Annotated in this window: 46 protein-coding genes, 1 pseudogene and 1 riboswitch; of the genes and pseudogenes, 35 read left to right on the forward strand and 12 right to left on the reverse strand. The window is 72.7% G+C overall.

The genetic code is table 11. The annotated features are described in order from the left end of the window. Positions 1 to 122: 122 nt before the first annotated feature. Positions 123 to 2,195, reverse strand: coding sequence for a SpoIIE family protein phosphatase (locus ABZ565_RS31400; RefSeq protein WP_361034415.1), 2,073 nt, complete (start codon positions 2,193 to 2,195; stop codon positions 123 to 125). A 196-nt stretch (positions 2,196 to 2,391) separates the two neighbouring features. Here ABZ565_RS31400 and ABZ565_RS31405 point away from each other — a divergent pair, with 196 nt between their 5' ends. After that, the gene (locus tag ABZ565_RS31405) at positions 2,392 to 4,281 is read left to right on the forward strand and encodes a rhamnogalacturonan lyase (protein WP_361034418.1); all 1,890 of its coding nucleotides are present in this window, start codon (positions 2,392 to 2,394) and stop codon (positions 4,279 to 4,281) included. 93 nt (positions 4,282 to 4,374) lie between these two features. Here ABZ565_RS31405 and pgm read toward each other — a convergent pair whose 3' ends face one another. Further along, positions 4,375 to 6,015: a phosphoglucomutase (alpha-D-glucose-1,6-bisphosphate-dependent) gene (pgm, locus tag ABZ565_RS31410; RefSeq protein ID WP_361034421.1), complete on the reverse strand. Its 1,641-nt coding sequence runs from the start codon at positions 6,013 to 6,015 to the stop codon at positions 4,375 to 4,377. A 33-nt stretch (positions 6,016 to 6,048) separates the two neighbouring features. After that, the gene (locus tag ABZ565_RS31415; RefSeq protein ID WP_361034424.1) at positions 6,049 to 6,768 is read right to left on the reverse strand and encodes a 4'-phosphopantetheinyl transferase superfamily protein; all 720 of its coding nucleotides are present in this window, start codon (positions 6,766 to 6,768) and stop codon (positions 6,049 to 6,051) included. A 172-nt stretch (positions 6,769 to 6,940) separates the two neighbouring features. Here ABZ565_RS31415 and ABZ565_RS31420 point away from each other — a divergent pair. After that, positions 6,941 to 7,408, forward strand: a pseudogene (locus ABZ565_RS31420) (GNAT family N-acetyltransferase); the annotation flags it as partial. A gap of 45 nt (positions 7,409 to 7,453) precedes the next feature. Here ABZ565_RS31420 and ABZ565_RS31425 read toward each other — a convergent pair. Then, entirely contained in the window at positions 7,454 to 8,182 is a 729-nt protein-coding gene (locus ABZ565_RS31425; protein WP_361034427.1) for a TetR/AcrR family transcriptional regulator, read from the reverse strand. Between the two features lie 89 nt (positions 8,183 to 8,271). Between ABZ565_RS31425 and ABZ565_RS31430 the strand changes: the two genes are divergently transcribed. The 17 genes from ABZ565_RS31430 to ABZ565_RS31510 all read left to right on the forward strand — a co-directional run bounded on the left by ABZ565_RS31430 (position 8,272) and on the right by ABZ565_RS31510 (position 30,350). Further along, positions 8,272 to 9,132 (forward strand): SDR family oxidoreductase, encoded by an 861-nt coding sequence (locus ABZ565_RS31430; RefSeq protein ID WP_361034430.1) that lies wholly within the window; start codon positions 8,272 to 8,274, stop codon positions 9,130 to 9,132. Between the two features lie 329 nt (positions 9,133 to 9,461). Further along, positions 9,462 to 13,739 (forward strand): discoidin domain-containing protein, encoded by a 4,278-nt coding sequence (locus ABZ565_RS31435; protein WP_361034433.1) that lies wholly within the window; start codon positions 9,462 to 9,464, stop codon positions 13,737 to 13,739. Between the two features lie 214 nt (positions 13,740 to 13,953). After that, positions 13,954 to 15,378, forward strand: a complete 1,425-nt coding sequence (locus ABZ565_RS31440) for an extracellular solute-binding protein (protein ID WP_361034436.1) — start codon at positions 13,954 to 13,956, stop codon at positions 15,376 to 15,378. Between the two features lie 91 nt (positions 15,379 to 15,469). Next, positions 15,470 to 16,429, forward strand: a complete 960-nt coding sequence (locus ABZ565_RS31445) for a sugar ABC transporter permease (RefSeq protein WP_361034439.1) — start codon at positions 15,470 to 15,472, stop codon at positions 16,427 to 16,429. A 16-nt stretch (positions 16,430 to 16,445) separates the two neighbouring features. Next, the gene (locus tag ABZ565_RS31450) at positions 16,446 to 17,405 is read left to right on the forward strand and encodes a carbohydrate ABC transporter permease (RefSeq protein WP_361034441.1); all 960 of its coding nucleotides are present in this window, start codon (positions 16,446 to 16,448) and stop codon (positions 17,403 to 17,405) included. Between the two features lie 107 nt (positions 17,406 to 17,512). Then, on the forward strand, positions 17,513 to 19,138 hold the full coding sequence (locus ABZ565_RS31455) for a glycoside hydrolase family 13 protein (protein WP_361034444.1): 1,626 nt from the start codon (positions 17,513 to 17,515) through the stop codon (positions 19,136 to 19,138). 95 nt (positions 19,139 to 19,233) lie between these two features. Next, on the forward strand, positions 19,234 to 19,560 hold the full coding sequence (locus ABZ565_RS31460) for a cupin (protein ID WP_020207421.1): 327 nt from the start codon (positions 19,234 to 19,236) through the stop codon (positions 19,558 to 19,560). Positions 19,561 to 19,602: 42 nt separating this feature from the next. Next, positions 19,603 to 20,229 (forward strand): GNAT family N-acetyltransferase, encoded by a 627-nt coding sequence (locus tag ABZ565_RS31465; RefSeq protein WP_361034447.1) that lies wholly within the window; start codon positions 19,603 to 19,605, stop codon positions 20,227 to 20,229. Between the two features lie 96 nt (positions 20,230 to 20,325). After that, positions 20,326 to 21,198: an ABC transporter substrate-binding protein gene (locus ABZ565_RS31470; protein WP_361034450.1), complete on the forward strand. Its 873-nt coding sequence runs from the start codon at positions 20,326 to 20,328 to the stop codon at positions 21,196 to 21,198. Positions 21,199 to 21,287: 89 nt separating this feature from the next. Then, the gene (locus tag ABZ565_RS31475; RefSeq protein ID WP_361034453.1) at positions 21,288 to 22,220 is read left to right on the forward strand and encodes a carbohydrate kinase; all 933 of its coding nucleotides are present in this window, start codon (positions 21,288 to 21,290) and stop codon (positions 22,218 to 22,220) included. 82 nt (positions 22,221 to 22,302) lie between these two features. Then, positions 22,303 to 23,550 carry a beta-ketoacyl-[acyl-carrier-protein] synthase family protein gene (locus tag ABZ565_RS31480; RefSeq protein ID WP_361034456.1) on the forward strand — a complete coding sequence of 416 codons (1,248 nt, stop codon included), beginning with the start codon at positions 22,303 to 22,305 and terminating at the stop codon, positions 23,548 to 23,550. A gap of 51 nt (positions 23,551 to 23,601) precedes the next feature. After that, positions 23,602 to 25,446 (forward strand): acyl-CoA dehydrogenase, encoded by a 1,845-nt coding sequence (locus ABZ565_RS31485; RefSeq protein WP_361034459.1) that lies wholly within the window; start codon positions 23,602 to 23,604, stop codon positions 25,444 to 25,446. Between the two features lie 241 nt (positions 25,447 to 25,687). After that, on the forward strand, positions 25,688 to 25,930 hold the full coding sequence (locus ABZ565_RS31490) for an acyl carrier protein (protein WP_361034462.1): 243 nt from the start codon (positions 25,688 to 25,690) through the stop codon (positions 25,928 to 25,930). Next, positions 25,927 to 27,150, forward strand: coding sequence for a beta-ketoacyl-[acyl-carrier-protein] synthase family protein (locus tag ABZ565_RS31495; RefSeq protein WP_361034465.1), 1,224 nt, complete (start codon positions 25,927 to 25,929; stop codon positions 27,148 to 27,150). The genes ABZ565_RS31490 and ABZ565_RS31495 overlap by 4 nt, the downstream gene beginning before the upstream one ends. A gap of 50 nt (positions 27,151 to 27,200) precedes the next feature. Further along, a riboswitch (cobalamin riboswitch) is annotated at positions 27,201 to 27,387 on the forward strand. A gap of 61 nt (positions 27,388 to 27,448) precedes the next feature. Further along, complete coding sequence (locus tag ABZ565_RS31500; RefSeq protein WP_361034468.1) at positions 27,449 to 28,489, forward strand: ABC transporter substrate-binding protein; 1,041 nt, start codon at positions 27,449 to 27,451, stop codon at positions 28,487 to 28,489. A 50-nt stretch (positions 28,490 to 28,539) separates the two neighbouring features. Further along, complete coding sequence (locus ABZ565_RS31505; RefSeq protein ID WP_361034542.1) at positions 28,540 to 29,574, forward strand: iron chelate uptake ABC transporter family permease subunit; 1,035 nt, start codon at positions 28,540 to 28,542, stop codon at positions 29,572 to 29,574. Next, a complete protein-coding gene (locus tag ABZ565_RS31510) occupies positions 29,571 to 30,350 on the forward strand; it encodes an ABC transporter ATP-binding protein (RefSeq protein WP_361034471.1) in 780 nt (259 codons plus the stop codon). Before ABZ565_RS31505 ends, ABZ565_RS31510 begins: the two co-directional genes overlap by 4 nt. Before the next feature lie 86 nt (positions 30,351 to 30,436). Here ABZ565_RS31510 and ABZ565_RS31515 read toward each other — a convergent pair whose 3' ends face one another. Beyond that, positions 30,437 to 31,438 (reverse strand): PRC and DUF2382 domain-containing protein, encoded by a 1,002-nt coding sequence (locus tag ABZ565_RS31515; RefSeq protein WP_361034474.1) that lies wholly within the window; start codon positions 31,436 to 31,438, stop codon positions 30,437 to 30,439. A 266-nt stretch (positions 31,439 to 31,704) separates the two neighbouring features. Here ABZ565_RS31515 and ABZ565_RS31520 point away from each other — a divergent pair, with 266 nt between their 5' ends. The 9 genes from ABZ565_RS31520 (at position 31,705) to ABZ565_RS31560 (ending at position 39,682) form a co-directional block, all read left to right on the forward strand. Then, a complete protein-coding gene (locus ABZ565_RS31520; RefSeq protein ID WP_361034477.1) occupies positions 31,705 to 32,433 on the forward strand; it encodes an adenosylcobinamide amidohydrolase in 729 nt (242 codons plus the stop codon). Between the two features lie 49 nt (positions 32,434 to 32,482). Next, a complete protein-coding gene (locus ABZ565_RS31525) occupies positions 32,483 to 33,388 on the forward strand; it encodes an NAD(P)-dependent oxidoreductase (protein WP_361034479.1) in 906 nt (301 codons plus the stop codon). A gap of 240 nt (positions 33,389 to 33,628) precedes the next feature. After that, entirely contained in the window at positions 33,629 to 34,546 is a 918-nt protein-coding gene (locus ABZ565_RS31530) for an NADP-dependent oxidoreductase (RefSeq protein ID WP_361034481.1), read from the forward strand. Beyond that, entirely contained in the window at positions 34,543 to 35,289 is a 747-nt protein-coding gene (locus ABZ565_RS31535; protein ID WP_361034484.1) for a GNAT family N-acetyltransferase, read from the forward strand. Before ABZ565_RS31530 ends, ABZ565_RS31535 begins: the two co-directional genes overlap by 4 nt. A 170-nt stretch (positions 35,290 to 35,459) precedes the next feature. Then, a complete protein-coding gene (locus ABZ565_RS31540) occupies positions 35,460 to 36,671 on the forward strand; it encodes a PP2C family protein-serine/threonine phosphatase (RefSeq protein WP_361034487.1) in 1,212 nt (403 codons plus the stop codon). 75 nt (positions 36,672 to 36,746) lie between these two features. Continuing rightward, the gene (locus ABZ565_RS31545; RefSeq protein WP_361034490.1) at positions 36,747 to 37,415 is read left to right on the forward strand and encodes a TetR family transcriptional regulator; all 669 of its coding nucleotides are present in this window, start codon (positions 36,747 to 36,749) and stop codon (positions 37,413 to 37,415) included. Further along, a complete protein-coding gene (locus ABZ565_RS31550; RefSeq protein ID WP_361034492.1) occupies positions 37,412 to 38,182 on the forward strand; it encodes an SDR family NAD(P)-dependent oxidoreductase in 771 nt (256 codons plus the stop codon). The genes ABZ565_RS31545 and ABZ565_RS31550 overlap by 4 nt, the downstream gene beginning before the upstream one ends. 80 nt (positions 38,183 to 38,262) lie before the next feature. Beyond that, positions 38,263 to 39,303 carry an NAD(P)-dependent alcohol dehydrogenase gene (locus ABZ565_RS31555; RefSeq protein ID WP_361034495.1) on the forward strand — a complete coding sequence of 347 codons (1,041 nt, stop codon included), beginning with the start codon at positions 38,263 to 38,265 and terminating at the stop codon, positions 39,301 to 39,303. 67 nt (positions 39,304 to 39,370) lie between these two features. Further along, on the forward strand, positions 39,371 to 39,682 hold the full coding sequence (locus ABZ565_RS31560; protein WP_361034498.1) for a DUF6191 domain-containing protein: 312 nt from the start codon (positions 39,371 to 39,373) through the stop codon (positions 39,680 to 39,682). Here the strand turns inward: ABZ565_RS31560 and ABZ565_RS31565 are convergent. From ABZ565_RS31565 to dhaK, 4 genes are read right to left on the reverse strand one after another with little or no spacing between them, the layout of a single operon-like run. Beyond that, positions 39,663 to 40,172 carry an NUDIX domain-containing protein gene (locus ABZ565_RS31565; RefSeq protein WP_361034501.1) on the reverse strand — a complete coding sequence of 170 codons (510 nt, stop codon included), beginning with the start codon at positions 40,170 to 40,172 and terminating at the stop codon, positions 39,663 to 39,665. The two genes, ABZ565_RS31560 and ABZ565_RS31565, sit on opposite strands and share 20 nt — an antisense overlap. A 28-nt stretch (positions 40,173 to 40,200) precedes the next feature. Next, positions 40,201 to 40,611: a PTS fructose transporter subunit IIA gene (locus ABZ565_RS31570; protein WP_361034504.1), complete on the reverse strand. Its 411-nt coding sequence runs from the start codon at positions 40,609 to 40,611 to the stop codon at positions 40,201 to 40,203. Then, positions 40,608 to 41,222 carry a dihydroxyacetone kinase subunit DhaL gene (dhaL, locus tag ABZ565_RS31575; protein WP_361034507.1) on the reverse strand — a complete coding sequence of 205 codons (615 nt, stop codon included), beginning with the start codon at positions 41,220 to 41,222 and terminating at the stop codon, positions 40,608 to 40,610. Before dhaL ends, ABZ565_RS31570 begins: the two co-directional genes overlap by 4 nt. A 36-nt stretch (positions 41,223 to 41,258) precedes the next feature. Further along, entirely contained in the window at positions 41,259 to 42,251 is a 993-nt protein-coding gene (dhaK, locus tag ABZ565_RS31580) for a dihydroxyacetone kinase subunit DhaK (protein WP_361034510.1), read from the reverse strand. Positions 42,252 to 42,397: 146 nt separating this feature from the next. Between dhaK and ABZ565_RS31585 the strand changes: the two genes are divergently transcribed. Next, positions 42,398 to 42,943, forward strand: coding sequence for a DUF1697 domain-containing protein (locus ABZ565_RS31585; protein ID WP_361034513.1), 546 nt, complete (start codon positions 42,398 to 42,400; stop codon positions 42,941 to 42,943). A gap of 4 nt (positions 42,944 to 42,947) precedes the next feature. Here ABZ565_RS31585 and ABZ565_RS31590 read toward each other — a convergent pair whose 3' ends face one another. Beyond that, complete coding sequence (locus tag ABZ565_RS31590; RefSeq protein ID WP_361034516.1) at positions 42,948 to 43,343, reverse strand: helix-turn-helix transcriptional regulator; 396 nt, start codon at positions 43,341 to 43,343, stop codon at positions 42,948 to 42,950. Between the two features lie 98 nt (positions 43,344 to 43,441). On the opposite strand from ABZ565_RS31590, the gene ABZ565_RS31595 reads away from it, so the two are divergent. The 6 genes from ABZ565_RS31595 (at position 43,442) to ABZ565_RS31620 (ending at position 52,082) form a co-directional block, all read left to right on the forward strand. Continuing rightward, on the forward strand, positions 43,442 to 44,947 hold the full coding sequence (locus ABZ565_RS31595; RefSeq protein WP_361034519.1) for an MFS transporter: 1,506 nt from the start codon (positions 43,442 to 43,444) through the stop codon (positions 44,945 to 44,947). A 10-nt stretch (positions 44,948 to 44,957) separates the two neighbouring features. Continuing rightward, a complete protein-coding gene (locus tag ABZ565_RS31600) occupies positions 44,958 to 45,983 on the forward strand; it encodes a glutathione S-transferase C-terminal domain-containing protein (protein ID WP_361034522.1) in 1,026 nt (341 codons plus the stop codon). A gap of 101 nt (positions 45,984 to 46,084) precedes the next feature. Continuing rightward, positions 46,085 to 48,304, forward strand: a complete 2,220-nt coding sequence (locus tag ABZ565_RS31605; protein WP_361034525.1) for an NADP-dependent isocitrate dehydrogenase — start codon at positions 46,085 to 46,087, stop codon at positions 48,302 to 48,304. A gap of 186 nt (positions 48,305 to 48,490) precedes the next feature. Next, complete coding sequence (ctaD, locus tag ABZ565_RS31610) at positions 48,491 to 50,221, forward strand: cytochrome c oxidase subunit I (RefSeq protein ID WP_361034528.1); 1,731 nt, start codon at positions 48,491 to 48,493, stop codon at positions 50,219 to 50,221. Further along, the gene (locus tag ABZ565_RS31615) at positions 50,218 to 50,586 is read left to right on the forward strand and encodes a hypothetical protein (RefSeq protein ID WP_361034531.1); all 369 of its coding nucleotides are present in this window, start codon (positions 50,218 to 50,220) and stop codon (positions 50,584 to 50,586) included. Before ctaD ends, ABZ565_RS31615 begins: the two co-directional genes overlap by 4 nt. Positions 50,587 to 50,720: 134 nt before the next feature. After that, positions 50,721 to 52,082, forward strand: a complete 1,362-nt coding sequence (locus ABZ565_RS31620) for an NAD(P)/FAD-dependent oxidoreductase (protein ID WP_361034534.1) — start codon at positions 50,721 to 50,723, stop codon at positions 52,080 to 52,082. A 25-nt stretch (positions 52,083 to 52,107) separates the two neighbouring features. Here the strand turns inward: ABZ565_RS31620 and meaB are convergent, their stop codons facing one another. Together meaB and ABZ565_RS31630 are read right to left on the reverse strand one after the other, a co-directional pair. Continuing rightward, positions 52,108 to 53,106, reverse strand: coding sequence for a methylmalonyl Co-A mutase-associated GTPase MeaB (meaB, locus tag ABZ565_RS31625; RefSeq protein WP_361034536.1), 999 nt, complete (start codon positions 53,104 to 53,106; stop codon positions 52,108 to 52,110). An 11-nt stretch (positions 53,107 to 53,117) separates the two neighbouring features. Continuing rightward, positions 53,118 to 53,489 (reverse strand): cobalamin-dependent protein (locus ABZ565_RS31630; RefSeq protein WP_361034539.1); only part of this gene is annotated, 372 nt, incomplete at its 5' end.

A 53,489-nucleotide genomic window follows, 5' to 3' on the forward strand; every position in this document is an offset into this window, starting at 1 on the left:
GTCCCCCCCGGGGGGGGCCCCGCTCACCCCGGCCCGCCCCCTGGCGCCCCCGGGCGGGCCCCCCCGCCCCCCGGGGCCGGGGTGCGCCGCACCCGTGTGCCCGCCGGCGCACGCACCGATCGTCAGGAGTCCTCTTCCGGGATCTCCTGCTCGGTCCACAGCGCCTTGCCGTTCGTGCTGTAGCGGGTGCCCCAGTGGCTGGCGAGCTGCGACACGATGAACAGCCCGCGGCCGCCCTCGTCAACCGTCCGGGCGTGTCGCAGATGCGGGGCCACCGGGCTGGTGTCGTGGACCTCGCAGGTCAGCGCGCGGTCCAGCAGGAGCCGCAGTCGCAGGGGCGGCGTCCCGTACCGGACCGCGTTCGTGATCAGCTCGCTGATGATCAGCTCGGTCGCCTCGATGGTGTCCTCGTCGAGGTCCCAGCCCTCCAGCCGGTCCCGGACCAGGGTGCGGGCGACCGCCGGAGTCGTCCGGTCGTGGGCCAGCTCCCAGGTCGCCACCCGGTCCGGCGGCACCACGCCCGTCCGGGCGAGCAGCAGCGCGGCCCCGTCCCGATCGGCCTCGGCCGGCAGGTTGTACACGATCGCGTCGCACAGGTCCGGCAGCCGGCGCTCCGGAAAGGCCAGCGCCTCCCGCACCCGCTCCACCGACCGCTCCTCGGGCAGCAGCGAACCGGTCAGGAACGCCAGCACACTGCCCTCGTCCAGCCGCACCGAACCCGTCGCGAAGGGCGCGCTGTCCTCCGAGAAGAGCGCCGGCCCCTCCGGCACGTCCAGCACGAGCGGGCGCCCGTCCGGCCCCACGGCCACCGGCGCGGGATGCCCGGCGCGCGCCACCGTGCACACCTGCGTGAACGGGTCGTAGACCGCGTAGAGGCAGGTGGCCGTCAGCGGCTGACGGTGCAGCGAGTCCCCGGGCGGCAGCAGACGGCGCTCCTTCACCAGCCGGTCGGCCGTGTCGTTGAGCCGGGCCAGCACCTCGTCGGGCTCCAGGTCGAGCCCCGCCAGCGCCTGGATGACGGTGCGCAGCTGCCCCATCGTGATGGCCGTCTGCAACCCGTGTCCGGCCACGTTGCCGATGATGAGCGCCGTCCGGGCGCCGGAGAGGCTGATCGTGTCGAACCAGCAGCCGCTGTTGCGCCCCGGCAGCAGGATGTGCGCGGTCTCGACCGCGACCCGCTCTCCCTCGTGCTGGGGGAGCAGCCGGCGCTGGACGGTCGAGGCGATCACGTGCTCGCGGGCGTAGCGCAGCGCGTTCTCGATGCTCAGCGCCGTGTGCGCGGCGGCGGTCAGTGCGAGGGTGAGGTCGCGCTCGTCGTACGGATCGCCCCGGTGCCGGTACACGCTCACCAGGCCGAGCACGGATCCGTGCAGCTTCAGCGGCGCCACGATCATCGAGTGCGCCCCGGTCGCCTCGATCATCCGGCGCGTCGCCGGGTCGGCGTCCAGCCATGGCGTGTCGGGGCCCAGCTCGACCAGCCGGGGCCGCAGATCCGTGACGGCCAGGGCGAACGGGGTCGCCTCGGGCACCCGGCGCAGCTCACCGACCAGGCTGTCCGGCGCCAGCCCCGTGCCCCGCACCGCCGCACGCCGCAGCGGGACGTCCCGGTCCAGCGGACTCAGCGGCGGATCGGCGCCGCGCAGCACCTCGTCCACCACTTCGACCACGGCCAGGTCGGCGAACGCGGGCACCAGTGCCGACACCAGCCCCTCGCAGGTCGCCGCCACATCCAGGGAGTGGCCCGCCCCCCGCCGCACGGCCGCCAGCACATCGGCCCGGACATGCGCCTTCTCCCGCTCGTTGACGTCGACCACGGCCGCCAGCACACCGAGCGGGCGGCCGTCCTCGGCGTCCAGACGGTGCAGGGTGACGTTCAGGCTGCGGGAAGGGCCGGTGGCCAGGGCGAGGCGGCCGCGGATGGTCCGGTTGAGCACCGGAGTGCCCGTCTTCAGCACCTGGTCCAGCAGGCGTTCCGCCTCCTGCGGGTCGTCGAGCCGGTACGCGTCGTTGAAGTGCAGCCCGACGATCCGGCCGGGGTCCACGCCCTCGGTGAGGGCGTTGACACGGACGACCCGCAGACCGGTGTCCAGGACGTGCAGACCGACCGCGGACTGGCTGAACAGCGTGTCGAGCAGCGCCCCCGCCATGTCGTCGGCCGCGCCCGCACCAGGGGCCGTGGTACCGGTGTCCGACACGTCGCACCCCCAACGGGCTTCGCCACCCCTGGCGATCGGCAGCTCTCCGGACAGCCTGCGCGCCCCCGGGCCGCGCCCGCCACCGCGCGGCGCCGAACGGGTGAGGGCGTACGGGATCGCACGGGGCGGCAACCTTTCCGCGCCCGGCGGCCACTGAGGAGTACCCCACCCACCCCCACACCGGAAGGCACGTACCGTGGCTCAAGGGCAACCCCGCACTCCCCGCAGACGCCGTACCACCCGGACCCGTACCCTGCTCGGCGCCGTCACCGCCGGAGTGCTCGCCGCCGCCGGACTGGTCGTCACCGGCGAAACCTCGCACGCGGCGACCGCACGCCAGGTGGAGGCGCTGGACCGGGGCGTCGTCAGCGTGCACACCGACTCCGGCAACCTCATCAGCTGGCGCTGGCTCGCCACCGACCCGGACTCCGTCGCCTTCAACGTCTACCGCGCCGGTACGAAGGTCAACGCCTCGCCCATCACCGGCTCGACCAACTACTTCCACACGGGCGCCCCCAACTCGGCCGACTACACCGTGCGCGCGGTGGTCGGCGGCGTCGAACAGGGCGACTCCGTACACGCGGTCCAGTTCCGGGCCGGCTACAAGGACGTGCCCATCAGCCCGCCCCCGGGGGGTACGACGCCCGACGGTGTCGCCTACACCTACGAGGCCAACGACGCCTCCGTCGGCGACCTGGACGGTGACGGCGCGCTCGACTTCGTACTGAAGTGGCAGCCCACCAACGCCAAGGACAACTCCCAGTCCGGCTACACCGGCAACACCATCGTGGACGGCGTGAAGCTCGACGGCACCCGGCTGTGGCGGATCGACCTGGGCCGCAACATCCGTTCCGGCGCGCACTACACGCAGTTCCAGGTGTACGACTACGACGGCGACGGGCGGGCCGAGGTGGCGATGAAGACCGCCGACGGCAGCGTCGACGGCAGGGGCACCGTCATCGGCAGCGCATCGGCCGACCACCGCAACTCCTCCGGCTACGTCCTGTCCGGCCCCGAATACCTCACCATGTTCAACGGCCTGACGGGCGCCGCGATGGGCACCGTCGACTACGTCCCCGCACGCGGCACCGTCTCCTCCTGGGGCGACAGCTACGGCAACCGCGTCGACCGCTTCCTCGCCGGCACCGCCTACCTGGACGGCGGCAGACCCTCGCTGATCATGGCCCGCGGCTACTACACGCGTACGGTGATCGCCGCCTGGGACTGGCGCAACGGGGCCTTCACCCGGCGCTGGACCTTCGACACCAACAGCTCCACCAACTCCGGCCGGGGCTACGACGGCCAGGGCAACCACCAGCTGTCGGTGGCCGACGTCGACGGCGACGGCAGGGACGAGATCGTCTACGGTGCCATGGCCGTGGACGACGACGGCCGCGCGCTCTGGACGACGAGGAACGGCCACGGCGACGCCATGCACGTCGGCGACCTGGACCCGGCGCGCCCGGGCCTGGAGGAGTTCAAGGTGGACGAGGACGGCTCGAAGCCCTCGTCCTGGATGGCCGACGCGAGGACCGGCCAGATCATCTGGTCGACGCCCGCCGGCGGCGACAACGGACGCGGTGTCAGCGACGACATCTGGGCGGGCAGCCCCGGTGCCGAGTCCTGGTCGTCGGCGGCCTCCGGGATACGCGACCCGCACGGCACGGTGGTCGCGAGCCGCAAGCCCTCCAGCACCAACTTCCTCGCCTGGTGGGACGGTGACACCACCCGGGAACTGCTGGACGGCACCCACATCGACAAGTACGGCACCTCCGGCGACACCCGCCTGCTGACCGGCGCCTCGGTCCACTCCAACAACTCCACGAAGGCCACCCCGGTCATCTCGGGCGACCTGTTCGGCGACTGGCGCGAGGAGGTGGTCTGGGCCACCACCGACAACACGGCGCTGCGGATCTACTCCACGCCGTACGAGACCGGCACCAGGATCACCACCCTGCTCCACGACACCACCTACCGCACCGCACTGGCCTGGCAGAACACCGCCTACAACCAGCCCCCGCACCCCGGCTTCTTCCTCGGCAACGGGATGGCGGCCGCCCCGAGACCCACGGTGTGGACCCCCTGAGCCCAGGGCCCGCCCTCCCGGCACCGTGCCGGGAGGGCGGGCCCGCCGGGGTCAGGCGCCCAGCGCCGTGCCGGGAGGGCGGGCCCGCCGGGGTCAGGCGCCCAGCGCCGCCGAAACCACGGCCTTGGCCTCCTCCTGCACCTGGGCCAGATGTCCGGCGCCCCGGAAGGACTCCGCGTACACCTTGTAGACGTCCTCGGTGCCCGAGGGGCGGGCGGCGAACCAGGCGTTCTCGGTGGTCACCTTGATCCCGCCGATGGCGGCCCCGTTGCCCGGCGCCGTGGTGAGCACGGCGGTCACCGGCTCACCGGCGAGGGTGTCCGCGCCGACCTGCTCGGGGGAGAGGCGCGCCAGCACCGCCTTCTGCTCGCGGTCCGCCGGGGCATCGATCCGCGCATAGGCGGGCTCGCCGAAGCGGGCGGTCAGCGCGGCGTAGTGCTGGGACGGCGACTCGCCGGTCACCGCCTGGATCTCGGAGGCCAGGAGGGCGAGCAGGATGCCGTCCTTGTCGGTCGTCCACACCGAGCCGTCCCGCCGCAGGAACGACGCCCCGGCCGACTCCTCGCCGCCGAAGCCCAGCGAGCCGTCGGCCAGCCCGTCCACGAACCACTTGAAGCCGACCGGCACCTCGACCAGCTCCCGGCCGAGGTCGGCGGCGACCCGGTCGATCATCCCGGAGGACACCAGGGTCTTGCCGACGCCCGCCCCGGACGGCCAGTTCTCCCGGTGCGCGTACAGGTAGTTGATGGCCACGGCGAGATAGTGGTTCGGGTTCATCAGCCCGGCGTCCGGGGTGACGATGCCGTGCCGGTCGGCGTCGGCGTCGTTGCCGGTGGCGATCTGGTAGCGGTCGCGCTGAGCGATCAGCGAGGCCATCGCGTGCGGCGACGAGCAGTCCATCCGGATCTTCCCGTCCCAGTCCAGCGTCATGAACCGCCAGGTGGGATCGGTCAGCGGGTTGACCACGGTCAGGTCCAGCCGGTGCTGCTCGGCGATCCGCCCCCAGTACGCGACCGACGCGCCGCCCAGCGGGTCGGCGCCGATGCGCACCCCCGCCTCGCGCACCGCGTCCAGGTCGAGCACGGAGGGCAGGTCCGCCACATAGGTGCCGAGGAAGTCGTACCTGCCGGTCGTGGAGGCGGCGAGCGCCCGCGTGTACGGCACCCGGCGGACGTCCTTGAGCCCGCCGGCGATGATCTCGTTGGCCCGGTCCTGGATCCAGCCGGTCGCCTCCGACCCGGCAGGACCGCCGCTCGGCGGGTTGTACTTGAACCCGCCGTCGCCCGGCGGGTTGTGCGACGGGGTGACCACGACGCCGTCCGCGAGGCCGGAGGTGCGGCCGCGGTTGTACGTGAGGATGGCGTGCGAGACCGCGGGCGTCGGGGTGTACCCGTCCTCGGAGTCGATGAGGACGCGCACGTCGTTGGCGGCGAACACCTCCAGGGCGGTGACCCGGGCCGGCTCCGACAGGGCGTGGGTGTCCGCCCCCAGGAACAGCGGCCCGTCGGTGCCCTGGAGGGCCCGGTACTCGCTGATGGCCTGGCTGGTCGCCGCGATGTGGTCCTCGTTGAACGCGGTGGCCGTCGATGAACCGCGGTGCCCGGAGGTGCCGAACGCCACCCGCTGGCCGGGCTCGGCCGGATCGGGGTGCAGTGCGTAGTACGCCGTCACCAGCCGTGCCACATCGGTCAGATCCTCGGGGCGCGCCTGCTGTCCGGCTCGTGCGTGCGGCATCTGCCACTCCTCCGTATCGGTCGGTCGGTGCGGTTATTTTCGCCGGTCGTGGCCCTCGGCGGGCGGTCGCCCCGCCGCCTGTACGGCCACCGCCGCCACGTACCCGGCGGGGGCGGCGACATCGGTGACGGCCCAGCCCGGCGGGGAGAGCGGGCGCGGGCCGGTGCCGACGTGCTCGCGGTGCAGACCGCCCGCCAGGCCGGTGCCCTCACCCTTGAGGTACGCCTCCTTGCGGGTCCACACCCGGGTGAAGGCGGCGGGCCGCTCCTCCTGCGGCAGCTCGGCCAGCTCGGCCGCCTCGGCGGGATGCAGCTGGCCGGCGACCTCCGTCACCACCCGGGCCTCGGGGACGCGCTCCACGTCCACCCCGACCGGGACGCCCGCGAACGCCAGCAGCGCGACACCCCGGGTGTGGGAGAGCGAGAAGTGCGCGCCGCCGCCGGTCGCGGGCCGGCCGTGCGGGCCGTCGCAGGAGGGGCAGCGCTGCCGCGTCAGCCGTACGGCCTCCGGGGCGACGCCCTGGTGGGCGCCGAGCAGCAGACGCAGGGCCAGGTGGGCGGCGGTGTAGCACGCCCGGTCCGCGGGGAAGGCCAGCTTCTCCATCCGGGCGAGCTCCGAGGCGTCGAGGATCCTGGGCGCCAGCAGCCGGGCGGCCTCGGCCGCGCGCTCGGTGTCCACCAGCCACAGGGAGGGGTCGCCGGAGCTCCAGGAGGGCGCGGGCCCCCGGTAGCCGTCCTCGGTCAGTGTGAACACGTGGGGCTGGTACACCGTTGCGTCGTTTCCTCGGCGGGGAGGGGCGCCCCGGACGGGCACCGGCGGGGCAGGGGCGCTCTTATCCTATGGAGATCCGGAGCGTGCCCGACGTATGTTCGATCACCGTGCGCCCCGCGCCCCTGGCGGTGGCCACTCGGATTGGAGAGAGCCCATGCCGTCGGACAGCCGTCCCGCCGTGCTCCGGAAGGCCCGGCCGGACGACGCCGAGCCCCTCACCCGGCTCTTCCTCGCCTCCCGCGCCGCCGCCATGCCGTATCTGGCCCGGGTGCACAGCGACGAGGCGACCCTTGCGTGGATGACCCATGTGGTCCTGCCCGGCACCGACGTCCGGGTGGCCGAGACCCGCGAGGGCGGGGACGTACGGATCGCCGGCTTCCTCTCGCTGGACGGCTCCGAGCTGGAACACCTCTACATCGACCCCGGTCTGCGCCGCCGGGGGATCGGCTCGCTCCTGCTGGCGGCGGCCAGGGAGGCCGTCCCCGACGGCCTCGCCCTGTACACCTTCCAGCGCAACACCGGGGCCCGCTGCTTCTACGAGCGTCACGGGTTCACCGCGGTCGCCTTCGACGGCGGCAGCCGTAACGAGGAGAACGAGCCGGACGTCCGGTACCGGTGGGCGCGGCGGGTGAGCGCCCCGTTCCGTACGGGGCCGGGTGGCGGGTCATCAGTCCTGCTGCCTGCCGCCGTCCGCCGCCAGGCGGGTGAGCCACTCGTTCAGCAGGCGCTGCTCCGCGTCGCTCAGGACGCCGCTGTCGTCGGGGAGGGCGGCGCGCAGCGCGCGGGCCGCCGGGGCGGGGCCGGACTCGGCGGCGGAGACCGTGGGTTCGGCGCGGGTGACCGCGGCGACCATTGACTCGCGCAGGACGGTCAACAGCGCCGGATCGCGGCGTTCCGCGGGGGTGGAGTGCCAGGTGGCGACCCCGCCCCGGCCGGTTGCCTGGATGATCTGGGCGGCCAGTTCCTCGTCGACCCGCAGCCACCCCGCGGCCGCCAGCCGGCGCACCCGGCCGTGGAGGATCTCCAGGCCGGCATGGTGCGCCGCGTCCGATGCCGAGCCGGTGGCCCCGTTCATCACGGCGAAGAGTTCGGGGCGCGAAATCCCGAACTCCACCACCAGGTCCCAGCCGCGGCGCAGTTCCTCCACCGGGTTCTCCGGCGCGGGGTCGAGCTGTGCGCGCTTGCTCTCCAGGAACTGCGCGTAGCCGTACTCGGCGACCGCCTCCAGCAGCCCGTCCTTGTCGCCGAAGTGGCGGTAGATGGCCGGCGGCTGCATCCCGGCCGCGGCGGCGACCGCGCGGGTGCTCACCGCGCCGGGGCCGCCGCTCTCCAGCAGCCCGACGGCCGCCTCGATGATGCGGCGGCGGGGATCGGCGGTCGGTTCACGCAGAGGCATGTATCGATGATACCGAGAGTTTGCTTCCAGCGTTAGTTCCGGTGTTACCGTTGAATCGATTCCACTGGAAACAATGTTCGGAGAACGCTGTGATCATCGTTACCGGAGCCACCGGAAAGCTCGGCCGCCGCACCGTCGAGCGCCTCCTGGAGCGCGTCCCCGCCCACCGCGTCGGCGTCAGCGTCCGTGACCCCCGCAAGGCCCGGGGCCTCGCCGACCGCGGCGTCCGTGTCCGGCAGGGCAGCTTCGACGACCCCGCCTCGCTCGTCCACGCTTTCGAGGGCGCCGGACAGGTGCTGCTCGTCTCCCTCGACCGCACGGGCGAGGAGTGCGTCAACGGTCACCGCGCCGCGATCGACGCCGCCGTGAAGGCGGGGGCCGGCCGCATCCTGTACACGAGTCAGGCGGGTGCCGCCCACGACTCCCGCTTCCAGGCGTGCCGTGACCACGCCCGGACCGAGGACCTGCTGCGCGCCACGGGGCTGCCCTGGACCGCGATCCGCAACGGCTTCTACGCCGCCAGCGCCCTGCGGTTCCTGGAGCCCGCCCGCCGCACCGGCGACATCGCCCTCCCCGCCGACGGCCCTGTCGCCTGGACCGGCCACGACGATCTCGCCGAGGCCACCGCGGCGATCCTGACCGAGGAGGGCCGATTCGAGGGGCCCACCCCGCCGCTCACCGGTCCGGCGGCGCTCGACTTCGACGCCGTCGCCGGGGTGGCGGCCCAGGCCACCGGGCGGCCCTTCACCCGCACCGTCGTCCCCGACGACGCCTTCCGCGAGCAGGCCCTGGCGCACGGTGCCCCCGCCCCCATCGCCGACCTGATGCTGAGCATCTTCGCGGCGGCGCGGGAGGGTGAGTTCACCGCCGTCGATCCGACCCTGAGCGCGTTGATCGGCCGGCGGCCCACCGCCTTCCGCACGCTGCTGGAGCGCGCCTGGGCCGAATAGGCCGGACCCCGGAGCGAACACCCCTCCGAGCTGGCACCTTTCATCGGCTTACAGATTTACGCACATTCCTTGCACGTGTGGCGGCGTCCAGAAGTCTTGGCAGTCCTGTGGTCAAATGCCCTTCTTGTCAGGCCAGTTGGCTCCTGCGGGCAGCGCCCGCAGGACTGTCCAGTTCTGCCGGAGTGGTGGACTCCGCGTCAATTCTCTGCAACTCTCTGACCGCAAATCGCAAAAGGTCATCCTGTCAGTGCAGAAATTCATGTACTGGCAGGGTCGCAGACTGAGCCGCGCCTCGGCCGTCCTGCGCCGAGGCAGCAGATCGGGGACAGATGAGAACGCGACGCTGGAGATGGCGGATCCTTTCCGCGACCGTCTCCACCAGCCTGATGATGGTCGCCTGGCCGGCGCTGAACGCCTCGGCCGCCGGCGGCCCGAACATCGCCGCCGGCCACCGCGCCGCCGCGAGCAGCGGGAAGTCCGCCGGGAACGTCGCCGACGGACAGCAGTCCACCTACTGGGAGGGGTCGGGCACGACCCTGCCCCAGTGGGTGCAGAGCGACCTGGGCAAGGTCACCCGCATCGACCAGGTCACGCTGAAGCTCCCCGCCGACTGGTCGGCCCGCCGCCAGACGCTCGCTCTCCAGGGCAGCGTCGACGGCACCAGCTTCTCCACGCTGAAGACTTCGGCCTCCTACTCCTTCGCACCGGGCAGCTCCAACAAGGTCACCATCAGCTTCCCGGCCACCCAAGCCCGCTTCGTCCGGGCCGACATCACCGCGAACACCGCGTCCGGCAACGGCCAGCTCGCCGAACTGGAGGTCCGGGCGGCGGCGGAGTCCTCGGTGAACCTCGCCTCCGGGCGCGCGCTCACCGCCAGCAGCAACACCCAGACGTACATCGCGGCCAACGCCAACGACGGCAACCGGGCCAGCTACTGGGAGAGCCGCAACAACGAGTTCCCGCAATGGCTCCAGGCCGACCTGGGCTCCTCGGTGCGCGTCGACCGCGTGGTGCTGCGGCTGCCCGACGGCTGGGAGACCCGCAGCCAGACGCTGAAGATCCAGGGCAGCGCCAACGGCTCCGACTTCACGGACCTGACCCAGGCCAAGGCGTACACCTTCAGCCCCGGCTCCGAGACGGCGACGGTCGCCTTCGACGCCACCACCACCCGGTACGTCCGCGTCCTGGTCACTGCCAACACCGTCCAGCCCGGCGCCCAGGTCTCCGAGCTGGAGGTCTACGGCCCCGAGACCGGCGACACCCAGGCGCCGACCGCCCCGACGCAGCTGGCGTACACCGAACCGGCCACCGGGCAGATCCGGCTGACCTGGAAGCCCTCGACGGACGACACCGCCGTCACCGGCTACGACATCTACGCCGACAACACCCTCCTGACCAGTGTCGCCGGTGACGTCACCACGTACACCGACACCCGGCAGGCCGGCTCCACCGTCTCGTACTACGTACGGGCCAAGGACGCCGCGGGCAACGTCTCCGGCAACAGCAACACCGTCACCCGCAAGGGGGACTCCGGTGACACCCAGGCGCCCACCGCACCGTCGAATCTGGGCTTCACCGAGCCCGCCTCCGGACAGATCAAGCTGACCTGGACGGCGTCCAGCGACGACAAGGGCGTCACCGGGTACGACATCTACGCCAACAACGTGCTGCGCAAGACCGTGGCCGGCGACGTCACCACCTACACCGACACCCAGTCCGCCGGCACCACCGTGTCGTACGTCGTACGCGCCAAGGACGCGGCCGGCAACGTCTCGGGCGACAGCAACACCGTCACCCGCAACGGCTCCACCGGCACGGCCTCCAACCTCGCCGTCGGCAAGCCCATCACCGCCTCCTCCGTGGTGCACACCTTCGTCGCGGAGAACGCCGACGACAACCAGCTCTCCACCTACTGGGAGGGCGCCGGCGGCAGCTACCCCAACACCCTCACGGTGAAGCTGGGCGCCAACGCCGATACGCAGAGCGTCGTCGTGAAGCTCAACCCGGACAGCGCCTGGGGCGCCAGGACCCAGAACATCCAGGTCCTCGGCCGGGAGCAGAGCGCCCCCTCCTTCACCAGCCTGGTCGCCGCCAAGGACTACGCGTTCAGTCCGGGCAGCGGCAACACGGTGACGATCCCCGTCGGCGCCCGGGTCGCCGACGTCCAGCTCAAGTTCACCTCCAACACCGGCGCGCCCGCCGGGCAGGTCGCGGAGTTCCAGGTGCTGGGCGTCCCGGCCCCCAACCCGAACCTCCAGGTCAGCGGGGTCACCACGAGCCCGGCCGCGCCCGTCGAGTCGGACCCGGTCACGCTCACCGCGACGGTGCGCAACACCGGCGCCGTCGCCGCCCCGGCCGGCAAGCTCGAATTCCGGCTCGGCGGCACCAAGGTCGCGACCGCGAACGTGGGCGCGCTCGCCGCCGGGGCCTCCACGCAGGCCGGCGCGGACATCGGGGCGCGGGACGCGGGCACGTACACGCTGAGCGCGGTCGCCGACCCGGACAACCAGATCATCGAGCAGAACGAGACCGACAACACGTACACCAGCACCTCGGGCCTGGTCGTCAAGCCGGTCGCCAGCTCCGACCTGGTGCCCACCGCGGTCACCACCTCGCCGTCCGCCCCGGCCCAGGGCGACAACGTCACCTTCTCGGTCGCCATCAGGAACCAGGGCACGGTCGCCTCCGCCTCGGGCGGTCACGCCGTCACCGTGACCCTGCTCGACGCCAAGGGCGCCACGGTGAAGACCCTCACCGGCAGCTACAACGGCTCGATCGCCGCGGGTGCCACCAGCGCCCCGGTGAACCTGGGCTCCTGGACGGCGGCCAACGGCTCGTACACCGTGAAGACGGTGGTCGCGGACGACGCCGAGGAGTTGCCGGTCAAGCGCGGGAACAACACCGTCAGCAGTTCCTTCTTCGTCGGGCGCGGCGCCAACATGCCGTACGACACCTACGAGGCGGAGGACGGCGTCACCGGCGGCGGCGCGAAGGTCGTCGGGCCCAACAGGACCGTCGGCGACATCGCGGGCGAGGCGTCCGGCCGTAAGGCCGTCACGCTGAACGACACCGGCAACTACGTCGAATTCACCACCCGGGCCAGCACCAACACCCTGGTGACCCGCTACTCCGTCCCGGACTCCGCGGGCGGCGGCGGCATCGACTCCAAGCTCAACGTGTACGTGGACGGCACCTTCCTCAAGGCGATCGACCTCACCTCGAAGTACGCCTGGCTGTACGGCGCCGAAACCGGCCCCGGCAACTCCCCGGGCTCCGGTTCACCCCGGCACATCTACGACGAGGCCAACGTGATGCTGGGCAGGACCGTGCCGGCGGGGAGCAGGATCCGGCTCCAGAAGGACGCGGCCAACACCAGCACCTACGCGATCGACTTCATCAGCCTGGAGCAGGCCACCCAGATCGCCAACCCGGACCCGGCCGCCTACGCCGTCCCGGCCGGCTTCACCCACCAGGACGTCCAGAACGCGCTGGACAAGGTCCGGATGGACACCACGGGCAAACTGGTGGGCGTCTACCTGCCGGCGGGTGACTACGACACCGCCAGCAAGTTCCAGGTCTACGGCAAGGCCGTCAAGGTGATCGGTGCGGGCCCCTGGTACACCAGGTTCCACGCGCCCTCGACGCAGGAGAACACCGACATCGGCTTCCGGGCCGAGGCGAGCGCCAAGGGCTCGACGTTCGCGAACTTCGCGTACTTCGGGAACTACACCTCGCGCATCGACGGACCGGGCAAGGTGTTCGACTTCTCCAACGTGTCGGACATGGTCATCGACAACATCTGGAACGAGCACACGGTGTGCCTCTACTGGGGCGCCAACACCGACAACATCACCATCAAGAACTCCCGTATCCGCGACACGTTCGCCGACGGCATCAACATGACCAACGGATCGACCGACAACCACGTCGTCAACAACGAGTCGCGGGCCACCGGTGACGACAGCTTCGCGCTGTTCTCGGCGATCGACGCCGGCGGCGCGGACATGAAGAACAACGTCTACGAGAACCTCACCTCGCTCCTGACCTGGCGCGCGGCAGGCGTGGCCGTCTACGGCGGCTACGACAACACCTTCCGCAACATCCGCATCGCGGACACCCTGGTCTACTCCGGGATCACGGTCAGCTCGCTGGACTTCGGATACCCGATGAATGGCTTCGGGACCGGCCCGACGACGGTCGAGAACGTCTCCGTGGTCCGCTCCGGCGGCCATTTCTGGGGCACGCAGACCTTCCCCGGCATCTGGCTGTTCTCCGCCTCCAAGGTCTTCCAGGGCATCCGGATCAACCACGTCGACATCGTCGACCCGACGTACAGCGGCATCATGTTCCAGACCAACTACGTGGGGGGCCAACCGCAGTTCCCGATCAAGGACACGATCCTGACCGACATCTCCATCTCCGGCGCCCACAAGAGCGGCGACGCCTTCGACGCCAAGTCCGGCTTCGGGCTGTGGGCCAACGAGATGCCCGAGGCCGGCCAGGGACCCGCCGTCGGTGAGGTCACCTTCAACGGGCTCAGGTTCAGCGACAACGCCCAGGACGTGAAGAACACGACGTCCACCATGAAGATCAACATCAACCCGTAGCAACCGCCGCACCCAGGGGCGCCGTCCGGTCCGCCGGGCGGCGCCCCGTGCTGCGTGCACGCCGTGTTCCGCATGCGGCGTACCAATCGCTGTCAAACTTTTACGAAAACTGCGCGAGATATTGCGTTCACATGTCGACGCTGGTTGAGTGTGCCTCGCCCCGGCAGTCAGTCGGCCGAGGGCCATCCACGCTCATGCCCGAAGGGGACCATCGATGAGAAGTGCTGGGTTGCGCCGCACACGCCGTATCAGCCGTGCCTCCGCGGCTGCCCTTGTCACCGCACTTGCCCTGACCTCGCTCGCGTCCTGCGGCACGAGCAGCAGCAAGGACGACGACTCGAGCAGTTCGTCCAAGGGTTCGTCCGATCCCTCGGCTCCGCTGGACCCGAAGGCCAAGGTGACGATCTCCATCGACTGCATGCCGCCGGCCGCCAAGGCCGCGGAGCTGCGGGAGTGGAAGGAGGACATCAAGACGTTCAACCAGAAGTACCCGAACGTCACGATCAACGGGAAGTCCACTCCGGGCCAGTGCAACGAGCCGCCCCGCTTCACCGCCATGCTGAAGGGCAAGTCGCAGCCGGACGTCTTCTACGCCTACTTCAGTGACCTCCAGCAGGTCCTGGACAACGACGGGGCCGAGGACATCTCCGCCTACGTCAACGACAAGACGGTGCCCGCGCTCAAGGACATCCAGCCGCAGGTCGTCGATGTGGCCCGCAAGGACGGCAAGCTCTACGGGCTGCCGACCAGCAACTACACCATGGGCCTGATGATCAACCGGAAGCTGTTCGAGCAGGCCGGTCTCGACCCGAACACCCCGCCCGCCACCTGGGACGAGGTGCGCGCCGCCGCCAAGAAGATCGCGGGCCTCGGCAAGGGCATCTCCGGCTACGGCGAGTACAGCGCCGGCAACAACGGCGGATGGCACTTCGCCGCGACGCAGTTCGGCCTCGGCGGGGAGATCGTCGACGCCTCGGGCAAGAAGGCCGCCTTCAACAACGAGACGGGCAAGCAGGTCCTCCAGCAGCTGCACGACATGCGCTGGGAGGACGACAGCATGGGCAAGACCCAGCTGCTCAAGTGGGGCGACCTCCAGAAGCAGATAGCCAGCGACAAGCTGGGCATGTTCCTCGCCGCCCCCGACGACATCGCGTACATGGTGCAGCAGCTCGGCGCCCAGTACGAGACCTTCGGCCTCGGCCCCATCCCCGGCGGCAAGGGCACCCTCTTCGGCGGCAACAACTACCTGATCAAGAAGGGCAGCTCGCCCGACCAGATCAAGGCCGCCATCGCCTGGCTGAACTTCAAGAACCTCACCCCCGGCAAGGGCCAGTTCGACTGGGCCCGCACCAAGGCCGACAAGCTCCCCGTCGGCCTGCCGCAGCCGAACTTCTTCCTCGGTGAGAGCAAGGCCAAGGACGACGTCGCACGCGCCCAGAACGCGACGATGCCCGTCGAGAACTTCAAGGCGTTCATGGACAACCCCGTCCCCGGCAAGGCCGAGCCGCCGAAGGCCCAGGAGATCTACAAGATCCTCGACAACGCCATGTCCGGTGTCCTGACCAACAAGGACGCGGACATCGACAAGCTGCTCTCCACCGCCGAGCAGCAGGTCAACCAGGTTCTGGCGAACCAGTAACGGACGCGCGGGGCCGGGTCACGCGGACCCGGCCCCGCATCCGGACCCCGTCCGCTACGCGCTCGTCGTACACCGGCACCGAGGAGACACCATGTCGGCCCCAACCCTGTCCCCCCGCAAGGCGACCCGGCCTCGCCCAGGACACCCAGGCCCCGCAGGCCGGGACTCCGCCCGCGAGGAGTTCCTGCGCGCCCTGCGCCGCAACATCTCAGCGCACGGCTTCCTGATCGGAGCGGTGCTCTGCTTCTCGCTCTTCTCCTGGTATCCGATGGTCCGGGAATTCATCCTGGCCTTCCAGAAGAACGAGGACGGCACCACCACCTGGGCCGGCTGGTCCAACCTCACGTACGTCTTCAACGACCCGGCCTTCTGGCAGGCATGGCGCAATACCCTGCTGTTCACCGTCCTCGCCCTGCTCCTCGGCTTCGTCGTCCCGTTCGCCGTCGCCGTCGTGCTCAACGAGTTCCGGCACGGCCAGGGATACCTGCGGCTGCTCGTCTACCTCCCCGTGATGCTGCCGCCGGTCGCCTCCGTACTGCTCTTCAAGTACTTCTACGACCCCGGCTACGGGCTCTTCAACCGCATCCTGGCGATCTTCCACCTGCCCGAACAGCAGTGGCTCCAGGACACCAGCACCTCGATGCTCTCCGTCGTCATCGCGGCCACCTGGATGAACATGGGCGGCGCCACCCTCATCTACCTCGCCGCGCTCCAGGGCATCCCCGGCGAGCTGTACGAGGCGGCCGAGCTCGACGGCGCCGGGCTGCTGCGCAAGATCTGGCACGTCACCATCCCGCAGACCCGCCTCATCCTCTCGCTGCTGCTGCTCATGCAGATCATCGCGACGATGCAGGTCTTCACCGAGCCCTTCCTGCTCACCAACGGCGCCGGACCCGAGGGCTCCACCACCACCGTCGTCTACCTCATCTACCAGTACGCCTTCAACTTCAACAACTACGGCAGCGCGGCGGCACTCGGCCTCGTCCTGCTCGTCGTCCTCGCGGGATTCTCCGCGGTGTACGTACGACTGAGCCGCAGCAGCGAAGACTAGGACGGGAGTCAGGACCATGGCATCGAACACGCTTGTCTCCCGGCGCGGGGGCACCCCACGCAAGTCCGCACGACGCAGGTCCGAGGGCGCCGCCGAACGCGGCCGCCAGCGCACCCTGATCTCACCGGCCCAGCTCGGCCGGCCGCGCGGCAAGGCCGTCTACTGGATCGTCTTCGGCCTGGTGATGGTCCTGTTCACGGCGGTCTTCCTCGGCCCGTTGTACTGGATGGTCACCGGCGGTCTGAAGACCACCCAGGAAGTGGTGCAGAGTCCGCCCACGGCCTTCCCCAGCTCCCTGCACACCGAGAACTACAGCCAGGCATGGACGGTCATGGACCTGTCCAAGCTGCTGTTCAACACCCTGTACTACGCGTTCGGCGCGCTCGCCTTCCAGCTGATCTTCGACGTGGCCGCCGCCTACTCGCTGTCCAAGCTGCGGCCGGTCTTCGGCAAGGTCATCCTCGGCATGATGCTGGCCACCCTGATGATCCCCGCGACCGTGCTCGTCGTTCCGCAGTACCTCACGGTCCTGGACGTGCCCGTCGTCCAGCGCAACCTGGTCAACTCGCCCTGGGCGATCTGGCTGCCGTCGGTCACCAACGCCTTCAACATCTTCCTGCTGAAGCGGTTCTTCGACTCCATCCCGGGCGAACTCCTCGACGCCGCGGCCATGGACGGTGCCTCACCCCTGCGCACCCTGCGCTCGATCGTCCTGCCCATCTCGCGGCCGATCCTCGGGGTCGTCTCCATCTTCGCCGTCGTCGGCGTGTGGAAGGACTTCCTCTGGCCGATGCTCACACTGCCCGACCCGAACAAGCAGACCCTCAACGTGGGCATCTACTCACTGGCCAGCGGCGTCCCCGAGAACATCCTGATCGCCGCGCTCACCATCGCGTCGATCCCGACGCTGCTGATCTTCCTGCTCTTCCAGCGCAACATCATGAGCGGTCTCACCGCGGGCGGCCTCAAGGGCTGACACCCGCTCCCCGGACCGCCTCCCCTCAGCGCTCCGCCGCCGGCCCTTCCATCCTGCCCCGCTTGCCGGGCCGGCGGCGGAGTCCCACCTGCCCGAAAGGAACGTCAGTGGCAGCCAACCGTCCGTCCGAGGCCACCGCACACTGGTGGCGCGACGCCGCCATCTACCAGATCTACGTACGCAGCTTCGCCGATGGCGACGGCGACGGCACCGGCGACCTGGCAGGGGTACGGGCCAGGCTGCCCTACCTCGTCGAACTGGGCGTGGACGCCCTCTGGTTCACCCCCTGGTACCTCTCGCCGCTGGCCGACGGCGGCTACGACGTGGCCGACTACCGGACGATCGACCCCGCGTTCGGCACCCTCGCCGAGGCCGAGAAACTGATCGCCGAGGCCCGCGAGCTGGGCATCCGCACCATCGTGGACATCGTGCCCAACCACGTGTCCGACCAGCACGCCTGGTTCCGCGCCGCCCTCGAAGCCGGCTCCGGCAGCCCCGAACGCGACCTCTTCCACTTCCGCAAGGGCCGCGGCGCGAACGGTGAGATCCCGCCCAACGACTGGGTCTCCGAATTCGGCGGCACCCCCTGGACCAGGCTGGACGACGGCGAGTGGTACCTCCACCTCTTCGCCACCCAGCAGCCCGACCTCAACTGGGCCCACCCCGCCGTCCGCCGCGAGCACGAGGACGTGCTGCGCTTCTGGTTCGAACGCGGTGTCGCCGGCGTACGCATCGACTCCGCCGCCCTGCTCGCCAAGGACCCCGCGCTCCCCGACTTCGTCATCGGCAGCGACCCGCACCCCTTCGTCGACCGCGATGAACTCCACGACATCTACCGCTCCTGGCGCGCCATCGCCGACGAGTACGGCGGCGTCTTCGTCGGCGAGGTCTGGCTCCCCGACACCGAGCGCTTCGCCCGCTACCTGCGCCCCGACGAACTGCACACCGCCTTCAACTTCAACTTCCTGGCCTGCCCGTGGGAGGCGGAGAAGCTGCGGACCGCCATCGACGACACGCTCGCCGAGCACGCCTCGGTCGGCGCCCCCGCCACCTGGGTGCTCTGCAACCACGACGTCACCCGGACCGTCACCCGCTACGGCCGCGAGGAGACCGGGTTCGACTTCGCCGCGAAGACCTTCGGCACCCCCACCGACCTCGCCCTCGGCACCCGCAGGGCCCGTGCCGCCGCCCTCCTCTCGCTGGCCCTCCCCGGCGCGGCCTACCTCTACCAGGGCGAGGAACTGGGGCTGCCCGAGGCCGACATCCCGCTCGACCGCATCCAGGACCCGATGCACTTCCGCAAGAACGGCGCCGACCCGGGCCGGGACGGCTGCCGGGTGCCCATGCCCTGGGCGGCGGGCGAACCGTACGCCGGATTCGGCGCCACCACCGAGCCCTGGCTCCCGCAGCCGGAGGGCTGGTCCGGCTACGCCGCCGACATCCAGTACGGCGACCCGGACTCCATGCTCAGCCTCTACCGCGAGGCCCTGCGGCTGCGGCGCGCCGAACCGGGCTTCGGGACCGGGGGAGAGCCCGGCATCCGGCGGCTGACCTGGCTCGACGCCGCGCCCGGGGTGCTCGCCTTCGCCAGGACCGACGGACTGCTGTGCGTCGTCAACCTGGCCGCTGAGGCCGCCGAGCTGCCCTCGCACAGCACGGTGCTGCTCACCAGCGGACCCCTGGACGAGGCGGGCCGCCTCCCGCAGGACACGGCGGTGTGGCTGCGCGCCTGACGACGGCACGGGCGCACGGGGCTGGGCGTGTGGGAGCGCGCCCAGCCCCGTGCGGCAGGTTCGCGGGCCGGCCGGGGCTGCGGCACAGTGGGCATATGGACGCTCCGAACGATCTGAATGCCCTCGCCGCCGAGCACCTGGCCGCGGCCCGAGACGCGCCGCACGGCCGCAGCGCCCACCTCCTGCTCCACCAGGACCCGCTGCGGCAGACCGTCATCGCGCTCACCTCGGGCTCCGCGCTGGACGAGCACAACGCCCCGCCCGCCGCCTCGCTCCAGGTCCTGCGCGGCTCCGTCCGGCTCACCGCGGCCTCCGGCGACGTCGAACTGACACCCGGACGGCTGCACCCGATCCCGCAGGAGCGGCACGGGCTGCTCGCCCTGGAGGACGCGGTCGTCCTCCTCACGGCCGTCAACCCCTGAACCCCCTTGTGGGAGCGCTCTCAGAATCGGCAGGATGGGCCGGTGACCCCGCTTCCCGGCCTCCGGCCCTACCGCCCCGAAGACAGCGCCGCCCTCTCGGACATCTGCATACGCACCGCCGCGGGCGGCGGCGACGCCCGGGACATCTACCCGGACCACGAACTGGTGCCGTCCATCTTCGCCACGCCCTACGCCGAGCTGGAACCGGACCTCGCCTTCGTCGTCGACGACGGCACCGGCCGCGCGGTCGGCTACATCCTCGGCACCGCCGACACCCCCCGCTTCGTGAAGGAGTACCGCGAGCGCTGGCTGCCCCGGGTCGCGGACCGCTTCCCGCTGCCCGAGGGCCCGCCGCGGAGCCCCGCAGACGAGATGGCCGCCCTCCTGCACGACCCGGAGCGCATGGTCCTGCCCGAACTCGCCGGCCACCCCGCCCACCTGCACATCGACCTGCTGCCCGACTGGCAGCGCAAGGGCTACGGGAAGGGGCTCATGAACACCTTCCTCGCGGCCCTGAACGCCAAGGGCGTCGAGGGCGTCCATCTGTCCATGCTCACCTCCAACACGCCGGCCAGGGCCTTCTACGACCGGCTCGGCTTCACCGAGATACACGTCCCCGACCCCGGCCCCGTCACCTACCTCGTACGCTCCACGCGGGCGGATCTGTAGGAGCCGCCCCTCCGGCGGGTGCGGCCCGCGATTGCTGGGCAGGTACTGGTCGACCGCCGTCGCCGGGCGGCGGAATCCGGCTGGGAGGCGTGTGACGTGAACGAGCGGACCGTGTGGCAATTCACCGACGACCGGGGGCAGTTGTCGGCAACCGGGGAGCGCCCGCAACGGGTGCTCGCCTACATCCAGGCCGGCGCGACCCTGTGGGACCACGGGATACGACCGGCCGGGCTCTTCGGCTCCGGCCACGACGACCCGGCCGCGCCCGACCCCGCGAAGACCGGGTCGCTCCCCCTGGACGCAATCGCGTACGCCGGTGCCGGGGCCACCCTGGACGCGGACGCCTTACTGAGCTGCGCACCGGACCTCGTCGTCGCCGTCAGCTACGGCGGCGGCCAGGTCTACGGCCTCGACCCGGAGACCGCCAAGCACCTGGAGGGACACGTCCCGGTCGTCGTCATCGACGTCGGCCAGGCGCGCACCCTCGCCGAGATCGGCGACCGGTTCGCGGAGCTGGCCCGCTCGCTCGGCGCCGAGGAGCCGGACTCGGCGACCCGGGAACTGGACGCCGCGCGGGACCGGCTGCGCGCCCTCACCGAGGGCCCCGGCCGGGTGAGGGTCCTCGCGCTCTCCCCGGCGGGCCAGGACCGGGCGCACCTGGCCCGCCCCCGCATGTGGCCCGAACTCCGGGTCCTCGCGGACCTCGGCGTCGACCTGATCGAACCCGCCGAGGGCCCGGGGGCCAACTGGTCCACGACCGGCTGGACCGAGGCCGCCGCACTGCGCCCCGGCATCGTCCTCGCCGACATCCGGGCCAACGCGACCCCGCTCGCCGAGCTGCGCGACAACGCCGAGTGGACGACCCTCGCCGCGACCGCCCGCGTGGTCCCGTGGAACCCGGAACCGGTGTGCAGCGCCCACGCCCACGCCCGGTTCCTGGAGCTGGTGGCCGACGCGCTGGACACGTAGGGCCGCCGCCCGGACAGGCCGGGCCGGGGTCGTACGGTGGGCCGGACGCCCCGTCACACCCCCGCCGCACCCCGGGAGATCCCGCCCCCATGCCCGACCGCCCCGACTTCCTGGTCATCGGTGAATGCGTCGCCGACATCGTCCGCGTCCCGGACGCCCCCGACCGGATCCACCCCGGGGGCAGCCCGGCCAACCTGGCGTACGGTCTGGCCAGGCTCGGCCACGACGCGACGCTGCTCACCCAGCTGGGCCGGGACGACAACGGGCGGCTGATCCGCGCACACCTCACCGGGGCGGGGGTCGAGGTGCTGACGGACGGCGCCCCCGGCGCCACCCCGTCGGCCGTCGTCACCCTGGACGGTGAGGGCCGTGCCTCGTACGCGTTCGACATCGCCTGGACGCTCGGACAGGTCGCCCTCGACCGGCAGCCCCGGCACGTCCACACCGGGTCGATCGCGGCGGTGACCGAACCCGGGGCGGCCACGGTGCTCGCCGCCGTCGAGTCGCTGCGGACGGCCGCCACCGTCAGCTACGACCCCAATGTGCGCCCGGCGCTGATGGGCGACCACGGCACCGCCGTACGCAGGGTCGAGCGGTGCGTGGGTCTCAGCGACGTCGTCAAGGCCAGCGACGAGGACCTGGACTGGCTGTACCCCGGCCAGGACCCGGCCGAGGCCGCCCGGCGCTGGCTCACGTCCGGCCCCGCACTCGTCCTTGTCACCCGGGGTGGCGACGGCGCCACGGCAGTCCTGCCGGGCGGCCAGATGGACATCGGCGCGCTCCCCGCCGACGTGGTCGACACGGTGGGCGCCGGGGACGCCTTCATGTCCGGCACCCTGCACGCGCTCGCCGCCCACGGCCTGCTCGGCGCGTCCGGCCGGGAGCGGCTGCGCGCCCCGGAGCGGGGCACGGTGAGCGACGTACTGCGTCACGCGGCGGCCTCGGCGGCCGTAACGGTCGCCCGGGCCGGGGCGAACCCGCCGGACGAGGAGGAGTTGCGCGGGGCGCTCGGGCTCGGCTGACATCCGGCCCCGCCCGCACCCTCGACGGCGTCCGGTGCGTTCCTTCCTCAGAGGGACCGACGACGCAGTGGAGGGCCGGGGCATGGCGCGGGACGCGAGGACGGTGACCGTGGTGACGGGGCTGGGGGTGGTCACCCCCGTGGGCGACGACGAGCGGGCCTTCTGGACCGGGCTGTGCGCGGGGCGGTCCACGGCCCGGCACTGCGGGGAACTCGCCGGGCTGCCCGCCGACTTCGCCTGCCGGGCCGACCGGACCGACCTGGACGAGGCCATCGGGGGCCGCGCCGGCTGGCGGATGGCGCGGTTCGCGAAGATGGCCCTGGTCGCCGCGCGCCGGGCCGTCGCCGATGCCGGGCTGCGCCCGGACCGCTGGGACGGCGCCCGGGTGGGCGTCGTGCTCGGCGTCGGCGTCGGTGGGGTCTCCGCCCTCGTGGACAACGTCCGCCGGTTCGACGACGGCGGCGCGCAGGCCGTCTCCCCGCTCCTCGCGCCGATGATGATGCCCAACGCGGCGGCCGGCGAGATCGCCATCGACCTGGGCGCCCAGGGCCCCAGCCTGGCCCCGGCCACCGCCTGCGCCTCGGGCGCCACCGCCCTCGCCACCGCGCACGACCTCCTGGCCACCGGCCGGTGCGACCTCGTCGTCGCGGGCGGCGCGGAATCCGTCCTGACGCCCCTCGTGGCCGCGGCCTTCGCCCAGTTGGGCGCGCTGTCCACGCGCACCGGGGACCCGGCCGCCGCGTCCCGCCCCTTCGCACCCGACCGCGACGGCTTTGTCCTGGGCGAGGGCGCCGGCGTGCTCGTCCTGGAGCGCGGCGCGCACGCGGCGGCCCGGGGCGCCCGCGTACGGGCCGTGCTCGCCGGGACCGGAGCCGCCACGGACGCCCACCACCCCACCGCGCCCGACCCCGGTGGCCACGGCGCCCGGCGCGCCGTCGAGGCCGCCCTGGACGCGGCGGGCTGGGCCGCCCACGAGGTCGGGCACGTCAACGCGCACGGCACGTCCACACCGCTGAACGACGCGATGGAGGCCGAGCTGATCGCCGGCCTCTTCCCGCACCGGCCCCCGGTCACCGCCCCGAAGGGGGTCCTCGGGCACACGCTCGCCGCCGCCGGCGCGATCGAGGCCGCCGCCACCGTGCTCACCCTCGAACACGGGGTCGTCCCACCGGTCGCCAACCTGGACGCCCCGCCCGCCGAGTGGGACATCGACTGCGTCACCAAGGAGCCGCGCCGCCTGCGCGTCGAGCGGGCCGTCAGCCACTCCTTCGGCTTCGGCGGGCACAACGTCGCCCTCTGCTTCGAACGGTTTCGCCCCTCCGGACGGTGAACATCTGCACGAGCCCGGTGTCCTGACCGTACGCCGGTCGTTCAGCCTTGTATGACCACCATGCTCACCGGCGTCGATCCCCTCGTACGCCCGCTCACCTCCGTACTCCTCGGCGCCGACGCCCGCCGCGAGCACGGCTTCTGGCGGCGCCTCGTCGCCACCGAACCGTTCAGGCTGCCCCCGGGGCCGGGGGCCGGCGGCACCCCGGACGAACGGCTCGCCCGCGCGTACGCCCGACTGCGCACCCTCAACAACGCCCTGGACAGCGCCGCCCGCCCGGCCTCCGACTTCCGGGCGCTGGCGGCCCTGCACGAGTGGCTGGCCCCGGTCGACCCGGCGCTCGCCACCATCGCGGGCATCCACTACAACCTCTTCCTCGGCAGCCTCCTGGACCACATCGCCGACAGCCCCCGCGACCTGTCGGAGTTCCTGACGCTGCGGCGTACCGGAACATTCCTGTGTACGGAGGTGGCGCACGGCAACGACGCGGCGGCCGTCGAGACGACCGCCGCCTACGACCCCGTACGCGACGGGTTCGTGCTGCACACCCCGCACTGCGGGGCGCAGAAGTTCATGCCCAACACCGGGCAGCCCGGCGGCCCCAAGTCGGGGCTCGTCGCCGCGCGGCTGCTGGCCGGCGGGGCGGACCGGGGGGTGTTCCTGCTGCTGGTGCCGCTCACCGACGCCGACGGACCGCTGCCCGGCGTACGTGTGCGCAGACTCCCGGCGCGCATGGGCAGCCCCGTCGACCACAGCCTGACCTCGTTCGACCACGTCTTCGTGGGGCGCGAGGCGCTGCTGACGGGCCCGCAGGGCCGGATCGACGGCGACGGGGAGTTCCGCAGTGCCATCGAGGGCCGCAGGCGCCGCTTCCTCGCCTCCATCGCCCGCGTCGTCACCGGCAGGATCTCCATGAGCGCCAGCGCCGTCGGCTCGGCGCGCGCCACGCTGGCCGTCGCAGTGCGGTACGGGGGCCACCGCCACGTCTCCGCCGGGCGCGGGGCGCGGCTGCCGGTGCTCGCGTACCGCACCCACCACGGGCCGCTCGCCGAAGCCATGGCCACGGTCTTCGCCATGAGCCTGCTGCACCGCCGCGTCCTGGACCGCTGGGAGGCGGCCGAGGCGGGACCCGAGGCCGGACGGGAGGCGGCCGAGCGGCTGGTGGACATCGCCAAGGGCTGGATCACCTGGCAGGCCAGGGCCGTGATCGTGGAGTCCCGGGAGCGCTGCGGCGCCCAGGGCCTTCTGGAGAACAACGGGATGGCCGCGCTCGTCACCGGCGTCGAGGGCGCCATCACCGCCGAGGGCGACAACCTCGCCGTCCACGCCAGGGCCGCCGCCGCCCTGCTCGCCGACCGCCCCCCGTACGAGCCCGCCGCCCCGGCCCACGGCGACCTCACCGACCTCCGGTTCCTGGTCCGGCTGCTGGGGCGCGCCGAGGAGCTGTGGTTCGCGCGCGCCGGGGCCCGGGCTGCCCGGACGGCGCACGGCGATCCGCTGGGCCGGTGGAACGCGGCGGCGGGGCCCGCGCTGCGCGGGGTCGAGGCGCACGCCTGCCGACAGGCGGCCGAGGCGTACGCGGAGGCGGTCGAGGCGCTGCCCCCCGGGGCGGACCGGGACCGGCTCGGCGAACTGGCCCGGCTCTTCGCCCTGGGCCGGGTCGCGCGCGACAGCGGGGACCTGCTCGCGGCCGGCCACCTGAGCGCCGGTCAGGCGGAGGCGCTGACGGACCACACGGAACGGCTCATCGGCGCGGTGGCCCCCCACCTCCCGGAACTCGCCGACTCCTTCGCCTTCCCCGACGAGATGCTCGCCGACTGGCCGATCACGGGCGCCGGTTACGCCGACGCGTACGACGATCCGGAGGCCCACTGGCACCCGGGGACGGGGCGATGAGGGGCACCCGGGCGCGCCGTGCGGCGCGGGCCGTACAAGGGCTCGGGGCGGGCGCCGTCCTCCTTGCCTACTGGACGACCGTCGCCCTGTTCGCGCGGTGGCCCGGGACGTCCCGGCCGGGCGTTGGTGAATCGGTTCGCCGCAAGGCGTAACCGGAGCGGCGCTGCTCAGTTGTTCCGGCGTCGGGCCGTGCGCGCCGGCGCCGGACACCCGACCCGGATGGCATGAGGAAAGGAAGACCATGAGCACGATCCACCCCCGCATCACCGACGTACTCAGCAGTACCTTCAGGGTGCCCGTGGCCGAGATCCTTCCGGATTCCACGATGGACAGCCTGGACATGGACTCCCTCGCGGCCGCCGAGTTCGCCGTCGTCCTCCGGGAGACCACCGGGGTCGAGCTGGACACCGGCATCCTGACCCGGGGGACCACCCTCGCCGAGCTCACGGAGCACCTCCACGCGGCGGCGGGCGTCGCCCGATGAGGACACCGGCCATCGCCGTCACCGGCCTCGGCATGATCACCCCGGTCGGCAACGACACCGAGTCCACCTGGGACGGGGTGTGTGCCGCGGTGAGCCCGGCCCGCACCGTTCCCGCGCTCGCCGGGTGCGCGATCGACTTCGCCTGTGTGGTCGACGGAATCGACCTGGACGCCGAGATCGGCCGCCGCACGGCCTTCCGGATGGGCCGGTACGTCAAGTTCGCGGTCCTGGCCGCCCGGGAGGCCGTCGCCGACGCCGGGCTCGACCCGGCCGGCTGGGACGGCAGCCGCGTCGCGGTCGTCGTCGGCACCAGCAGCGGGGGCTCCGCGCACCTCACCGACCAGGCGCTGGTGCTGGAGCGGAGGGGGCCGGAGGCGACCTCGCCGGCCGGGGTCCTGCTGACCATCCCCAACATGCCGGCCGCCGAGATCGCGATCGAGATGCGGGCCACCGGCCCCAGCATGGCCCCCTGCACGGCCTGTTCGTCCGGCGTCACCGCGCTGTCCGTCGCCCGCGACCTGCTGGTGACCGGGCAGTGCGACGTCGCCATCGCGGGGGCGACCGAGTCGACCGTCTTCCCCATCGCCATGACCGGCTTCGCCCGGTCCGGGGCCGCCGCCCGGGCGGACGGCGACCTGTCCCGGCTCAGCCGGCCCTTCGCCGCCGACCGCGCCGGACTCGTCATGGGCGAGGGGGCCGCCGTGATGGTGCTGGAACGCGCCGCCGACGCGGAGGCCAGGGGCGCCGAACCCCGGGCCCTGCTCGCCGGCACCGGCGCCACCACGGACGCCCACCACCCCACCAGCCCGCACCCCGACGGGCGGGTCGCCCGGGCCGCCGCCGAGGCCGCCCTGCGCGACGCGGGCTGGCGGGCCGACGAGGTGGAGCACGTCAACGCGCACGGCACCGCGACCGTACGCAACGACGCCGCCGAGGCCGCGCTGATCAGCCGGGTGTACCCGCACCGGCCGCCCGTCACCGCCCCGAAGGGCGTGCTCGGGCACTGCATGGGCGCGGCCGGGGCGATCGAGGCGGGGCTGACGATCCTCACCCTCCAGCGCGGGGTCGTCCCGCCGGTGGCCAATCTGGACGCCCCCGCGCCCGGGTTCGACATCGACTGCGTCACCAAGGTGCCGCTGGTGCGGCCCGTCCACCGGGCCGTCAGCCACTCCTTCGGCTTCGGCGGGCACAACGCGGTGGTGGCCCTCCAACGTCCGTGAGCGGCCCTTTCCGGACGGGCACGGGCGCCGCTGAGCCGCGCGGACCCGCGTGGTAGCGTGCCCAGGCCAGTCGAACTCCACGTAGGGGTCAGGGAATCCGGTGCGAATCCGGAACTGACGCGCAGCGGTGAGGGGGACGGGCGGGGCCACGGCCACTGGGAGACCACCGTCTCCCGGGAAGGCGTCCCGCCCGAGCGAACCCGAGTCCGAAGACCTGCTGGCGACCGCCGTCCGGGACCGGACGGCGGGTTCCGTACAGCGGGCCCCGCGCATGGGCCCAGAGACGCCGAGGTACCCCGTGCCGCCGATATCCGGCCCCGCCCGTTCCGCCGCCCTGCTCACCGCCGCGCTCCTGCTGCTGACGGCCTGCGGAGGAAGCCCGCCCGACGCGGCCGGGGACAAGGGCACGGCGGACGGCTATCCGGTCACCCTCAAGAACTGCGGGCGCACCGTCACCGTGCCGGCCGCGCCCCGCCGCGCGGTCTCCGTCGACCAGGGCACCACGGAGATCCTGCTCTCGCTCGGACTCCAGGACCGGATCGCCGCCACCGCCACCTGGACCGACCCGGTGATGAAGGGCCTGGAGAAGGCCAACGCCGGCGTGAAGCGGATCGCCGACAACCGGCCCTCCTCCGAGAAGGTCCTCGACCAGGAGCCCGACTTCGTCGCCGCCGACTTCGAGTCGACCCTCGCCAAGGGCGGCGTCGCCCCGCGCGAACAGTTCGAGCAGCTGGGCGTCCCCACCTACGTCTCGCCCGCCGACTGCACGGCCAAGGACAACACCAGGGACGGCGACGGCGTCCGCACCGGGGCCCTCACCATGGACAGCGTCTACGGCGAAGTGCGCGACCTGGCCCGGGTGTTCGGCGTGCCCGAGCGCGGCGAGAAGCTGGTCGCGCGGCTCCGCACCCGTATCCGCGAGGCGGCCGAGGGCATCGACGGATCCGGCACCTCCGTCCTGTACTGGTTCGCCAACTCCGAGTCCCCCTACCTGGCGGGCTGCTGCGGGGCGCCGGGCATCATCACCCGGGAGCTCGGCCTGAAGAACGCCTTCGACGACACACACGACGAGTGGCCCCGGATCAACTGGGAGACCGTCGCCGACCGCAACCCGGACGTGCTGGTCATCGGCGACCTCACCCGCAAGTCGCAGACCGCCGAGAGCGCCGCCGGGAAAATCGCCTTCCTGGAGTCCAACCCCGTCACGAAGAAGATGGACGCCGTACGCCACAAGCGCTACGTCCTGCTCAGCGGCCAGGCGATGAACCCGACCATCCGCACGGTCGAGGGCGTGGAGCTGGTGGCCGCCGGGCTGCGCGAGTTCGGGCTCGCGGGGTGACGGCCACCGACCCGCTGACCGCCCCGCGCGAGAAGGCGCCGGAAGCCGCCGTGCCCGCCCGCCCCCGCCCGCGCCGCCTGCGCGGCGGCCTCCTGTGGACCGGCGGCCTTCTGCTGCTCGTCCTGTCCGTCGCGGTCGCCGTCACCATCGGACCGGCCCGGATCTCCGTCGTGGACGTCTGGTCCGCCGTCGCCGCCCACCTCGGCATCGGCGAGGCCCGGCTCAGCCCGATCCGCGACGGCATCATCTGGAACCTGCGCATGCCGCGTACCCTGCTCGCCGCCGTCTGCGGGGCCGGCCTCGCGGTCTGCGGGACCGTCATGCAGTCCTTGCTGCGCAACCCGCTCGCCGACCCGTTCGTCCTCGGCGTCTCCTCCGGGGCGTCCACCGGCGCGGTCCTGGTCGTCGTGCTCGGCGTCGGCGGGGGAGCGGTGTCGCTGCCGGCCGGGGCGTTCATCGGGGCGCTCTGCTCGTTCGCGCTGGTGATGCTCCTCAGCCACACCCTGGGCGGCTCCACCGACCGGGTCGTGCTGTCCGGGGTCGCCGCGATGCAGCTGTTCTCGGCGCTGACCTCGTTCGTCGTCATGACGGCCGCCGACGCCGAGCAGACCCGGGGGGTGCTGTTCTGGCTCCTCGGCTCGCTCGGCGGGGTCGGCTGGACCGATGTGTGGATCTGTTCCGCCGTTCTCGCCGTCAGCCTGCTGGTCTGCCTCGGCCACTCCCGTACGCTCGACGCCTTCGCCTTCGGGCAGGACGCGGCCGCCGCCCTCGGGGTGAACGTCGCACGCGTCCGGACCGTCCTGCTCTGCACGACCGCGCTGCTGACCGCCGCGCTCGTCAGCTCGGCCGGGGCCATCGGCTTCGTCGGGCTGGTCCTGCCGCACGCCGCCCGCGCCCTCACCGGCTCGGGCCACCGCAGGCTGCTGCCGGTCACCGCGCTCGCCGGAGCCGTCTTCCTGGTCTGGGTCGACACGCTCGCCCGGACCGTCCTCGACCCGCAGGAGGTCCCGGTGGGCGTCGTCACCGCACTCATCGGCGTGCCCGCCTTCGTCGCCGTCCTCTACCGCACCGGGCGGCCCGCATGACCCGGACGACGGCGGAGGGCCTACGGGCCGACGGAGTCAGCCGCGAGGCCGGCGGCCGCCTCCTCCTGGACGGCGTGACGCTCGCCCCGGAGCCCGGCACCACCGTGGGCCTGATCGGCCCCAACGGCTCCGGCAAGTCCACGCTGCTGCGCATCCTCGCCGGGGTACTCGCCCCGCACGCGGGCGTCGTCACGCTGGACGGCGGATCCCTGACGGCCGTCGGCCGCCGCGCCGTGGCCCGGCGCGTCGCCGTCGTCGACCAGCACGCAGTCACCCAGGACGAGCTGCGCGTCCTGGACGTCGTACGCCTGGGCCGTATCCCGCACCGGCGCGCCTGGTCGGCGCCGACGGATGCGGACGCGGCGGCGGTGGACGAGGCGCTGGAACGCACCGGTCTGACCGGCCGGCGCGACCAGTCCTGGCACACGCTCTCCGGCGGGGAGCGCCAGCGCGTCCAGATCGCCCGCGCGCTCGCCCAGCAACCGCGCGAACTCCTGCTGGACGAACCGACCAACCATCTGGACATCCAGCACCAGCTGGACCTGCTCTCCCTGGTCGCCTCGCTCCCGCTGACCGCCGTCGTCGCCCTGCACGACCTCAACCTGGCCGCCATGTTCTGCGACCAAATCGTGGTGCTCAGCGGCGGACGGGCGGTCGCGGGCGGGCCCCCCGGACAGGTCATCACCGAGCAGCTGATCGAGGACGTCTACCGGGTGCGGTCCGTCGTGACACCGGACGGCCCGCAGGGGCGGCCCTCGGTGCGCTTCCTGCCCTGACGGGCCCGGGCGCGCGAGAGGGCGGACCCGTCGGGCGGGTCCGCCCCTCGCCTGTCGTGCGGTACGGCCGGCATGCCGGCGAGGGGTCAGCGGTGGCGTCCTCGGCCGAGGTCGCCACCGGTGTCCTTGCCGCCCATGTCCTTGCCGCCCTTGGTGGTTCCGTCCGCGTAGTCGATCTGCTCCTTGCGCAGTTCGGCGGAGACCTCCTTCTGTTCCGTCACCCTCTCGGTTTCCATCCGGACGCGCTCCACCGGGACGGTCTCCTTGCGCATCGTGGCGCGTTCCGCGTGCAGGGTGACCTCCACGTCCTGCTCCGCCAGATCGCCCGCGCGCGCGGCCGTCCTGTCGCCCGGCTGCAGCGGCTCACGGACCACCCGTACCTCCTCGTGCGAGACCGGCACGCTCCGCGTGACGTTCTCGGTGACGACGTACTTGTGGAGGCGGGCCCTGCCGCTCTCGTACTCCTCGGTGCCGATGTGCAGCTGCTCCTCGGAGCGGATCATCTCCTCCTTGCCGCCCAGGTCGGCCCCGGACCGCTGCGCACCCGCGCCGGCCCCGGCCAGCGGACGCCCCGCGCCCGTGCCCGCGGTGTCGGTGTCCCGGTGCCTGCCGGTGCCGCCCGCCTGCGTGCGGTCCGTGCCGGCCGCACCCGCGGCCCCGGCTCCCGCCCCGGCCGCCGCGCCGGTGCCGGCCGCGCCCATGGTGCCTGTGCCGGCGGTGGTCGGTGCGCCGGTGCCGGAGCGGTTGCCGAGATTGCCCCTGGTGTTCCTGGTCAGGCCGTAGTGCCGGTACAGCTCCTCCTCCTCGGACACGGACAGATGTGCGTCCGCGTCCACCCGGGGGGCTTCCTTGACCTGGTCCTTGCCGTGGGAGATGTGCAGGTCGGAGCCCACTCGACGGGCTCCGGCGAGAGGCACGAAACTCTCCTTCATGCCGAACAGGCCGGTCTTCACCGTGATCCAGTCCGGGCGGCCGGTGCTGTCGTCGACATACACGCGGCCCACGTTGCCGATCTTCTCGCCCTCGGTGTCGTACACCGTCAGGCCGTCGAGCTCTCCGGAATCCGTGAAACCGTCAGCGGCTCCCATATCCGAATCCTCCTCGCCCGGGCGCGTCCTGTGGGTGGGTCCAGCAGAGAAGGCGCGTCCGGATTCCATCGCGCCTCACCCGGATGGACGCTGCAACCGCCCGGCCACCGGGCGCGGCGCGCTCCATCCGCCTCGAACCGGCGCAGCGCCCGTGTCACGCGGTTGCGCGGCTCTCGGACCCGTTACGCCATCCGGGTGAACAGCCGGGTGGTGCGCACCCCGGCGGGGGAGCGGGGCGGCCCCCGGACGCCCCGGCCCCGGCACATATGATCAACGGGTCCAGGCCGACCGACGTCCCACCGCGCCACCCGGGGGTGCCCATCCGTTCCGTACGCATCCGGCTCCCCCGGCAACGCGGGGAGCTGCTCGCCCGGCGCGAGGACGGCGCGGAGCTCCACCACCTCCTGTGGCGGCTGGGCCCCGGCTGGCGGGTCTGCAGCAGCGCGGTCCTGGGCGGCGGCATCGGCCCGCGCGAGTGGATCCTCAACGCGCAGGTGCCCGGCGGCTACCCCCGCATGGACCCGGACCGCCACCTCGCCGAGATCGCCGCCGATGCCCACCTCACCGGCCCCGGTGCCGGCCTCATGACCGCCGCCGACGTCACCGCGTACACCACCGCCGACGACGAGGGCGTGCACGCCACCGCCACCTGCGGTCTGGGCGTACGCGGCTGGGCCGCCGTGCCGGACGAGGGCACCGGCGGACCGCCGCGCCCCGGCACCGTCAACATCGTGGTGACGTTCCCGGTGCCGCTGTCCGACGCCGCCCTGGTCAACGCCGTCGCCACCGCCACGGAGGCCAAGGTGCAGGCGCTCCTGGACGCCGGGCTCGACTGCTCCGGCACCCCCACGGACGCCGTCTGCCTCGCCGCACCGGAACCGGGACCCGGGTCCGGCGCCGCCGAACCGTTCGCCGGGCCGCGCTCCCGCTGGGGCGCGCGACTCGCCAGAGCCGTACACGCCGCCGTGCTGGAAGGCGCGCTGCGGCAGCCCTGAGAAGCCGAAGCCGCCGCGCCCCCGGGGAGCGGCCGACGAAGGGAACACCATGACCTCAGCAGTCCCCACCGCCCCGCAGCGGCCCGTCGTCGCCGTACTCGGCACCGGGATCATGGGCGCGGCCATGGCCCGCAGCCTGCTCCGCGCCGGTCTGGAAGTCCGGGCCTGGAACCGCACGCAGGCCAAGGCCGCCCCGCTCGCCGCCGACGGCGCCACCGTCACCGGCACGGCGGAGGAGGCCGTGCGCGGCGCCCACGTCGTGCTCACCGCGCTCACCGACTCGACCGCCGTCGCCGCCGCGCTCGCCGCCGCCTCCGAGGGGCTGCACCGGGGCCAGGTGCTGCTCCAGACCTCCACGGTCGGCCCGGACGGCGCCGTCGAGCTGGCCCAGCGCGCCGCCGACCTGGGGCTGATCCACCTCGACGCCCCGGTCGTCGGCACCCGGCAGCCCGCCGAGCAGGGCGCGCTGACCGTCCTCGTCTCCGGTCCCGAGGCCGCCCGCGCGGTGGTCGAACCGGTGCTGGACGCGATCGGGCAGCGCACGGTGTGGTCCGGAGAGGAGCCGGGGGCGGCCTCCCGGCTGAAGCTCGTGGTCAACGCCTGGGTGGTCAACATGGTCGGCGGCGTCGCGGAGTGCCTGAACCTCGCCGAAGGGCTCGGCGTCGACCCGCGTACGTTCCTCGGCCTGGTCGAGGGCGGACCGCTCGACTCGGGCTACCTCCAGGCCAAGTCCGCCGCCGTGCTGGACGGGGATCTCACTCCGAGTTTCGCCCTGTCCACGGCGCTCAAGGACACCCGGCTCATCCTCGACGCGGCCGCACAGGCCGGTGTCCGGCTGGACCTGGCCGCCGCGTCGGCCGCCCGCTTCGCGCGCGCGGAGGCCGCGGGACACGGCGACGAGGACATGATCGCCACCTACTACGCGGGCCGGGCACCCGAGCGGGACGGCGGCTGACCGGACCGGGGCACCGGCTCCGGGACGACGGAGGACCGCCCCACCGGTACGGGGGAGCCCGGTGGGACGGCCGCCATCAGCGTGCCACAGGACGGTCCGCCGCAGGGGCCGACCGGCGGGTACCGGGCCGTGATTGAGTCGAAATCGACGGTACGGGAATACCCGCGCGCCACTCGTCCTTGCCGCAGCTGTGGCGCCCGGCAGCGGGGCGCCGGCGCACGAACAGGGGAGAAGGAGCTCATGCCGAAGGCGTACGTGTTCACCCGCAACGGCGGACCGGAGGTGGAGGGCTTCGCCGAACTGGAACGGCCGAAACCCGGCCCCGGTGAACTGCTCGTCGCCGTTCGCGCGGCAGGCGTCAACCCGGTCGACTGGAAGCTGCGCACCGGCTACACGAGGCCCGGTAGCGAGCCGCTGCCGTTCCCGACCGTCTTCGGCAGCGAGGCCGCCGGCACCGTCGTGGAGACCGGACCCGGGACCGAGGACTTCGCACCCGGCGACGAGGTGTTCGGCAACCCGCTGACCGGCGGGTACGCCGAGTACACCCTCATGCCGGTCGCGGTCACCGCCCACAAACCGGCGGCCCTCTCCTTCACCGACGCGGCGGTCCTGCCCGTCGCCGCCGCCACCGCCTACGACGGGGTGCGTCAGCTCGGCCTCGCCCCCGGCGCCACGCTCCTGATCACCGGGGCCGGCGGCGGCGTGGGCAGCGCCGCCGTCCAGCTCGCGCGCCACGCGGGCCTCCGGGTCCTCGGCGTCGCGGGCGAGGCCAAGAAGGACTTCGTGGAGTCCCTGGGCGCCGAGCACATCCCGTCCGGCGCCGGCCTCGCCGACCGGGTGCGGGCGGCCGCCCCCGAGGGCGTGGACGCGGTCTTCGACCTGGTCGGCGGCGACACCCTGCGCGAGGCGGCCGGCCTGGCCGGCCCGGCCGCGCTCATCAGCGCCGGCGGCAAGCCCCTGGTGACCGAGCTCGGCGGGGAACCCGTCCGGCGCGCCCGCACCGCCGCCGTCCTCGACGAGGTGGCGCGGCTGGCCGTCGAGGGGATCCTGCGCACCCACGTGACGCTGACCGTGCCCCTCGACCGGGCAGCCGAGGCGCTGCGTGCGGTGGAGGACGGCCACGCCCTGGGCAAGACCGTGATCGAGGTGTCCGCGTGAGCGCGCACCCGGTTTCGGCCCACCCCCTGGACGACCCGGTGGGCACCGCGCTGCGCGGTCCGCACGCCCACTTCGCCGAGCGCCGGGGCCGCGTGCTGCGCTACCCCTCCGAGGTCGCCCCCTGGGTCGCCCTCCCGCCGGACCCCGGGCCCGCCGACTGGGCCGACGTGGCGGCGCTCACCGGGCCGGGCGGGGGCGTGACGGTCACCGCGTTCCGGGAGCCCCCGCCCGCCGACTGGGAGATCACCTTCCACGCCGACGGCGTCCAGCTGGTGGACGCGGGGGTGGCCGCGGCGCCCCTCCCGGAAGCGGTCCGGCTTGGCCCCGCCGACGTACCGGAGATGCTCGACCTGGTCGCCCGCACCCGGCCCGGCCCCTTCGAGCCCCGGACCGTGGAGCTCGGCACCTACCTGGGAGTGCGCCGGGACGGCGTGCTCGTCGCCATGGCCGGCGAACGCATGCGCCCGCCGGGCTGGAGCGAGATCAGCGCCGTCTGCACCGACGAGTCGGTACGCGGCCAGGGGCTCGGCGGCGGACTCGTGCGTGCCGTCGCCCACGAGATCCGCCAGCGCGGCGAGATCCCGTTCCTGCACGCGGCCGCCGCCAACACCGGCGCCGTCCGGCTGTACGAGGCGCTGGGCTTCGAGCTCCGCCGACGGATCGAATTCCTGGCCGCCCTCGTCCCGCACGCGCCGACCGTCCCCGCGCCCGGCCGCCGCGCCGACGCGACGGCCGCACGCTAGGCGTGTCCGCCGGGTGCCTCCGGACCGGGAGGCACCCGCCCCGGGCGTATTCCGGGACCTTCGGCCGGGCCCATCAGGCCGTAAGCCTCGTGTGCTCCTTCCCTCGGCCCGGTCGAATGGAAGAGAACGCCGGCGCGCGGGGCGCCGGCCGATCCCGGAAGGAGAGGGCCGTGACCTTCGGACTCCTGAGCCGGCCGGCGCCCCGCGTGGCGCTCCCCGGCACCGAGGCGGGGGAGGCCGCGGCGCGCGGCCCACGCATCGGGAACGGGGCACTGTCCGGCGGCCTGGCCCTGCTGACCGCCGTGATCGTCAGCCTCGACATCCTCGCCGGCGAGGACCTCCGGCTGGTGCCGCTCCTCGTGGTCGCGCCGGCCCTCGTCTCGGTCTTCGGGACGGTCGGTCAGACCGCGGTCGCCGGCGCCTGGGTCACCGGGGCGGCCGTCGTCACGCGTGCGGCGACCGGTGGAACCGCGTGGGACATGGTCAGCAGCATCGTCTTCACCCTGTTCGCCTGCCTGCTCAGCGTCGGCGCCTGCGCCCTGCGCATCCGGCACGCCACCGAGATCGCCAGGCTGCGCTCCGCCGCCGTCGCCCTCCAGCGCCAGATCCTGCGCCCCCTGCCGATCCCCACCGACCAGATCACCGCCCACGGCACCTACACGCCGATCGAGGAGGACCACCTGGTCGGCGGTGACATCTACGAGGCCGTGCAGTCGCCGTACGGCACCCGGGTGATCATCGGAGACGTCCAGGGCAAAGGGCTCCCCGCCATCGGCGTGGGCTTCGCCGTCCTCGGCGCGTTCCGCGAGGCCGCCATCCGCGAACCCTCCCTCACCGGTGTCGTGGACCGCCTGGAGGACGCCGTCGCCCGGCAGAACGCCTTCGCCGCCCAGACCGGTGACACGGAACGCTTCGTGACCGCGCTCGTCCTCGGCTTCGACGGCGACGGCCGGGTCCGCGCGGTGAACTGCGGCCATCTGCAGCCCCGGCTGCTGCACGACGGGATCGCCGTCCCCGTGCCCCTGCGCCACACCTCCGTACCGTTGGGCCTGGCGGAACTCGGCAACGAGGGCCGCACCGCGGAACGGCTCGACTTCCCGCCCGGCGCGACGCTCCTGATGTTCACCGACGGGGTCACCGAGGCCCGGGACGCCGACGGGCACTTCTACCCGCTCGACACCCGGCTGAGCCGCTGGGCGCACGGGAGCCCCCAGGAACTGCTCGACGCGCTCGAACACGACCTGGAGGAGTTCTCCGGCGGGGTGCGGCGCGACGACGTCGCCGTACTCGCCCTGCGCCGCAGCTCCTCCGCGGTGCCGGCTCCGCCCGTCCCGGCGGAGCACGAGGCGGTACGGGCCGCCGAGGTGTTCAGCGGGCGCTGAGCGGCACACCAGGCCCTTCCTGTCCCGGCGCGACTTCTGTCGCGTCGGGACATTTTTGGGTGTACGGTGGCACACATGCAAGCGGAACGGAAGATTCCGGACAGGCGGGGCCGCAAGGCCCGCCGGACCCGGGACGCGCTGGCCGGGGCCGCGTTCGAGCTCGTGCTCGACCGGGGGCTCAGGGAGGTCACGGTCGAGGAGATCGCCGAACGCGCCGACCTGGACCGCCGCACCTTCAGCCGGTACTTCGCCGGCAAGGAGGACGCCGTCCTGGACTCGGTCCGGGGCGACGGCAACCGGATCAACGACGCACTGCGCGCCCGCCCGGCCGACGAGCCCCCGCTCACCGCGTACCGCCGGGCCGTCCAGGACTGGCTCCGGGACCCGGTGGTCCCGGCCTGGCACCGCCGCCCGCGCATCTACGAGCTGCTGGTCCTGGCCGAGCGCGAACCGACCCTCTACGCGGCCTTCCACCACATCCGGGTGGACGCGCAGGCGGACTCGGTCGCCATCGTCGCCGACCGGCTCGGCACCGACCCCCTCAGCGACCTGCGGCCCGCCGTCACGGTCGCCGCCGGAGCCGGCGCCCTCCTCGCCGCCCAGGCCGCCTGGGTGCGGGGGGACCGCCCCGACGAACTGCCCCAGCTCGTCGAACGGGCCTTCGACGCCCTGGCCGGCGAACTCTTCACCGGTCCCGCGCCGCACAGCACCACCAGCACCACGGAAGGAAACGGCACCCCATGAGCACCACCACCCCCACCGACCAGGAGTTCGCCGGCCGCACCGCCCTCGTCACCGGCGGGGCCTCCGGCATCGGCCTGGCCCTCGCCCACCGGCTCGCCGGCGCGGGCGCCTCCGTCGTCGTCGCCGACTACAACGAAGCGAGCGCCCGCGAGGCGGCCGCCGCGCTGGAGAGCGCCGGCGGCCGGGCCGCCGCCGTGGCCATGGACGTCACCGACCCCGCGTCCGTCGAGGCGGGCGTGCGGTTCGCCGTCGACACCTTCGGCGCACTGCACCTCGCGGTGAACAACGCGGGCATCGGCGGCCCCAGCAACCCGACCGGTGAGTACGCCGTCGAGGACTGGGACCGGGTCGTCGCGACCAACCTCAGCGGCGTCTTCTACTCGATGCGCCACGAGCTGCCCGCCATCGTCGCCGCGGGCGGCGGCGCGATCGTCAACATGTCCTCGATCCTGGGCACCAACGGTTTCGCCGGCTCGCCGGCCTACGTCGCCGCCAAGCACGGCGTCGTCGGCCTCACCAAGACCGCCGCCCTGGAGTACGCCGCCCAGAACGTCCGGATCAACGCCGTGGGCCCCGGCTTCATCGACACCCCGCTGCTGCGGAACACGGAGGGCCCGGCCCGGGACCACCTGATCTCGCTGCACCCGGCGGGCCGCCTGGGCACGTCCGAGGAGGTCGCGGAGCTCGCCGCGTTCCTGCTCTCCGACCGCGCCTCGTTCATCCACGGCAGCTACCACCTGGTGGACGGCGGCTACTCGGCCTCCTGACGGGGGAGGGGGACTCGGGGGTCCGGGGGTTTTCGGGGGTCAGCACAAGAGCCACAGCCACAGAGGTCGAGGAGGACCCCATGAAGGCAGTTCAATACCGCGAGATCGGTGCCGCACCCGAGGTCGTCACCGTGCCCGACCCGGAGCCGGGCCCCGGACAGGTGCTGCTGAAGGTCACGGCGGCGGGCGTCTGCCACTCCGACATCGCCGTGATGAGCTGGCCCGCGGACCAGTTCCCGTACCCGCTGCCGCTCACCCTCGGCCACGAGGGCGTCGGCACGATCGCCGCGCTCGGTGACGGCGTCACCGGCCTGGAGACCGGCCAGTCCGTCGCCGTCTACGGCCCCTGGGGCTGCGGCACCTGTGTGAAGTGCGCCGAGGGCAAGGAGAACTACTGCCTGCGCGCCGCCGAGCTCGGCATCAACCCGCCCGGCCTGGGCTCGCCCGGCGCCATGGCCGAGTACATGATCGTGGACGACCCGCGCCACCTCGTGCCCCTCGGCGACCTCGACCCGGTACGGACCGTGCCGCTCACCGACGCGGGCCTCACCCCGTACCACGCCATCAAGCGCTCCCTGCCGAAGCTGGTACCCGGGGCCACCGCCGTCGTCATCGGCACCGGCGGCCTCGGCCACGTGGCCATCCAGCTGCTGCGCGCCCTCACGGCCGTCCGGGTCATCGCCCTCGATGTCACCGAGGACAAGCTGGCCCTCGCCCGCACCGTCGGGGCGCACGAGACCGTCCTGTCCGACGAGCACGCGGCCGTCCGCATCCGCGAACTGACGGGCGGCATCGGCGCCCAGGTCGTCCTGGACTTCGTCGGGGCCCCGCCGACCGTCGCCACCGCCGGCGCCGCGGCCGCCATCGACTCCGACGTGACCATCGTCGGCATCGGCGGGGGAGCCCTGCCCGTGGGCTTCGGCGGCCTGCCGTTCAACACGACGGTCACCGCCCCGTACTGGGGATCGCGCTCCGAACTGGCCGAGGTGCTCGACCTGGCCCGTACGGGCGCGGTGGACGTCCACGTCGAGACGTACCCGCTGGCCGAGGCACCGCTCGCCTACGAGCGCCTGCACGCCGGCAAGATCAACGGCCGGGCGGTCATCCTCCCGCAGAGCTGACCGGGCGGGCCCCGTCGTACGGGCGCGGCCGTTGCGCCGGCCGCGCCCGTACGACGACACTGGCCGCATGGGATTCCTCGTGCTGATGACGCTGCCCGGCCTGGTCATCGGTCTGACCGTCGCGGCCTTCCTCGACCAGCTGCTGCTGCGCGCCGGGCGTGCGGGGCTGCTGCCGTGGCGGAACAGCGCCCGCCAGGGCCAGATCTCGGCGACGGGTTTCGAGCAGCTGCACGCCACGTTCTCACCCGGCAAGCAGAGCGAACTCAAGGAGCGGCAGAGCGCCCTGCTGCTCCGCGACGACGAGGAGGACGGTGCCCCGCCGCACCGCTCCACCGTCGATCTCGACGGCGGCCTCGCCGTCATCCGGCTCCACCACTGAGCGAACCGCCCTCCGCCAGCCGCCCGCGCAGCCGGTCCACGAAGACCCGCTGCCCCTTCACCAGCCGCTCCGCCGCCTCCTCGGGCGTGCACCAGGCGAACCGGTCCATCTCCGGGAACTCCCGCAGCGTCCCCGACTTCCGGGGCCACTCCATCGCGAACGTGCCGGGCACCGCCGTCGCCGGGTCGATGTCGGCCTCCAGCGCCCACACAGTCACCGTCTTCCCGCTGGGCTGGCGCGCCTCGCCCAGCGCCACCCACGCCCCGTCCGGCGCCGGATGCCCGAACTCCTCCTCGAACTCCCGCCGCGCCGCGGCCCCCGGCTCCTCGTCGGAGGCGTACTCGCCCTTGGGCACCGACCACGCGGCTTCCTCGCGCCCCGTCCAGAACGGGCCGCCCATGTGGCCGATGAGCACTTCGAGGCCACGCCCGGCACCGGTGCGGAACAGCAGCAGGCCCGCGCTGCGGCGGGTGGTCTTCTTGGCCGTCATGCCGTCAAGTGTGCGCGGCGCCCGGGGCCTACGCCTTGCGGTAGTCGTACGCCTCGGAGGCCGCCGCCTCCACCGCGTCGAGGTCGCCGCCCGCCGACGCCGTGACCACGGCCGCCACCGCGCCCTCCACGAACGGGGCGTCCACCAACCGCGTCCCGGCCGGGAGCTCGTCGCCCTCGGCCAGCATCGCCTTGACCGTGAGGACCGCGCTGCCCAGGTCCACCAGGACGGCGACCCCCGCCCCGCCGTCCACCGACCGGGCGGCCTCCGCGATCTGCTCCGCGCTCGTCCCGAGCCCGCCCGCCCCGGTGCCGCCGGCCGCGGCCACCGGAGCCGTCGCCCCGCCCGCCGCCAGCCCGCGGGCCAGCTCCGCCACGGACTCGGCCACCGGCCCGCTGTGCGAGACCAGCACGATGCCCACCTGCGCCCCCGCGCTCACGCCGCGCCCCCGTCCGTCTCCGCCGTGTCCGCCAGCGCGGCGATCAGCAGCGCCGCCGAGGTGGCCCCCGGGTCCTGGTGCCCCACGCTCCGCTCGCCCAGATAGCTCGCCCGGCCCTTGCGCGCCCGCAGCGGCACCGTCGCCTCCGCGCCCGCACGCGCCGCCTCCCGGCCCGCCGCGAACGAGGTCCCCAGCGCCTCGACGGCCGGCAGCAGCGCGTCGAGCATCGTCTTGTCACCGGCCCCTGCCCCGCCCAGCTGCGCCACCGCGGCGACGCCTTCCCCGAGCGCCCGCGCCAGAACGGCGGGGGACACGTCCGGGGCGTCGCCCAGCGCCTTGCCCGTACGCCGCAGCAGCGTCCCGTACAACGGCCCCGACGCACCGCCGACCGTCGAGATCAGCTGCCGTCCGGCAAGGGCGAGTACGGCACCCGGGGTCCGCGGCGGCTCCTTCGCCAGGGCCGCCGAGACGGCGGCGAACCCGCGCTGGAGGTTGCTGCCGTGATCCGCGTCCCCGATCGCGGAGTCCAGCTCGGTCAGGCGCGCCGCCTCGCGGTCGACCAGACCGGCGGTCGCGGTCATCCAGCGGTGAAAGAAATCGGCATCGAGCACGTGCACTCCCAGCTCCGTCGCGTGCGGATCAGCGGATCAACGGCCCCAGCGCAGCGCCGGCGTCTCGACCGGCGCGTCCCACAGCCGCAGCAGCTCCTCGTCCACCTGGCACAGCGTCACCGAGCAGCCCGCCATGTCGAGCGAGGTCACGTAGTTGCCCACGAGCGTACGGGCGACCACCACGCCCCTTTCCCGCAGCACCCGGTGCACCTCGCCGCCGAACCCGTACAGCTCCAGCAGCGGCGTCGCGCCCATACCGTTGACCAGGGCGAGGACCGGGCCGCTGGGGCGCAGGTCGTCCAGGACCGCGCTCACGGCGAAGTCCGCGATCTCCCCGGAGGTCATCATCGCCCGCCGCTCCCGGCCCGGTTCCCCGTGGATGCCGATGCCCAGTTCGAGCTCGCCCACGGGCAGGTCGAAGGTGGGGGAGCCCTTCGCGGGCGTCGTGACGGAGCTGAGGGCCACGCCGAAGCTGCGCGAGGACTCGTTCACCCGGCGGGCGATCGCGGCCACCCGGTCCAGCGGGGCGCCCTCGTCGGCCGCCGCGCCCGCGATCTTCTCCACGAAGAGGGTGGCCCCGGTGCCGCGGCGCCCGGCGGTGTACAGACTGTCGGTCACCGCGACGTCGTCGTCCACGAGCACCTGCGCGACGCGCAGCCCCTCCTCCTCGGCGAGTTCGGCCGCCATCTCGAAGTTGAGCACGTCCCCGGTGTAGTTCTTGACGACGAAGAGCACGCCCTCGCCGCTGTCCACCGCGGCCGCCGCCCGCACCATCTGGTCCGGCACCGGCGAGGTGAACACCTCGCCCGGACACGCCGCCGACAGCATCCCGGGGCCGACGAACCCGGCGTGCAGCGGCTCGTGCCCCGACCCGCCACCCGAGACCAGGGCCACCTTTCCGGCCACGGGCGCGTCCCGGCGTACGACGACACGGTTCTCCACGTCCACGGTCAGCTCGGGATGGGAGGCGGCCATCCCGCGCAACGCGTCGGCCACCACGGTTTCGGGAACGTTGATCAGCATGCGCAACGGAATCTCCCAGGAGAGCTGTCGGACCCGGACGGCGTGAACCACCCCACCGTAGGCCGTGATCGCGCCGCTGCGAAGACGGCGGGGCTACGCTGTCGTCGTCCGCCGCGCCCCGCGTTCCCTCCCGCATGAACAGGTGACCGGATTTGCTGTACATCGCACTTCTCCGAGGGCTGAACGTACCGGGCCGCTCCGTGAAGATGGAGCGCCTGCGCGCACTCTTCACGGAGCTGGGTCTGGCCTCCGTGCGCAGCTACATCCAGAGCGGCAACGTGTTCTTCGAGTCCGACGAGACCGACCGTGCCGCGCTCGCCGCCCGTATCGGCGACCATCTCGCCGCGGCCCTCGGCTACGACGTCGCGGTGTGCCTGCGCACGGTTCCGGAGCTGGAGGCGCTGATCGCCCTCGACCCGTTCAAGGACGTCACGGTCACCGACGACATCCGCTGCTGCGTCGTCTTCACGACCGAGCGCATCGCCCCTGACCTGGCCCTGCCGATGCTCTCCCCGAAGAAGGACATGGAGATCATCGGCCACACGGACCACGACGCGTTCGTCGTCTGGCACCTGATCAACGGCAAGGCTCCCGCCGCCAAGGGCTTCCAGGAAGGCGTCCTGGGCCGCGACGCGACCACCCGCTTCTTCCACACCGTCGTGAAGATCCTGGCCGCCGCCCGGAAGGGCATGGGCTGACCGGTCAGGCGCGGTCGATGTGCACGCTGGTCGACTTCACCCGGGCGGTGGCCTGCACACCGACCTCCAGGCCCAGTTCCTCCACGGCCTCCCTGGTCAGCAGGGACACCAGCCGGTGCGGTCCCGCCTGGATCTCGACCTGTGCGGCCACATCGCCCAGCTTCACGGCGGTGACGATGCCGGCGAACGCGTTGCGCGCGGAGGTGTACGAGACGTCTTCGTCGCCCGCGCCGCTCTGCGCGACCTCGACGGAGAACGCCGCCAGGTCGCGGCCGTCGATGAGGCGGCGGCCGCCCTCGTCGCGGTGGGTCGCGACGCGCCCCGCGTCGGCCCAGCGCCGGGCGGTATCGGGGCTGACGCCCAGGAGCCGGGCCGCCTGCCCGATCGTGTACGACTGCATGCGCCGTACCCTAACCGGCCCTCGTCCGCGCGATCCCCGCACGGCCGGGTGGACCAGCCGGGATGAGGAATCACCGCACGCGTCCTAGGGTGCCAACCATGGCAGACAGCGCGGCGGACCGGGGTTCCGACGGGCGGGACGCGAGTCCGGGGTCCGGGCACGACACGCCCGATCCGCGACGGTGGCAGGCGCTCGCCGTCTGCCTGGTCGCCGGTTTCATGACCCTCCTGGACGTCTCGATCGTCAACGTCGCGCTCCCCTCCATCAAGGAGGGGCTGCACACCCCGGAGTCCGACCTCCAATGGGTCCTGTCCGGATACGCCCTGGCCTTCGGCCTGTTCCTGATCCCGGCCGGGCGGCTCGGCGACGCCCGGGGCCGGCGCGCGGTCTTCATGGCGGGGCTCACGCTCTTCACGCTGTCCTCGGCGGCCTGCGGCGCCGCCCAGTCCAGCCTCTGGCTGGTGATCGCCCGCCTGGTCCAGGGGCTGGCCGGCGGCATGGTCTCGCCGCAGATCTCCGCCCTCATCCAGCAGATGTTCCAAGGCCGGGAGCGCGGTCGCGCCTTCGGCATGTTCGGCACGGTGGTCGGCATCTCCACCGCCGTCGGCCCGCTGCTCGGCGGCCTGCTGATCCAGGCGGCCGGAGCGGACGAGGGCTGGCGCTGGGTGTTCTACGTCAACCTGCCGCTGGGCCTCGTCTGCCTCCTGCTCGCCCGCCGCCTGCTGCCGGACACCCCGTCCGCCGGTCCGGTCCGGCTGCGGGACCTCGACCCGCTCGGCGTGCTGCTGCTCGGCTCCGGGGTCCTGGCCCTGCTGCTGCCCTTCGTCCAGTCCCGCCAGTGGCCCGGCGACGAGAAGTGGCTGCTGCTGATCCTGGCCGTGGCGCTGCTCGTCGCATTCGTCGGCTGGGAGGCCCGGTGCGGCCGGCGCGGCACCCACCCGGTCGTGGACCTCCGGCTCTTCAAGGTGCGCTCGTACTGGCTGGGCTGTCTCCTCATCCTGCTGTACTTCGCCGGATTCACCTCGATCTTCTTCATCACCACGCTCTACCTCCAGAGCGGCCTGCACTACACCGCCCTCCAGGCCGGTCTGGCGATCACCCCCTTCGCCCTGGGCTCCGCCGTCGCCGCCGGACCCGGCGGCAGGCTCGTCGGGCGCTTCGGCCGCCCCCTCGTCGTCGTCGGACTCGCCGCCGTGGCCGTGGGCCTCGGGGCCACCGCGCTCGCCGTCCACCTCGTGCCCGGCCGGGGCGCGGGCTGGGCGATGGCCGCCCCGCTGCTCTTCGCGGGGCTCGGCAGCGGCCTGGTCATCGCGCCCAACCAGACCCTGACCCTCTCCGAGGTGCCCGTCGCCACCGCGGGCAGCGCCGGCGGCACCCTCCAGACCGGGCAGCGCGTCGGTTCCGCCATCGGGATCGCCGCCGTCGGAGCGGTGTTCTTCGCCCAGGTCGGCGGCGACGGCTGGTCCGACGCGTACGACCACGGGCTCATCGTCTCCGTCGCGTTCGTCGTCGGCGCCCTGCTCGTCGCGGTCGCCGACGTGGGCGGCGGCCGACGGGGCAGACGCCGTACACAGCACTCCCCACCTTCCGCAGCCGCCTCCTGAGGAGAACGCGATGAACGACTCCGCCGGCACCGACGGCAACAGCTCGTACGGGCACAAGCCCTTCAAGCGCTCCCGCAGCCACTTCGCGGACCGCATCACCGCCGACGGCCGCGACGGCTGGCCCGTCGAGGCGGGCCGCTACCGGCTCGTCGCCAGCCGGGCCTGCCCCTGGGCCAGTCGCGCCCTGGTCTCCCGCAGGCTGCTCGGCCTGGAGGACGCGCTCTCGCTCGCCGTCGCCGACCCGCTCCAGGACGACCGCAGCTGGCGCTTCACGCTCGACCCGGACGGCCGCGACCCGGTGCTGGGCATCCGCTACCTCAGCGAGGCGTACGACGCCCGCGAGCGCGACTACCCGGGCGGCGTCAGCGTGCCGGCGATCGTCGACGTACCCAGCGGCAAGCTGGTCACCAACGACTACCAGCAGATCACCCTGGACCTCGCCACCGAGTGGACCGCCCTGCACCGGCCCGGCGCGCCCGACCTCTACCCCGAGGCGCTGCGCGCGGAGATCGTCGACGTCATGGAGGGCATCTACCGGGACGTCAACAACGGGGTGTACCGAGCCGGGTTCGCCGATACCCAGGACACCTACGAGGAGGCGTACGAGGCGCTGTTCCGCCGCCTGGAGGAGATGTCCGGGCGGCTCGCGGACCGGCGTTACCTCGTCGGCGACACGATCACCGAGGCCGACATCCGGTTCTTCACCACCCTGGTCCGCTTCGACGCCGTCTACCACGGCCACTTCAAGTGCAACCGCCGGAAGCTCTCCGAGGACCCGGTGCTGTGGGCGTACGCCAGGGACCTCTACCAGACCCCCGGGTTCGGGGACACGGTCGACTTCCACCACATCAAGCAGCACTACTACCGGGTGCACACCGGCATCAACCCCACCGGCATCGTGCCCGCGGGCCCCGACCTCTCCGGCTGGCTGACCCCGCACCACCGCGAACAGCTCGGCGGCCGCCCCTTCGGCGACGGCACCCCGCCGGGACCGGTGCCCGCCGGCGAGGAGATTCCGCCCGGAGGCCGCCCGTAGGACGTCTTCCGGCCGGTGTGGGGCAGGGCCCTGTCGAGCCTGCGCCGCTCACGAGATATCTTGATGTCAAGCAATGTTGCAGACGTGGAGCGGAGCACAGGGTGACTGACTCGACCATCATCTATACACACACCGACGAGGCCCCGGCCCTGGCGACGTATTCGTTCCTGCCCGTGATCGAGGCGTACGCCTCGAAGGCCGGGGTCACCGTCGAGAGCCGGGACATCTCCCTGGCGGGCCGGATCATCGCGGGCTTCCCCGAGCGCCTCCGGGAGGACCAGCGCATCGACGACGCCCTCGCCGAACTCGGCGAGCTGGCCACCACTCCGGGCGCCAACATCATCAAGCTGCCCAACATCTCGGCCTCGATCCCGCAGCTGAAGGCCGCGATCGCCGAGCTCCAGGCCCAGGGCTACGCCCTCCCGGACTACCCGGACGACCCGAAGACCGACGAGGACAAGGACGTCCGCGCCCGTTACGACAAGGTCAAGGGCAGCGCCGTCAACCCGGTCCTGCGCGAGGGCAACTCCGACCGCCGCGCCCCCGCGTCGGTCAAGAACTACGCCAAGACCCACCCGCACCGCATGGGCGCCTGGACCGCCGACTCCAAGACCAACGTCGCCACCATGGGCGTCGACGACTTCCGGTCCACCGAGAAGTCCGCGGTCATCTCCGAGGCCGGCACCCTGCGCATCGAGCTCGCCGGTGACGACGGCACCACCACCGTCCTGCGCGAGTCCGTCCCGGTCCTCGCGGGCGAGGTCGTCGACGCCTCCGTCATGCGCGTCGCCGCCCTGCGCGAGTTCATCACCGCCCAGATCGCCCGTGCCAAGGCCGAGGGCGTCCTCTTCTCCGTGCACCTCAAGGCCACGATGATGAAGGTCTCCGACCCGATCATCTTCGGCCACGTCGTGCGCGCCTTCTTCCCGAAGACCTTCGCCGCGTACGGTGAGGTGCTCGCCGCCGCCGGCCTGACCCCGAACGACGGTCTGGGCGGCATCCTCAAGGGCCTGGAGGCCCTGCCCGAGGGCGCGAAGATCAAGGAGTCCTTCGAGGCCGAGCTCGCCGAGGGCCCCGCTCTCGCCATGGTCGACTCCGACAAGGGCATCACCAACCTGCACGTCCCCAGCGACGTCATCGTCGACGCCTCCATGCCGGCCATGATCCGCACCTCCGGCCACATGTGGGGCCCCGACGGCAACGAGGCCGACACCATCGCCGTCCTGCCGGACAGCAGCTACGCCGGTGTCTACCAGGTCGTCATCGACGACTGCCGCGCCAACGGCGCCTTCGACCCGGCCACGATGGGCTCCGTGCCCAACGTCGGCCTCATGGCGCAGAAGGCCGAGGAGTACGGCAGCCACGACAAGACCTTCGAGATCCCCGCCACCGGCACCGTCCGGGTCGTGGACGCCGCGGGCAACGCCGTGCTGGAGCAGGCCGTAGGCGCCGGCGACATCTTCCGCATGTGCCAGACCAAGGACCTGCCGATCCAGGACTGGGTCAAGCTGGCCGTCACCCGCGCCCGTGCGACCGGCAACCCGGCCGTCTTCTGGCTCGACGCGGACCGCGCGCACGACGCGAAGCTCATCGAGAAGGTGAAGACCTACCTCGCCGAGCACGACACCGAGGGCCTCCAGATCGAGATCATGACCCCGCAGGAGGCCACCGCCTTCTCCCTGGAGCGCATCCGCCGCGGCGAGGACACCATCTCCGTCACCGGCAACGTGCTCCGCGACTACCTGACGGACCTCTTCCCGATCCTGGAGCTCGGCACCAGCGCGAAGATGCTCTCCGTCGTCCCGCTGATGAACGGCGGCGGCCTCTTCGAGACGGGCGCAGGCGGCTCCGCGCCCAAGCACGTGCAGCAGCTCGTCAAGGAGGACTACCTGCGCTGGGACAGCCTGGGCGAGTTCCTGGCCCTCGCCGTCAGCTTCGAGCACCTCGCGCAGACCACGGGCAACGCCCGCGCCCAGGTCCTCGCCGACACGCTGGACCGGGCCACGGCCACGTTCCTCAACGAGGACAAGTCGCCCTCCCGCCGCCTCGGTGGCATCGACAACCGCGGCAGCCACTTCTACCTGTCCCTGTACTGGGCCCAGGAGCTGGCGCAGCAGACCGCCGACGCCGAACTCGCCGCCGCGTTCGCCCCGCTCGCCAAGACGCTGTCCGAGCAGGAGCAGACGATCGTGGACGAGCTGATCGCGGTCCAGGGCAAGCCGGCCGACATCGGCGGCTACTACCAGCCCGACCCGGCCAAGGCCGCGGCCGTCATGCGTCCGTCCGCGACGTTCAACCAGGCGATCGCGAGCCTCGCCTGACCCGACGGTCACCGACGCCCCGGCCGGTCCGCGCCGCGCCGGGGCGTCGGCGTGTCAGCACACGAAGGGCGCTGACCCCCTGACGGGTGAATGTCGTGCTCCGGCGGGTGCCGGGCCGCGCGACGGGGCCGCTTCGCTGCTTTGCTGCATCCGGTAACAGGGATGCACGAGCGAAGGAGCGGCCCCGTGACGACGACGGGTACACCAGGTACGGCCGAGGACGAGGAGTCGTACTCCAACGAGCTGCCGGTACGGGGCAGGGAGCCCGGCAACGTCGTCATCAAATGGCTGACCACCACCGATCACAAGACGATCGGCACGCTCTACCTGACCACCTCGTTCGCGTTCTTCCTCGGCGGCGGGCTGCTCGCCCTCTTCATGCGCGCCGAGCTCGCCAGGCCCGGCATGCAGATCATGTCGAACGAGCAGTTCAACCAGGCGTTCACGATGCACGGCACGATCATGCTGCTGATGTTCGCGACACCGCTGTTCGCCGGATTCGCGAACTGGATCATGCCACTGCAGATCGGCGCGCCCGATGTGGCGTTTCCGCGGCTGAACATGTTCGCGTACTGGCTGTACCTCTTCGGCTCGCTCATCGCGGTGGCCGGCTTCCTCACCCCGAACGGCGCCGCCGACTTCGGCTGGTTCGCCTACACACCGCTCACCGACATCGTCCGCACGCCAGGCGTCGGAGCTGACCTGTGGATCATGGGTCTCGCCTTCTCCGGCTTCGGCACGATCCTCGGTTCGGTCAACTTCATCACCACGATCATCTGCATGCGCGCGCCCGGCATGACGATGTTCCGCATGCCGATCTTCACCTGGAACGTCCTGCTGACCGGTGTGCTGGTCCTGCTCGCCTTCCCGGTCCTCGCCGCCGCCCTCCTGGCACTGGAGGCGGACCGCAAGTTCGGCGCGCACATCTTCGACGCGGCCAACGGCGGGCCCCTGCTGTGGCAGCACCTCTTCTGGTTCTTCGGCCACCCCGAGGTGTACATCATCGCCCTGCCGTTCTTCGGCATCGTCTCCGAGATCATCCCCGTCTTCAGCCGCAAGCCGATCTTCGGCTACATCGGTCTGATCGGTGCCACGATCGCCATCGCCGGCCTCTCGATCACGGTGTGGGCGCACCACATGTACGTCACCGGCGGGGTGCTGCTGCCGTTCTTCTCGTTCATGACGTTCCTCATCGCGGTGCCCACCGGGGTGAAGTTCTTCAACTGGATCGGCACCATGTGGAAGGGCTCGCTGTCCTTCGAGACACCGATGCTCTGGTCGGTCGGCTTCCTCGTCACGTTCCTCTTCGGCGGGCTGACCGGTGTGATCCTGGCGTCCCCGCCGCTCGACTTCCACGTCTCCGACTCGTACTTCGTGGTCGCGCACTTCCACTACGTCGTCTTCGGCACCGTGGTCTTCGCGATGTTCGCCGGCTTCCACTTCTGGTGGCCGAAGTTCACCGGGAAGCTGCTGGACGAACGGCTCGGCAAGATGACCTTCTGGATGCTGTTCGTGGGCTTCCACGGCACGTTCCTGGTGCAGCACTGGCTGGGTGCCGAGGGCATGCCCCGCAGGTACGCGGACTACCTCGCGTCGGACGGCTTCACCGCGCTGAACACCATCTCGACCATCTCCTCGTTCGTACTGGGCCTGTCCATGCTGCCCTTCCTGTACAACGTGTGGAAGACCGCCAAGTACGGCAAGCAGCTCGAGGTCGACGACCCCTGGGGCTACGGACGTTCGCTGGAGTGGGCGACCTCCTGCCCGCCGCCCCGGCACAACTTCGTCACCCTGCCCCGTATCCGCTCCGAATCCCCGGCATTCGACCTGCACCACCCCGCCGTGCGCGAGCTGGAGGAGGCAGCCACCCGGCCGCAGACCTCCGCGACGGTGGCGCCGGGGGACAAGCAGGCGTGAGCGGCGAGGAGAGGCGGGCGCCGGCCGACCCGGACGCCGAGAGCGCGCGGGGACTGGCCCAGATGGAGGGCTACCTGCTGTGGAACGCCGAGGTCGAGCAGGCACGCCGGCTCGCCCGCCGCTTCACCGACCAGCTGCCCTGGCTCACCACCGCCCAGCGCGAGGACGTGGAGCGGGTCTACACCGCCGAGCGGACCGCCGAAGCCCGGGTGGTGCTGGCGCGGATCTCCGCCCGCGCCCTGCAACTGCGCGGCGAGTACACCGAGCGCTACCGAAGGCTGCGTGCCCGCTGCGTCGCCGCCGCCGTGGTCTGCGCGGGCGCGGCGGGCGGCGCCTGCGGCGTGGTCACCTACCTGGCCAGGTGACCCGGCACGGTCGTCCGTTCTGCCCTGCCCAGCAGGCGCACTCGGCTGCCGGTCGTGAAGATGAGAGGTGACGGGCGCGTGTGACGGGGCAGGCGAACGGACGACCGTGCAGACCCCCAGAAGGGACGATCACTGTGGCACGACCCAGGATTCTCGTAGTCGGAGCCGGTTTCGCCGGGGTCGAGTGCGTACGCCGTCTGGAGCGGAAGCTGCGGCCCGGTGAAGCGGACATCGCGCTCGTCGCCCCGTTCTCGTACCAGCTCTACCTGCCCCTGCTGCCCCAGGTGGCCTCCGGGGTGCTGACCCCGCAGTCCGTCGCGCTCTCGCTGCGCCGCAGCAGCCGCCATCGCACCCGGATCATTCCCGGCGGGGCCATCGGCGTGGACCCCGAGGCGAAGGTGTGCGTGGTCCGCAAGATCACCGACGAGATCGTCAACGAACGGTACGACCACCTCGTCCTCAGCCCCGGCAGCGTCACCCGGACCTTCGACATCCCCGGGCTCCTCGACCACGCCCGCGGCATGAAGACGCTGGCCGAGGCCGCCTACGTACGCGACCACGTCATCGCGCAGCTCGACCTCGCGGACGCCAGCGACGACGAGGAGGAGCGGGCCTCCCGGCTCCAGTTCGTCGTGGTCGGCGGCGGGTACGCCGGCACCGAGACCGCGGCCTGCCTCCAGCGCCTCACCACCAGCGCGCTGCGGCACTACCCCCGCCTCGACCCGAAGCTCGTGAAGTGGCACCTGATCGACATCGCCCCGAAGCTCATGCCCGAGCTGGGCGACAAGCTGGGCGCCAGCGCCCTCAAGGTGCTGCGCGACCGGGGCATCGAGGTGTCGCTCGGTGTGTCCGTCGCCGAGGCCGGCCCCGACACCGTGACGTTCACCGACGGCCGGGTGCTGCCCTGCCGGACGCTGATCTGGACCGCCGGGGTCGCCGCCAGCCCGCTGGTCGGCACCTTCGACGCGGAGACGGTGAAGGGCCGGCTCGCCGTCACGCCCGAGATGGTCGTGCCCGGCCACGACGGGATCTTCGCGCTCGGTGACGCGGCCGCCGTGCCCGACCTGGCCAAGGGCGACGGCGCGGTCTGCCCGCCCACCGCCCAGCACGCCATGCGCCAGGGCCGCAAACTCGCCGACAACCTGCTCGCCAAGCTGCGCAACCAGCCGTTGCAGCCGTACGTGCACAAGGACCTCGGGCTCGTCGTGGACCTCGGCGGCAAGGACGCCGTGTCCAAGCCCCTCGGCGTCGAGATGCACGGCATCGCCGCCCAGGCCGTGGCGCGCGGCTACCACTGGTCGGCGCTGCGCACCAACGTGGCCAAGGCCCGCGTCATGGCGAACTGGCTGATCAACGCCGCCGCCGGCGACGACTTCGTCCGCACCGGGTTCCAGATGCGCAAGCCGGCGACGCTGCGGGACTTCGAGTACACCGACAGCTACCTCACCCCGGAGCAGGTCCGGAAGCACACCGCCGCCCTCCACACCCGGATGTGACCGGGCGCGGCGGGCGGCGGAACCCTCAGACCGCCGGACCGGACCCCCGGAACGCGGCAAGGATCTCCTCGGCGGCCAGGGTCGCCGGGAGCGTCCCCTCCCGCACCCGGCGCTCCAGGTCCGGCGCCACCGCCCGCACCCCGGGGTGGCCGCGCAGGCTTCCCAGGAGTTCGTCGCGCACCATCGTCCAGGCCCAGTCCACCTGCTGCTCGCTGCGCTTGGCGGCGAGCCGGCCGGTCGACTCCAGCAGCGCCCGGTGCTGTTCCAGCCGCTCCCACAGCGTGTCGAGACCGGTCGACTCGCGCGCGCTGCACGTCAGGACCGGCGGGGTCCACGCCGCGTCCGCCGGGTGCATCAGCCGCAGCGCGCCCGCCAGTTCACGGGCCGCGGCCTTCGCGTCGCGCTCGTGCGGGCCGTCCGCCTTGTTGACGGCGATGGCGTCCGCGAGCTCCAGGACGCCCTTCTTGATGCCCTGCAGCTGGTCACCGGTACGCGCCAGGGTCAGCAGCAGGAACGTGTCGACCATGTTGGCGACCGCGGTCTCCGACTGGCCGACACCGACGGTCTCCACCAGCACCACGTCGTAGCCCGCCGCCTCCATCACCACGACGGACTCGCGGGTCGCCTTCGCCACCCCGCCCAGGGTGCCGGCGGTGGGGGAGGGGCGCACGAAGGCGTTCGGGTCCACCGCCAGCCGCTCCATCCGGGTCTTGTCGCCCAGGATGGAACCGCCCGTCCGGCTGGACGACGGGTCGACCGCCAGCACGGCGACCCGGTGCCCGAGCCCGGTGAGCATGGTGCCGAGCGCGTCGATGAACGTCGACTTGCCGACGCCGGGCACCCCGCTCACGCCGACGCGCCGGGCGTGGCCCGAGTGCGGCAGCAGCCGCCGCAGCAACTCCTGGGCGACCGCCCGGTGGTCGGGGCGGGTGGACTCGACAAGGGTGATGGCGCGCGCGATGTGCGCGCGCTTCCCGTCGAGCACGCCCTTCACATAACTGTCGAGATCGATCCTCGGGGCCATCGCTCAGCGGCTCACAGCTCGTGGCCGAGCGCGGACCCGAGCCGCCTCACCAGGTCGTGGGCCGCCTCCGGGATCACCGTCCCGGGCGGGAACACGGCCGCGGCACCCGCCTCCAGCAGCGCTTCCACGTCCTGCGGCGGAATCACCCCGCCCACCACGATCATGATGTCCTCGCGCCCCTCGGCGGCCAACTCCTCGCGGAGCGCGGGGACGAGGGTGAGGTGGCCGGCGGCCAGCGACGAGACGCCCACGATGTGCACGTCCGCCTCGACCGCCTGCCGGGCGACTTCGCCCGGGGTCTGGAACAGTGGGCCGACGTCCACGTCGAAGCCCAGGTCGGCGAAGGCGGTCGCGATCACCTTCTGGCCCCGGTCGTGCCCGTC

The sequence above is a fragment of the Streptomyces sp. NPDC016469 genome (assembly GCF_040632905.1).
GTDB lineage: Bacteria > Actinomycetota > Actinomycetes > Streptomycetales > Streptomycetaceae > Streptomyces.

What these genes read in the sequence shown, in the direction of transcription:
- ABZ565_RS31560 (WP_361034498.1), top strand. Translation starts at nt 39,371, where the DNA reads ATGGGATTCCTCGTGCTGATGACGCTGCCCGGCCTGGTCATCGGTCTG.
- ABZ565_RS31490 (WP_361034462.1), top strand. Translation starts at nt 25,688, where the DNA reads ATGAGCACGATCCACCCCCGCATCACCGACGTACTCAGCAGTACCTTC.
- ABZ565_RS31530 (WP_361034481.1), top strand. Translation starts at nt 33,629, where the DNA reads ATGCCGAAGGCGTACGTGTTCACCCGCAACGGCGGACCGGAGGTGGAG.
- ABZ565_RS31475 (WP_361034453.1), top strand. Translation starts at nt 21,288, where the DNA reads ATGCCCGACCGCCCCGACTTCCTGGTCATCGGTGAATGCGTCGCCGAC.
- ABZ565_RS31460 (WP_020207421.1), top strand. Translation starts at nt 19,234, where the DNA reads ATGGACGCTCCGAACGATCTGAATGCCCTCGCCGCCGAGCACCTGGCC.
- ABZ565_RS31520 (WP_361034477.1), top strand. Translation starts at nt 31,705, where the DNA reads ATGATCAACGGGTCCAGGCCGACCGACGTCCCACCGCGCCACCCGGGG.
- ABZ565_RS31480 (WP_361034456.1), top strand. Translation starts at nt 22,303, where the DNA reads ATGGCGCGGGACGCGAGGACGGTGACCGTGGTGACGGGGCTGGGGGTG.
- pgm (WP_361034421.1), bottom strand. Translation starts at nt 6,015, where the DNA reads ATGCCGCACGCACGAGCCGGACAGCAGGCGCGCCCCGAGGATCTGACC.
- ABZ565_RS31495 (WP_361034465.1), top strand. Translation starts at nt 25,927, where the DNA reads ATGAGGACACCGGCCATCGCCGTCACCGGCCTCGGCATGATCACCCCG.
- ABZ565_RS31555 (WP_361034495.1), top strand. Translation starts at nt 38,263, where the DNA reads ATGAAGGCAGTTCAATACCGCGAGATCGGTGCCGCACCCGAGGTCGTC.
- ABZ565_RS31595 (WP_361034519.1), top strand. Translation starts at nt 43,442, where the DNA reads ATGGCAGACAGCGCGGCGGACCGGGGTTCCGACGGGCGGGACGCGAGT.
- ABZ565_RS31515 (WP_361034474.1), bottom strand. Translation starts at nt 31,438, where the DNA reads ATGGGAGCCGCTGACGGTTTCACGGATTCCGGAGAGCTCGACGGCCTG.
- meaB (WP_361034536.1), bottom strand. Translation starts at nt 53,106, where the DNA reads ATGGCCCCGAGGATCGATCTCGACAGTTATGTGAAGGGCGTGCTCGAC.
- ABZ565_RS31425 (WP_361034427.1), bottom strand. Translation starts at nt 8,182, where the DNA reads ATGCCTCTGCGTGAACCGACCGCCGATCCCCGCCGCCGCATCATCGAG.
- ABZ565_RS31565 (WP_361034501.1), bottom strand. Translation starts at nt 40,172, where the DNA reads ATGACGGCCAAGAAGACCACCCGCCGCAGCGCGGGCCTGCTGCTGTTC.
- ABZ565_RS31545 (WP_361034490.1), top strand. Translation starts at nt 36,747, where the DNA reads ATGCAAGCGGAACGGAAGATTCCGGACAGGCGGGGCCGCAAGGCCCGC.
- ABZ565_RS31550 (WP_361034492.1), top strand. Translation starts at nt 37,412, where the DNA reads ATGAGCACCACCACCCCCACCGACCAGGAGTTCGCCGGCCGCACCGCC.
- ABZ565_RS31450 (WP_361034441.1), top strand. Translation starts at nt 16,446, where the DNA reads ATGGCATCGAACACGCTTGTCTCCCGGCGCGGGGGCACCCCACGCAAG.
- ABZ565_RS31485 (WP_361034459.1), top strand. Translation starts at nt 23,602, where the DNA reads ATGACCACCATGCTCACCGGCGTCGATCCCCTCGTACGCCCGCTCACC.
- ABZ565_RS31445 (WP_361034439.1), top strand. Translation starts at nt 15,470, where the DNA reads ATGTCGGCCCCAACCCTGTCCCCCCGCAAGGCGACCCGGCCTCGCCCA.
- ABZ565_RS31600 (WP_361034522.1), top strand. Translation starts at nt 44,958, where the DNA reads ATGAACGACTCCGCCGGCACCGACGGCAACAGCTCGTACGGGCACAAG.
- ABZ565_RS31525 (WP_361034479.1), top strand. Translation starts at nt 32,483, where the DNA reads ATGACCTCAGCAGTCCCCACCGCCCCGCAGCGGCCCGTCGTCGCCGTA.
- ABZ565_RS31590 (WP_361034516.1), bottom strand. Translation starts at nt 43,343, where the DNA reads ATGCAGTCGTACACGATCGGGCAGGCGGCCCGGCTCCTGGGCGTCAGC.
- ABZ565_RS31440 (WP_361034436.1), top strand. Translation starts at nt 13,954, where the DNA reads ATGAGAAGTGCTGGGTTGCGCCGCACACGCCGTATCAGCCGTGCCTCC.
- ABZ565_RS31510 (WP_361034471.1), top strand. Translation starts at nt 29,571, where the DNA reads ATGACCCGGACGACGGCGGAGGGCCTACGGGCCGACGGAGTCAGCCGC.
- ABZ565_RS31435 (WP_361034433.1), top strand. Translation starts at nt 9,462, where the DNA reads ATGAGAACGCGACGCTGGAGATGGCGGATCCTTTCCGCGACCGTCTCC.